A 57,671-nucleotide genomic window follows, 5' to 3' on the forward strand; every position below is an offset into this window, starting at 1 on the left:
GCTACACCTGCTTCACCTTTAGGACCTACTGGGCCTTCATCACCTTTAGGACCTGCTGGGCCTGCTGGACCGGCTACACCTGCTTCACCTTTAGGACCTACTGGGCCTGCTGGACCTGCTGGACCGGCTACACCTGCTTCACCTTTAGGACCTACTGGGCCTTCATCACCTTTAGGACCTGCTGGACCTGCTGGGCCTGCTGGACCGGCTACACCTGCTTCACCTTTAGGACCTACTGGACCTGCTGGACCTGCTGGACCTGCTTCACCAGTGTCGCCTTTAGGACCTTGAGGACCGGCTACACCTGCATCACCTTTAGGACCTTGAGGACCGGCTACACCTGCATCACCTTTAGGACCTTGAGGACCGGCTACACCTGCATCACCTTTAGGACCTTGTGGACCGGCTACACCTGCATCACCTTTAGGACCTTGTGGACCGATGGCACCTGCTGGACCTGCTGGACCTGCTTCACCAGTGTCGCCTTTAGGACCTTGTGGACCGGCTACACCTGTATCACCTTTAGGACCTTGTGGACCGATGGCACCTGCTGGACCTGCTGGACCTGCTTCACCAGTGTCGCCTTTAGGACCTTGTGGACCGGCTACACCTGTATCACCTTTAGGACCTTGTGGACCGATGGCACCTGCTGGACCTGCTGGACCTGCTTCACCAGTGTCGCCTTTAGGACCTTGTGGACCGGCTACACCTGTATCACCTTTAGGACCTTGTGGACCGATGGCACCTGCTGGACCTGCTGGACCTGCTTCACCAGTGTCGCCTTTAGGACCTGCATCACCTTTAGGACCTTGAGGACCGATGGCACCTGCTGGACCTGCTGGACCGGCTACACCTGCTTCACCTTTAGGACCTACTGGGCCTGCTGGACCTGCTGGACCTGCTTCACCAGTGTCGCCTTTAGGACCTTGTGGACCGGCTACACCTGCTTCACCTTTAGGACCTACTGGGCCTGCTGGACCTTGTGGACCGGCTACACCTGTATCACCTTTAGGACCTTGTGGACCGATGGCACCTGCTGGACCTGCTGGACCTGCTTCACCTTTAGGACCTGCTGGACCTACTGGACCTGCTACACCGGCTGGGCCTTGTTCACCGCGTTCACCTGCTGGGCCTGCTGGGCCTGCTGGACCTGCTACACCGGCTGGGCCTTGTTCACCGCGTTCACCTGCTGGGCCTGCTGGACCAGTTTCACCGCGATCGCCTTTAGCACCATTTCTGATGTTCATGACTTCTCGGCGGCCATCTGGGTGGACGATGGTCAAATCATAACCACCCTCAACATCTTGCTTGGTGATGCTAGTACCCTTGACGGTAACCACATGAAGAAGTTTATCTCTATCACCTTGGGCCGATATCTGCACGCCATTTTCACCAACAAATCTAACCTCATTGGTGGAATGTACAGCTTCTTTATAGATATTTGGGCCACCAGCGGCATTAGCAGTCGTTAGGTACCAAGCCATGTGACGAATATCGCCTACTGTAGCAGCAACACTGTCTTCGACTCGCTTGGCACTAAAATTGGTTACACCACCTGCATCTCTACCCAGACCACTGGTTAAATTATTCAAAACCACAGGAGTGGTAGTGCTACCTGCCGCATCTTGTAATGAGACGATCACCTGATTATTAAGCACAGGGCGAGATTGAGTATCAATAAAGCTACCGTCAGCTTTCTTAAAGAGCTTGGTGCCATCTGCTTTGGTATAAACCATCGGCACTTGATCTAAAGTTCCCTTAGCGACAGAAAACAGCTGCGAGCCGTTCACTGCATCGGTAGAGGTGGCTGAGATCTCACCAGCTGCCACATTCTGAATGCGGCGTTCTTTGCCAGCAGAGCCGACAGTAACCGCACCGACAGGGGTAGGGCCAGCAAAGTCAGTAAAATCGGTGCCACTAATATTCACCGAACTGACCGTAGCCTTACCTGCAGTGGTAGGGAAAGTAGGGCCAAGTCTGCCAGTCGCAGGACTATCAGGCGAGTCATCACCACGCACCACAAGCGAATATTGCTTAGTGCCAACGGTATTGCCATCTTCAAATCTGGCCGTGCTGCCAGAACCCAAATAAATAGAGTTTGGCACAACACCGACAGTTTCGCTGCCCAGCACATAGGTATTATCCGCTTGTGTGGTTACGCTACTGTTATAACCAAATACACCAGCATTGGCAGATTCTACTCTGGATTCCACACCCACTGCGATAGAATTTGCTGCCATCGCTTGGGCAGATCGGCCCACTGCGGTGGCACCACTTTCTATCGCTAGGGTAGATTGGCCCAGTGCGGTAGAATAGCTTCCTGTCGCTTGGGCACCTTGGCCCAGTGCGGTGGCCTGAATTTTTGTCGCTCGGGCATTATTGCCCACTGCGGTGGCCTGAATTTTTGTCGCTCGGGCAGCGTGGCCCAGTGCGGTGGTTTCAATTGCTGTCGCTTGGGAAGTATTGCCCAGTGCGGTAGAATAGTTTTCTGCCGCTTGGGCCTGTGCGCCCAGTGCGGTAGAACGTTCTCCTGTCGCTCGGGCAGTATTGCCCAGTGCGATAGAATAGCTTCCTGTCGCTTGGGCAGTATTGCCCAGTGCGGTAGAATAGATTCCTGTCGCTTTGGCCCCAATGCCGGCCGCCAATGAATTCCTGCCTAAGGCACCGCCTTTGGATTTGATACTGCCCTTGTTAGTATCAGAATCACCCGCTTCTTGAGTATCTGTACCATCATTGACATGGAAGTAAGTAGGGGTACCTGCCACTGCTTTTAACTGTGCCACATTGACCGCATCAGAGTCGGCACTCCCTGCGGCCACATTGATGATTTGACGGGTTGTGTTGGTATTACCTACTGATACCGCACCATTGTTTGTGCCTTTGACGGTTGCCAAAATCTCTGCGTTATCTTCTGTGGTATTGGTTGGTGAGTACACGCTGTTTGGGGCAGCATTCGGTGTGGTGCTGGCCGTGGTTGTACCTTCTGGCAGTCCAGCACGATCTGCCAAAGAGAGCGAACCCAATGCAATTGAACCTTGTTTTTTTGCAATAGCATTTACACCAACAGCAATGCTTTCTTTAGCCATAGCAGTAGAACTTACACCGACAGCGAGACTTGTCTCACTCATAGCTTTGGCAGCCGCACCTAATGCGGTTGCAGCAATTTCGCTCGCTTGAGCATATGCACCAAAAGCTGATGCATGCTCGCCATCAGCTTTTGCTTTGCTGCCCACTGCCGTACCATATTTAGCATTTACTCTTGTACCATAGCCAATTGCTGTGGCATATTCACGATCAGCCCAAGCACCGTAGCCCAATGATATCCTACCATATATTGGCTGAAAGAAATAACTCATATTGCCTTTATAAGCACCATTACTACCACAACGTTCCAATACTTCATCATAGCTATCACCCGCATTCCCTCCATCCAACCTACCGTTGAATCCTGGGCTAACACAATAATAATCTATTCCGCCTTCTAGAATGGGTTTAATAGTGGCATCTGTTGGAAGAGGGACTGGTTGAAGTTCAGTAAATTCAGCAGCTGCATTTGGAATAGCCAGTATGACCGAAGCAGCTAATGCACTTAAAGTTAATATTTTGACTGGTGTTGATGATTTTTTGACGGTGCCGACGGTGGCAGTGCCTTTGCCTTGGGCTTGGGCGTATTCACATACAGCTTGAAAGGTTTGGGTGGATTTATTAAAAATCACACGGTAGATATTATTCATAGACATTTCTCATAAAAATAGCAAACAGATTTTGGATACGCATCATTATCCTTTGATTTAGTGTTAAACTAAATGTCTTGTAACAAAAAAGTAACTTAAATGATATTTAGTATACAGATAACAATATGCGAATTAAGACTCTCTCCACACGCCAAGCAATCAGCTTATTCATCAAAACACCATGTATCACAACCTTTTACATGACTTTTTATATTGTCTGTATTGGTCTGCTGTTGGTGTCTGTTATGGCAGTGCATAGCGGGGGGGGGGGGGGAGATTTTGCGCAGCTATTATAATGACTTTTTTGGGGTTTGGGTAGTGATTTGTGCACTATTTTGTTAACAAATTGTAAATAAGTGCTGTTGGTCATGAGTGTCATTGGCAGTTGGTACACATCTTGTCATGGGCATTTTTTATATATTTTTTATATAATAGACTTTCTGCAAAACCCCGAGTTAAGGGAAACCGTTCGTGGTGAGCCTGTCGAACCATGACGGTTTTCGCTACCCTTCGACAAGCTCAGGGCGAACGGAAAACCTAGTTTTGCAGGAAGCTTAATAGATACAAGTGTTCACCTAGTCTGACAGCCATTTATTGCCAAATGATGATTCACCGCTTGCCATCACTTGATCAAGTTTTGATACATGGCATGATGGCAATATGGTAAAAACATAGTAGAAATATTATAGAAATAGTATAGAAATATCATAGAAACAACATAGCAATCATCGCATCACCTCGCCATCATTGTTGTATGCTCATGTTTTATGATGATGAAAAATGCACCGATATTTATTGAGAAAGATTGTTGATAATTACAAAACAATCGCCAATCATGATGGCAAAAATGCTAAAATACACCCACAAAAAATGATGAATTCATTAATAAACATTTGTCATTATCATTATAAATAATAAATAGCCAAATAAATAACTAAGGTTATTATCATGCCAAACAACCCAATCCCAACCAAACCAAAAAAACAGCGTCCACCACCAGAAAAAATCATTCCGCATTCTAAGGACATGGACGCCACCAAGCATCGTGTCCACCCTCGTTTTACCAAAGGCAAATATCAAAACATACGCCTGATCACCATGTATGCAATATTGGTGGGGTTTTTAATCGCCCCTTGGTTACGCTGGAATGGACGACAGGCGATACTGCTTGATGTCATTGAACCAAGATTTTATATCTTTGGGGCGACTTTCATGCCACAGGATTTTTATTTCTTTGCATTCGTGTTCATCATCGCTGCCATGACCTTATTCATGGTTACTGTCTATGCTGGGCGTGTGTGGTGTGGCTATGCCTGCCCACAGACCATCTATGTGCATCTGTATCAACACATAGAAAAATGGGTCATCGGCGAGCGTAACAAACGCATCAAGTTTGACAAACAGCCTTGGAATGCCGAAAAAATCCTAAAAACTTTGTTGATTCACAGCATTTGGCTGATTTTCTCTGCGGTTACCGCTTTGACATTCATCGCCTTTATCACTGGAACAGATGATTTGTTTTTTAATGGACATACGCTGTTTTTTATGGGTTGGGGCAAGATGACATGGGTATTTTTCTTATTGATTACCTTTGTTACCCAGACCAATGCAGGCTATATGCGTGAACATATGTGCGTGCATTTGTGTCCGTATGGTCGCTTTCAGTCGGTGATGTTTGACAAAGATACCTTGCTTGTCTCTTATGATTATCAGCGAGGTGAGCCTCGTGGGGCTCGCAAAAAAGGCGACCACCCAGAGGGATATGGCGACTGCGTGGATTGTAGTATGTGCGTGCAGGTATGCCCAACAGGCATTGATATCCGTGATGGGCTACAAGTGGAGTGTATTCAGTGTGCCGCTTGTGTTGATGCGTGCAACGAAATCATGGATAAAGTGGGCTATCCACGAGGGCTGATTCGCTATACCACCGAACGGCAAATGCTTGAAAACCAAAAAACCAAAATCATTAGCCCACGCATCTTTGCTTATATATTTGTGCTGGGTGCTGCCATCACAGCAGCGACACTGGTTGCAACAGGGCGTGCACCACTAGAAATGGAAATCCGCCACGACCGCAAACAAATCAGCACGGTACGACATGGCATGGTAGAAAACAGCTATGTTCTAAAAATCGTCAATAAAACAGACGAGCGTCAAGTCTATAAAATACGCCTAGAACCTGTTGAGGGCATGACGCTACAATCTCGCTTTAAGCAAATCCCATTACAAGCCAATGAGCCATACGATTTGCCTGTGAGCGTCATTGGCGATGCCAGCATCATCAAAGCAGGTGTTACACCAATCACCATCACGGTTTATACCGAAGATGGTAAATACAGTGTCAGCACCCAAGATAACTTTGTTTATGAAACAAAGCAACAATCAGTCAAATAAGCAATTTGATGGGCAATTAGCCACAATACATGGCAACAAACATAGCAACAACGCATAGCAACAACACAACCATAAAACCGCCTTACATGGGCGGTTTTATGGTTTTTGTCTCAAAATTGCCATCACTGATGCCGATTTTTATCTTTTAATCCATGATGAATAATCAATGGTTAAAATCTGCCAAATGTGCTAAAATGGCACAAATATTTGTCATCTTAATCAGCCATGCCCACCAATACCCCCCACCAAAAAGAACCTTGGTACAAAAACCCTTTCATGACCATCTTTGTTGTCGGTCTGCCTGTGCTGGTCGTGGTGGTGTGTATCTTTTTTATTGTGTGGTCGATTCGCATTCAAGACAGCACCGTCAGAGATGACTGGTATATGGACGGCAAAACACTGTATCAAGATGCCACTCGTGATAAGCTGGCACATGATTTAAACATCTCTGGTGTCATGCGATTTGATGATAACAATGTCCACTTTGAGTTACGCTACCCCCAAGACAGCATAGATACTGGCACGCTCAAAGATGGCACGCCCCTACAATACCCAGCAACACTTAGCGTATCCATTTCTCATGCCACTGACAGCAGTCGTGATAAAGATTTTATCATCACGCACATGGGCGATAATGTCTATCAAGGCGAAGTTGCCATAGATGACACGCCTGCCAAATACTATCTACAAGTCAGCAATGAAGGCATTCACAACTGGCGACTGCGTCAAACACAAAAACTCCCTGCCCAAAATGTCGTTTTTGTGCCGTTATCTAGCTTTGATGATAGCAAGCAAGCCCTGCCAGACCAACGAAAAAAACGCTCTTAGATTTTTTTTGATACTTTTGATGGATTTAAGGGCTTTGATTTAAGATTTTGGCAATCATTGGCAACAAGATGCCAATGATTGACAAAACCAAACCAACTTTCCACTTTCCACTTATCTGATTGATACCGATACCAAGCCATCATCATAAGCATTTATCACAGTATCCATTCATCACGGTATGACAGTATCACAGTATTAATGACGAATACTGTTCAGATTGCTCTTGATTTTGTTCTTCGGTGATGACTTGGCGTGCCACATGTATGATGAGCTGTCTTAGCCAGCGATGTGCTGGGTGGTGCTGTAATAATGGCGACCACGCCATGGTCAGCTCAAATTCTGGAATAAAAAACGGTGGCTCTTTGACGATGATTTGCGGATTGTTATGTGCTTGGAGTTTGGCGACACGAGTTGGCAATGTCGCCACCAAATCTTTATTTGCCGCCAGCATCGCAGGCATTTGATAATGGCGAGTAAACACGCTGATTTGGCGTTTTTGCCCAAGTCTTTGTAAAGCTTGGTCAATAGAACCCAATCCACCAGACTTTTCAGGGTTTACCCCAAAACCCACACCCATGCCTGTTTTTGATACCCAGACATGCTGAGCTTTTAGGTAGTTTTTTAGGTTAAATCTATTGACATACGGACTGTCTGCTGATAACAAACAGCTGAAAGTATCTCGCCACACCAGCACCTGATGAAAACTCTGTGGAATCTCATTAAAGCGATTGATTGCCAAATCCACACGCCCTTGCTCCATATCTCGATAAGACACATCAGATGGCGTCAAAAAGTCTAAAATCACATTTGGTGCCTCAGAACGCAGTGCCTTTACCAATCGTGGCACCAAGGTCGCTTCGGCATAGTCGCTTGTCATGATACGAAACACACGAGAGGTGCTGTATGGACGAAACTCAGTTCTTGGTTCAAGCAGGGTACTGACATCAGAGAGTATCTCACGAATGCGTGGTTGAAGCTCACCTGCCCTTTCGGTTGGGGTCATGCCCTCTGACGAACGCACAAGTAATGGGTCATTAAATAAAGACCGCAGACGACGCAAAATATTACTCATCGCAGGCTGAGTGATGCCAAGCTGTTCGGCTGATCTGGTTACATTTTTCTCACGCAAAAGCACATCTAAATAAACCAATAGATTTAGATCAACTTTTTGTAGATTCATGATTTTTCCTTATTCGTTCATCGCATTAACCAACAGCTCACACAATCAGCACAGGCGTGCCAACCTCCACCATATCAAACAGCACAACCAAATCATCATGATGCATTCGCACACAACCATGCGACATTGGCACGCCCATCGGCTCGGTATCTGGCGTCCCATGGATATAAATATAGCGAGCAAAACTATCACAGACGCCATCAGCATTTTCACCTTTATTGATGCCCACCTCACAGCCGTCCAGCCATAAAATTCGGCTCAATATCCAGTCTCTGTTCAAAAATTTTTGCCCCAATGCCTCATCATAAATCTCGCCTGTAAATTGCCTGCCAACAAAGACAGCATTTTTTGGGCATTCGCCGCCAATCTTTTGAGCGATGGTATGGCGACCAAGCGGTGTACAGCCTGTATTTTCAAGCTGACCTGTACCATTTTTGGCGGTAGATATGTCAAAACTTACCAAGACATCATCAGCATCAAGCACGCTCAGACGCTGTGTGGTGGTATCAATATATAGATGAATGCTTGCAGATTGAGAACTCATAGATTATCAAATTAAAAAATGATGGCTATTTTGTAAAATGTTAGTTTAGCAAATTTTCATGGGTTTTGTGCTGATTTTTTTAAAGTCTGGGCAAATTCTATGGTTTTTATGGCAAATTTAAGGCATATTTTTTAATTTTTATCGTTTACCATCAAGATGATTGTTCAGACCATGACCAAGACGGCAGTTTTTGGTAAAAAATACAAAATCCACACCCAAAAGCTCAACAAAAATGCTATAATTTTTGACAACCCTCATGTTTTGACAGACTAAAAATCTGTGGTTTTATTTCAATGTATGTTAATGTACTGTTAAGCAAACAACGCTCTTATTTAAACATCGGTTGTTATTTATTATTTTAGTTTTAAACGGAGTTTTTTTATGTCAAACGCCACCATCTTACAAAACCTGCCTACTGGGCAAAAAGTAGGCATTGCTTTTTCTGGCGGTCTGGACACATCAGCTGCCCTACTATGGATGAAGCAAAAAGGTGCAAAACCATACGCCTACACCGCCAATCTGGGTCAGCCTGATGAAGACGACTACAACGCCATTCCTGCCAAAGCCGAGCAGTACGGAGCCATCAAGGCACGCCTGATAGATTGCCGTATGCAACTGGCCTTAGAAGGCATTGCTGCCATTGCTTGCGGTGCTTTTCATATCACCACAGGTGGTATGCCCTATTTTAATACCACACCACTAGGACGAGCAGTCACTGGCACCATGCTGGTTACCGCCATGCATGAAGACGATGTGCATATCTGGGGTGATGGCTCAACCTACAAAGGCAATGACATTGAGAGGTTTTATCGCTATGGTCTATTGGCCAATCCTGCTCTCAAAATCTATAAACCTTGGCTGGATCAACAGTTTATTGACGAGCTGGGTGGTCGCTCTGAGATGAGTCAGTTTTTGATTGACAATGGCTTTGATTATAAAATGAGTAAAGAAAAGGCATATTCTACTGATTCAAATATGCTGGGGGCAACACACGAAGCTAAGGATTTGGAATTTTTGAATGCCAGTCATAAAATCGTTGAGCCAATCATGGGGGTGCGTTATTGGGACGAAGATGTCAAGATTGATGCTGAAGAGGTGAGCATTTCTTTTGAACAAGGAATGCCAGTCGCCATTAATGGTGAACGCATTGACAACCCTGTTGAACTGATTTTAAAAGCCAACAAAATCGGTGGTCGCCATGGGCTTGGCATGACCGACCAAATAGAAAACCGCATCATTGAAGCCAAATCTCGTGGTATCTATGAAGCTCCCGGTATGGCATTGCTACACATTGCCTATGAGCGACTGGTTACTGGCATTCATAACGAAGACACCATTGAACAATATCGCATCAACGGCCTGCGACTTGGTAGATTGTTATATCAAGGTCGCTGGTTTGACTCTCAAGCTCTCATGCTCAGAGAGACCGCTCAGCGTTGGGTGGCAAAAGCCATCACAGGTACAGTAACGCTAGAACTTCGCCGTGGCAATGATTATAGCATCATCAACACCGAATCAGCCAATCTTACCTATGAGCCAGAACGCCTGTCTATGGAAAAAGTTGAGGATGCAGCATTTACACCACTTGACCGTATCGGTCAGCTGACCATGCGTAATCTTGACATTGCCGACACTCGTCATAAACTTGGCATATACACCCAAGCTGGACTGCTTGGCGTGGGTGCTGGCAATGCCGTACCACAGCTTGGGCAAAAATAATTTTGCCTGCCAGCAAAATAGCCTAAGCCTTTAAACAAGCCATGTCAGCATACAGATGGCATGGCTTATCATCACGATTTTTTATCGCATTTTTTTATCACAATGTAGATTGATTAATGAGCAAATTTTATTATGCACTGATTGCATGGTTTGTGGTACTGCTTGGCTTATTTTACAAACAAAGCACCCAACAAACACCGCCCACTTTCACCCAAACTACCACCACCGCCCAAGCAACAACTCCACAGCTGATCAAAAGTGATGTCTCTCGCACTCACCTTAGCGTACACTCAGCCACCTTAGCCCACATTCGCACCCATCAAGATACAATGCTAATGAGTGCATGGTTTGCAGGCAGTCGTGAAGGTGCAAAAGATGTGCAAATTTATGCATCATTTTTACCCTTGGCGGATTTACAAACGATGCCAAAAACGCCTCATCATCTATGGTCAGAACCGATGGTGATTTTGACACCCGAAGAGCTTGCCCAAAAAAGTGGTACACGCATCAAAAAGCTGGGCAACCCCGTCTTGCACCAAACCAATGATGGCACCATTCATTTATTTGTGGTGGCAACCAGTTATGCTGGTTGGGCAGCATCAAAAATCTATCACTTAACCTCCAAAGATGGCAAAAGTTTTGATTTTAAACAAATTTTACCTTTATCACCTTTTTTAAACATATCGCACTTGGTGAGAGTTTTGCCCATTTCTTTGAGTGATGGCGGTTTTTATTTGCCCATTTATCACGAAATGGCTGCCAAGTTTGAGGTGATTTTGCGTTTTGATGAAGCAGGCAATTTGATGGGCAAAATGCGTCCTAATGGTCTAACCAAAACCCTACAACCCAGTCTTGCCCCCATTTCAAGCACCGATTGCCTCATGGCACGACGCCATCGCCATTCACAGCCACTTTTAATCCAAGAATGTACCGATGGTGGTCAAAAATGGAGTACTCCCACCCCCACCAATGTGGATAATGACAACAGCTCTTTAAATGTCATCGCCATCAATGGCACGCCCTATCTGATTCACAATCAACGCCAAGCGGATAATACTCGATTTTATTTATATTTATCCCAACTGCACAAACAAGATGGGCGTATTAACACCACAAAAACCCTACTTTTAGACACCGCAGATACAGGGGAGGTCTCCTACCCAACCAGCTTGGTGGTGGGTGAGCACTTGCACATTGTCTATACACACGACCGCAAGTCCATTCGTCATATAGCACTCAATCAGGCCTTTATTGATGAAATGGTGGCGTGCCAAAAAATGGGAAAAACGCCACAATATGACGATGAATCCACCGATGCTCATGTAATCCATCACAGCGTAAAAACCCCTTTAATCTGCCGATAAGCTTGCAAGGAGAAAAACCATGACCCATCTTTTTTATCCTATCATCGCTTATGGCATTTTACTGTGGGCGTCTTTGATTTGGTTAATTCATCGCCCTATTACAAGCCGAATTCATCAGCTTTTTTATTATGCCAGCAAGCCAAAATACAGCTTTGGCTTGGCAATTGTGGGCATACTGACTGCATTTTTTGGATTGACTTATTGGCTTGGTATCTTTGGCGAGCCATCTGTTTTGACGGTGCTACTGGCACTGGGATATACCTTAAACCACAGCTTTCATTTACCTCATTTTGCACTTAACAAATCTGCCCAAGCTTGCCTTGGCGTAGGCGCATTACTGATTGTACTGACTTCGCTTGGCTCATTCATTGAGGTAGGTGTGGATTTTTATCATCATACGCTGGGCGTCAATTTGGTCTGGCATTATGTCATTTTTGCACTGATTTGGCTTGTGGCAATGTATCATGATAAAAAAGCACTCATGTTAGGGTGGGTTTGCCTTGTTGGATTTGCACTGTCTGTCATGCAAAGCCCTTTTATTTTGGATTATATGGCAGATGTTTGGTTGTTTTTTTGGGTGATTGGGTTTGGCGTACGATGGGCTTGGCAAAAACTGTTTGGTTTATTGCCCCGCAAACAACCACAGGACTCATAAAACTCATGATTTCTACCATTACTCAAGGCTTTTTTGTTTCTTTTGGTTTGATTGTTGCCATCGGTGCCCAGAATGCTTTTGTACTAAAGCAAGGGCTATTAAAACAGCACATCTTTTGGGTGTGCTTGGTATGCTTGGCGTGCGACATAATTTTGATGAGTGTCGGCGTGTTGGGGCTTGGCAGTCTGATCAGCCAAAGCAAAACAACCACGCTGATTCTTGCGATTTTTGGGGCGATATTCTTATTGTGGTATGGCTTTTGTGCCTTTCGCTCAGCATACCATGGTAACACCAACTTATTAGTTAATGACACTTCCGATAAAACAAGCTTAAAACAAACCATCGCCACCACTTTAGCACTGACCTTGCTCAATCCGCATGTGTATTTAGATACAATCGTTTTGGTTGGTAGTATCGCAAGCCCACTCTCAGATACTCAAAAATACTACTTTCTCATTGGTGCATTTGGTGCATCAGCGATATGGTTTTTTAGTTTGGGCTATGGCTCAAGACTGCTTAGCGTGCTATTTGCCAAGCCAAGCACTTGGCGAATTTTAGACACACTTATTGGTGTGTTCATGTGGTTAATTGCGTTTGGCCTTATGAATTACGCCATCAATTTAAGATAAATTGACTTAACGGCTGTTTTAAGCCCAAAGCCAAGGTGGAGCAATATAAAAAAATACCAAAATTCATCAAAGCTCTGTTTTGATACAAACGCTCATTTCATGCTACAATAAGCAAAAAAATGATTTAAGCAAAACATGATTTTAAACACGACTTTTAGATAGATATTGTGTTATTTATTTTTGTTTATTCTATTTTATCCATTTAGACCAAATGAGCAAAACATGACCACACTCACTCTCATTCAACCAGACGATTGGCATATTCATCTGCGTGATGGTAACGCCCTAAATATCACCGTACCACACGCTGCCAATAGCTTTAATCGTGTTATTTGTATGCCAAATCTGACACCGCCCATCAAGACGACCAGCGACGCTATTGCTTATCGTCAGCGAATCTTAGACGCCTTGGCAAATAGCGACATTAACAATGAGCGAAAATCCAATTTTGACCCACGCATGGTGCTATATCTGACCGACCATACCACAGCTGATGACATTATCCAAGCCAAGGCTTCTGGTATCGTACAAGCCGTTAAGCTCTATCCTGCTGGTGCAACCACCAACTCAGCCGATGGCGTAACAGACATTTTGGGGCTTACCAGCGTCTTTGAAGCCATGCAAAAAGTGGGATTACCTTTGCTTGTACATGGTGAGGTTACACACAGCAACATTGACATTTTTGACCGAGAAAAGCGATTTTTAGATGAGGTATTGTCTGTCATCATCGCAAATTTCCCAGAGTTAAAAATTGTCATGGAGCACATCACAACCGCAGATGCGGCTGATTTTTGTCTGGCTCAAGCAGCACATATCGGTGCAACCATCACACCACAGCATTTATTATTCAATCGCAACCATCTGCTTGTAGGCGGTGTCAAGCCTCATTTTTACTGCTTACCAATCTTAAAACGCGCCAAACATCAAGAACGCTTATTGGCAGTGGCAACCAGTGGCAATCCTAAATTTTTCTTAGGTACAGATTCTGCCCCGCACGCCACTCACACCAAAGAATCTGCTTGTGGCTGTGCTGGTTGCTACTCTGCTGTTCACGCCTTACCCTTATATGCCACCGCTTTTGAAAGCGTCAATGCACTAGACAAGCTAGAAAACTTCGCCAGTGTATTTGGGGCAAATTTTTATGGCCTACCAATCAATACCAGCACCATCACCCTTGCCAAACAACAACAGACCGTGCCTGAGTCCTACAACTATTTAGATGGCAAGACTCTCACACCACTACTGGCAGGGCAAACACTGGCATGGACACAGGTATCATGATGGCACAATTTGCAGATAAGCCATCAACCCTACAGGAGCGTTTTCGTGGCTTCTTACCTGTTGTGGTTGATGTTGAGACCGCAGGCTTTAACGCCCAAACAGATGCTCTACTTGAAATTGCCTGCATACCAATCTTAATGGACGAGGTGGGCAAACTGTATCAAGGCGAGACACTTAATGCCCATATTGAGCCATTTGTTGGAGCAAATCTTGAACCTGCTGCTCTAAAGTTTACAGGCATCAATCCTGACAGCCCTTTTCGTAAGGCCATCAGTGAAGACGAGAAGTCAGCTCTTCGCCGTATTTTTAAGACACTAAAAGAAATTCGCAAACAAGCAAACTGTCGTCAGTGTATTTTGGTTGGACATAACGCACATTTTGACTTAGGTTTTTTAAATGCTGCAATTGCTCGTACCAACAGCAAAAATCATTCGCCATTTCATGCGTTTAGCGTATTGGATACTGCCAGCCTATCTGCTCTTGCTTATGGGCATACGGTGCTGGCTCGCACCTGTGTTATGGCAGGGCTTGGTTTTGATAATACACACGCCCACTCTGCTGTGTATGACACCCAAAAAACCGCTGAACTATTTTGTCAGATTTTTAATGAACTGCCTATGCTACTGAGCACACCAACACAAAATGATGAGACAGACGATGAGTTTTTGGTCGGCTAAATCATCATAAACCTGTTTTATCACCCAAGATGATGATATGGGGCAAGCTGGTTAAAATTTTGACATCAAGCATGATGCCCTATTAATCATCATCAAACTTAATCAATTTTAATAAGGAAAAAAATCATGCCTTCATTTGACATCGTTTCAGAACTCAATGTTCAAGAGGTGCGTAACGCCATTGGCAACACCGACAAAGAAATCGCCACTCGTTTTGATTTTAAAGGTAGCAACATCACTGTCGAGCTGAATGAAAAAAACAAAACCATCACCATTACTTGTGATAATGAACTACAAGCCGATAATGTGTATGCCATCTTTGAAAAACAGCTCATCAAGCGTGGTGTGGATTTGCAATCCCTTGACTCACAGGACAAAGTACAATCAGGCAAAACCACCAAACAGGTCATTAATTTAAAAGACGGACTGGACTCAGATACCGCCAAAAAAATCAGCAAAGCAATCAAAGAATCCGACCTCAAGGTCTCCGCCAGCATTCAAGGTGATAAAATCCGTGTCTCTGATAAGAAAAAAGATAATTTACAAGCATGTATGGCGTTTTTAAAAGAAAAATCTTTTGGCATACCGCTACAATTCAACAATTTTAAAGACTAAAATATCTCTAAAAATCATTAGTCTATAAATTATTTTAACTTTTTTTAAAATAAATTCTTGACGGATAAAAATTATTTGCTATAATAGTCGCACTTTTGAGATACACGGTGAAAGCGTTCAAAAGTTAGTAAAATGGCTTAATTTAAGTTAATTTTACAGTCTTAGTGCTCCATTCGTCTAGAGGCCTAGGACACCGCCCTTTCACGGCGGTAACAGGGGTTCGAATCCCCTATGGAGTGCCAATTTTCAAAAACAGCCTTTGCATTTTAAGGGCTGTTTTTTTATTTTTACAATTTTATTCATAAACATCATTTTTAAAAATACCAATAAAAAGCCGTTTGTTTCACCAAGACAAACGGCTTTTTTATATCAAATCATTGACGCACCAAGCGTTTAACCTTGCCAATCTCAGCATGAAGCACACGCACAGGATTGATGTCTATGCCACCCCGTCTGGTATAGTTGGCCGATACTCGCAAAGCATTCGGTTCAAAGCACATCACCAAGTCAGCAAATATCCGCTCCACACATTGTTCATGAAAGCCGTTATGCTGACGAAATGACAAAACATATTTTAAGAAATTTTTAAAGTCCAACTCATATTTGGTGCTCACATCAATCTGCAACACCCCCCAATCTGGCTGATTGGTAACAGGGCAGTTTGAGCGTAACAGATTACTATAAAATTGATAAGATTTTAATTCACCTTTGGTAGGGTTTTTTAAAACAGTGCCATCAATGTCATCACTTAATAAAACCTCATCACTTTCATCGCTCAGCACATCATCAATGCAATAGCCAACTGGCCGAACAATGTCCAATTCATCAGAATCCAAATCAATGATTTGCACATCAACATCAGCACCCACGCATTGTGATAAATCTTGCTGTATGGTATTTTTTATTGCTTTAATATTGTCAAATTTAGTAAAGTTAAGGCTATTAAAATATAATTTTAATGATTTGGATTCTATGATATTGGGTGAATTGGCAGGAATGGTTAATCTTGCCATTGCCACTTGTGAGACGCCAATCGGATTTAGCCACGATAATTCAAAGACTTGCCACACATCTACGCCCTGATATTCACTTTGGCATACACCACCAAAGCCTGTTTGTTTGATAATTTCATCTCGTCCGATTTGCCGTGAGATGGGGTATAAAATGGTTGGGTCATAAGTTTTGGGATAGCTGGTACTCTCACCCAATACGCCATGAATACTCATCTTTATCTACCTTTTTAAATTCGCCTTTTGACTAAATACAACCATTAAAAATGGCCCACAAAATCACATAAAAATAACACTCGCCTTTTTATTTTAAGATATTCTAATTCGCTTACCATCTAATAATATTTTAAATGCCACGCCATAAAATAACACACAAAATACCAAAATTGCCAGCAATGAATGAACCACATTCACATCAGAATGCCCCAATACCCCATAACGAAAGGCATTAACCATATAAACAATTGGGTTGAGCAATGACAACTGCTGCCAAAATGGCGATAGATTATCCAAAGAATAAAACACGCCACCCAAATAGGTCAAAGGCGTTAAAATAAAACTTGGCACAATAGAAATGTCATCAAAAGAACGGGCAAATACCGCATTGATGAATCCACCCAGCGAAAATAGCACCGAGGTTCCAAGAATGGTCAAAAGCATCACCGCCAAATTGGCAATGAATAAATGCGTAAACAACAACGCCACACTACTCACAATGAGTGCGATGGCAAGACCACGAAATACGCCACCGCCAATATAGCCTAACAATATGGCGTGCTTGGAGATTGGTGATACCAAAAGCTCATCAACACTACCATGAAATTTTGTACCAAAAAAACTTGATACCACATTAGAATAGCTATTAGTAATGACCGACATCATAATCAAACCCGGCACGATGAACTGCATATAATCAAATCCACCCATCTCACCTACTCGGCTACCAATCATCTGCCCAAAAATAACAAAATACAGTGTCATGGTAATGACAGGTGGCAATAATGTCTGTGGCCAAATGCGTAAAATGCGTTTAATTTCTTTGAATAACAAGGCATTAAACGCAACCAATTGAGTATTCATAAGCTCGCTCCACGATTTAGTTTGGTACTTTGATTGTCATCTGCCAGATGACTTATGCCACCTTGAACATGGCTGTCTACCACACCTATGAATAGTTCTTCTAGACGGTTGGCTTTATTTCTCATACTCAGCACCTCTATGTTTGCATCATTAAGTTGAGCAAAAACACCATTCAGGTTTTGCGATTTATCCAAAGTAATTTCTAAAGTTTTGTGATCCACCAAACACGCATGATGCACATTGTCTAATTTTGGCAAAGCCACCAATTCATCTTTTAAATCAAATACAAAGGTTTCTAATGATAATTGTGTGAGTAAAGATTTCATCTCGGTGTTAATCAAAATTTCACCGCAATTTAAGATGGCAACATACTTACAAAGCTGTTCTGCCTCTTCTAAATAATGCGTAGTAAGAATGATGGTTGTACCCTCTTCTTGATTAATACGCACCATAAAATCCCACATAGAACGGCGAAGCTCAATGTCTACACCTGCAGTTGGTTCATCTAATATCAATAACTTAGGTCGATGCATCAAAGCACGAGCAATCATCAGGCGGCGTTTCATACCACCAGAGAGCGAACGAGATTTGGTATGGCGTTTTTCCCACAGCCCCAATTCTTTTAATAAAAATTCAGCTCGTGGCAGTGCATCTGCTTTTTTGATGCCATAATAACCTGCTTGGGTAATGAGTATCTCCAAACATTGCTCAAATTGATTAAAATTAAATTCTTGAGGAACGACACCCAAAAATGACTTGGCAAGACTGGGCTTCTTGTGCAAATCCACACCAAAAATTTCCACCGCACCATCTGTGGGCGGAAATAACGAACTGATGATACCGATCATGGTGGACTTACCCGCACCATTTGCCCCCAAAAGAGCAAAAAATTCGCCTTGTGCTACAGTCAAATTTACCCCATTTAAGGCAGTAAAACCATTAGAATAAGTTTTTTTAAGATTGGTAATTTTTAGGGCAGGTATGGTCATTTTATTTTAACATCGATGAGTTGTTCTTTATGCTAACAACTAAAAACTGGTGGTTTGAATACTAACAAAAAAATATTTTTTGATAAAAACGGCAAATAGCCTAAGCGAATATCACCTAAGCTACTGCCATTTAAATCAAATTATTAAAGATGGACTATTGTAACTGGCTGATGATGTAATCAACAGCGTTTTTCACTTCATCATCAGAAATGTCGGCACCACCACGAGCAGGCATCGCATTAAAGCCATTGATGGCGTGGTTATATAAGGTATCTTTACCTTTGGCAATGCGTGATGACCAATCTGCTGTACCTATTTTTGGTGCACCAATCAAACCTGCATCATGGCAAGTAGCACAGATGGCTTTATACAACATATCGCCTGGGCGAGCCTCACCCTCAACCGCAGCAGCTAGCACAGTGATATTAATATCACACTCTTCGCCATCAAAGCATACTTTGCCATAAGGGGCAATGCGTGAGATGAGTTTTGGATAAAGAGCAATGAGTTTTTTGACTTGATCGCTGTCCTCAGCGATGACCTCTTCTGCTTTTTTTTCAACAAGTACAGCTGCCTCACTTTCGGTAGTAGTTGCAGCAACCTCACTGCTTTCGGTAGCAATATCCGTGGCAGGCTTGGTAGCTTCTTGAGCTTGGCTTGCCATAGTAAAAATCGCCAGCGTAGCAGCGGCAGATAATATTACAATTTTTTTCATTGTCATCATCTCTTCTTAGCCTTGAGCATAAACTCTGGGTAATGAACCTTGGGCAATGACTGGGTGGATAAAACCACAACAATACATTCCCAAACAAATAAAATTTTTCCTTGCTATTATAAGGGAAAAAGGGGACAAAATGCCATGTTTTTTATGTAATATCTCAATAATTTGTAAAATTTTAGCAATATTTTTAAAAATTGACGACTTTTTTAGTCAATGGCTGGTAATTTTCCCAAAAACTTGGTAGAATTTACCCAGTTTTTTGTAGACAGTCTTTAAAAAAACCAATTTGTAAAAATCAAAAAAAAAACAATACGCACCTATAGCTCAGTTGGATAGAGTGTTGGCCTCCGAAGCCAAAGGTCGTGGGTTCGATTCCCGCTAGGTGCGCCATTTTATTAGCCTGTATAAAAAAAATCACCCAATACCATATTGGGTGATTTTTTTATTGAAATTAATTTTGACGATAGTTTGGGGCCTCTTTGGTAATCTGCACATCATGCACATGAGACTCTTTCATACCAGCCGATGTTACCTTCACAAAAGTGGTGTTTTTACGCATCTCTTCAATGGTCTTACAGCCTGTATAACCCATGGATGATTTTAGACCACCAGACAGCTGATTGATAATACCTGCAACAGGGCCTTTGTAAGGCACGCGACCCTCAATACCTTCTGGAACAAGTTTTTCCACACCCTCTTTGGCATCTTGGAAGTATCGGTCAGATGAGCCATTTTGACCGCTCATCGCACCCAGTGAGCCCATGCCACGATACGCTTTATAATAACGACCCTGAAACAGCTCAACCTCACCAGGAGCCTCTTCTGTACCTGCAAGCAAACTACCCACCATGATACATGACGCACCTGCTGCGATGGCTTTTGCCATATCACCAGAGAAGCGAATACCGCCGTCAGCAATGAGTGGAATACGGTCTTTTAGTGCAGTAGCAACATTATCAATCGCACTGATTTGAGGCACACCAATGCCTGCAATAATACGAGTGGTACAAATCGAACCTGGACCAATACCCACCTTCACTGCATTTGCACCAGCATCCATTAACGCAAGTGCCGCGTCACCTGTGGCAATATTACCTCCGATGACTTGGATATTTGGATAGTTTTTCTTAATCCATGCCACACGATCAATCACGCCCTTAGAATGCCCATGTGCAGTATCCACAATAATGACATCGACATTTGCCCCAATCAATGCCTCAACACGAGCTTCAGTATCTGCACCCGTCCCCACTGCAGCACCCACACGCAAGCGACCTTTATCATCTTTACACGCATTTGGATTGTTCTCTGCCTTAGTAAAATCATTGACTGTAATCAAGCCTTTTAAGCGAAAATCATCATCAATAACAACCACCTTTTCAATGCGATGCTCATGCAATAGCGTCTTAATCTGCTCTTGTGGTGTACCCTCTTTAACCGTAACCAACTTATCTTTTGGGGTCATGACATTTGATACAGGCTGGTCAAGATTGGTCTCAAAACGCAAATCACGATGGGTAACAATACCCAACACTTTATCCGTACCACGCTCCACCACAGGCACACCACTAATTTTATGCTCACGGGTAATTTTTAAAAGCTCACCCACAGTCACCTCAGGACATACGGTTACAGGGTCAGCAACCGTACCAGCTTCAAATTTTTTCACATGACGAACACGGCTGGCCTGATGTTCAATATCCATGTTTTTATGAATAATACCCAAACCACCAAGCTGTGCCATCGCAATCGCCATCTTGGATTCTGTTACGGTATCCATGGCAGCTGAGATGATTGGGAGATTTAGGGTAATATCGGTGGTTAGGCGAGTACTAAGATTGGTTTCTTTTGGTAGGACTTCTGAGTAGGCAGGAAGTAGCAGTACATCATCAAAAGTTAAAGCGTCGTAGGCAATGCGTAGCATAGGTTATTTCCTTAGGGATTGACCTACTTAATGAAAGCCAGAAAACCCAACAATCAAAAGCAGGTTATGAAATAACGCCGTATTGTATCAAAATTTATACAAAAAAAGCAAGTTGATTTTGATATTTTTATCACAAAGATTCAATTTAGTTTGGCAGGCTTCATCAAAGCAAAAACCTTAAAAATACACTGGCAATTAAAGATAAGTTTTGGCATAATTGTTTGGTTTTGAATCAATCTATTTTAACCAATGGCGTACTTTTTTTATGATGACCTCTTCTTTTTTTAAGCTGGCAAACAAACCACTACTCATCGCTATATTAGCTTTGAGTCTCAATGCGTGTGGAGAAAAACCCACCAACTCCCAACAAGGGCAACAAATTGCTCAACAAACAACCAAAAAGCCAAGCGACAGCACCCAAAACACTCAATCTGATGCTACCGTGGTATCCGCCTTACAAACAAACCTAAAAAAATCTGGTGTTGATTTGGTTGTAAAATCTGCCACCGCCACACAAATGCAGGGCATATATTGGGTCATGTTTGATGATGCACCCCCAATGTTCACAGACATCAAAGGGGAATATCTGATTCAAGGGCAAATTGCCAAAATCGGCGATAAAACACCAATTGACATCACATCAACCTTGCAGTCCTTACTTGCCAAAGAATTGCTTACCAAAGTCAATCCGTCTGAGATGATTGTTTATCCTGCCACAGGCAAACATCAAGCAGCGATATATGTCTTTTCTGACCCAAGCTGTCATTATTGCCAAAAACTACACAGCGAAATCAAGGACATCACCGACAAAGGCATAGAAGTACGCTATTTGGCTTGGCCTAGAAGCGATAGACTCATTCCTCTCACCGAGGCGATTTGGTGCAGTAACGACCGACACGATGCCTTAACGCGTGCCAAACAAGGGCAAAATATCACCGCACCCACCTGCGACAACCCTGTCAAAAAACACATGGCACTTGGTCATCAAATTGGCGTAGGTGGCACCCCTGCCATTTTCACTGAATCTGGACAACAAATCGGTGGCTATCTGCCTGCAACTGAACTTGCCAGACTTGCCATTGAGTACAAAAATTAAATCACCATGACAACCTAAAAACCTGCCTAATGACACAAAACAACATCGAAACTAACAAAATACAAAAATTTTTATGAAAAAATCTAGCAAGTTTTGTAAAGTTATGTTAAGTTAGGCAGTCATTATTTGATCAATTTAACAAACACAAATTTACCACATAACATCTGAGAAACTCCCGTGAACAAAACCATCAATCTTGCCGTGCTTGGCCTAGGTACTGTCGGCTCTGGTGTGGTTAATCTTTTAAAAGACAACACCAATGAGCTGGCTCGTCGTAGCGGGCACACCATCAATATCACACATGTAGGCACACGCCGCCATCGTGATGACATTGACCCCAATATCAAACAAAACGCTGATTTAATGGCAATTGCTGAAGCTGACGATGTAGATATCGTCATTGAGGTCATTGGTGGCACCGATGTTGCCAAAGATGTTATCATGCACGCCATTCGCCACAAAAAGCATGTCGTTACCGCCAACAAAGCCCTACTTGCTAAATACGGCAATGAAATCTTTGCACTTGCGGACAAGTATGGCGTACAGGTACGCTACGAAGCGGCAGTAGCAGGTGGCATTCCCATCATCAAAATCATTCGTGAAGCCTTAGCAGCCAACAAAATTGACTGGCTTGCTGGCATCATCAATGGTACTGGCAACTTCATCATGACCGAAATGCAAAGCAAAAACCGCAAATTTGGTGATGTACTGACAGAGGCTCAGGCACTAGGCTATGCTGAATCCGATCCCACTTTTGATATTGAGGGCATTGACGCTGCACATAAATTATCTATTTTGGCGTCTATCGCTTTTGGCATTCCAATTCAATTTGAAAAAGTGTATTGTGAGGGCATCACTAAAGTAGGTCTACAAGATGTGATTTATGCCAAAGAATTGGGTTACAACATCAAACATTTAGGTTTTGCCATTCGCCGTGATAATGGCTTTGAACTGCGTGTTCACCCCACTTTGATTCCAGACACCACTTTGCTGGCTAATGTTCATGGGGTAAAAAACGCTGTTATGATAGATGCACACCCACTTGGACAATCGCTATATTACGGCGATGGGGCTGGGGCTGGGGCAACCGCTTCTGCGGTGATGGCTGATGTCATGGATTTGATTTATGTCATCACCGCTGCCACACCAAGCGATGTACCACATTTGGCCTTCGTTCCAGAGGAGCTCTCGGACACTCGCATACTATCTAGCGATGAGATGACCTGCGGTTACTATCTGCGTTTGACCGTCAAAGATGAACTGGGTGTATTGGCGGACACCACTCGCATTTTAAGCGACAACGGCATTAATATTGATGCCATTTTACAAAGGGACGCTCATAAATCAGGATTGGTGCCAGTCATCATCTTGACCCTACCCGTCCTAGAAAAACAAATGAACAACGCCATCAAACAAATAGAACAACTAGACGCTATTACCGAGCCCTTGGTACGCATTCGCCTAGAAAGTCTTGATGAGTGATTGGTTGTGATCAAAAAAAGAGCGTGAGATGAGTTCACGCTCTTTTTTATTGCTTTTTTAGACTAAGCTCTCCGCCAAGTCGTTCCTGAACGGCTGTCTTCAAGCTCCACACCTTGTTCTTTTAGCTCATGGCGAATCTGATCAGCACGAGCGAAGTTTTTATCAGCTTTAGCCTCTGCTCGCTCAGCAATGAGTGCTTCTATCAACTCGGCAGACAAGCCATCATCATTGACACCTGCCTGCAAAAACTTACTTGCTGATGTGGTCAAAATCCCAAGATTGCTTGCCAATGTCTTTAAAAGTATGCCATATTGGACAACACTTCGCTCATCACCTGCCCTGACGGCTTTATTGATCTCGCCTGCTACCGCAAATAGTACACTCACCGCTTTTGGCGTGTTAAAATCATCATTCATCGCAAGAACAAACTCATCAGCAAAACCTTTGGCAAAATCCGTTTGCACAATCACATGATTTACCACAATCTCGCCCATACCTTCGGCAGATTTTAAGGCATGGTACAAACGGCTGATGGCAGCATGACTTTCGTTCAAAGCAACATCAGAGAAATTAACCTGACTGCGATAATGGCTTGATAAAATAAAAAATCTAACCACTTCTCCATGAAACTTGGCAAGCACATCTTTGATGGTAGAAAAATTCCCCAATGATTTGCTCATTTTTTCGCCATCAACATTAATAAAACCGACATGAAGCCAATTGTTGGCATAAGTTTTGCCTGTACAAGCTTCAGATTGGGCGATTTCATTTTCATGGTGCGGAAATTGCAAATCATGCCCACCACCGTGAATGTCAAAAGTCTCACCAAGACAACGGCCACTCATCGCCGAACACTCAATATGCCAACCTGGACGACCATCACCCCAAGGGCTTTTCCATGCAGGCTCGCCCGCCTTGGCAAGTTTCCATAAAACAAAGTCAAATGGGTTGGTTTTATCACCCACCACATCAACACGACTGCCTGCTTGCATTTCATCAAGATTTCGCTTGGACAATTTGCCATAATCTTCAAAACTATCCACTGCATAATACACATCACCACCTTTGGTATAGGCGTGTTTTTTGTCCATTAAAGTACTGATGATATTTTGCATATCATTGATGTGTTCGGTGGCTTTTGGTTCAATATTGGGGCGAAGGCAGCCTAAGCTGTCTGCATCTTCATGCATGGCTTTGATAAAGCGAGCGGTCAGCTCACCAATACTCTCACCATTTTCGTTGGCACGATTGATGATTTTATCATCAATGTCTGTAATGTTTCGTACATAATTTACATCAAAACCAAGCGACATAAGATGGCGATAAATCACATCAAAGGCCACCATCACACGAGCGTGTCCAATATGACAAAAATCATACACCGTCATACCACACACATACATACCAACTTTACCTGCCATAAGTGGCACAAAAACCTGCTTATCTGCAGTCATGGTATTATACATACGAAGATTGGCTTGATGATGGCTAAACATACTCATGGCATATCCAAAAAAAAATTAGAACAATCAATTTAAACGCATTATCATACCGAAAATTACATCAAAATACCATCATTTATCTTACAATTTATCCATTTATCATCACAAGATAAAAATTAACTTTAAAAAAACTTTGCTTGTGCAAATATTTAAGCTCGATTAAATCATTTAAAATAAAAAATAACCAAAAGATCAAGTTAATAGCCAACAAAAAAACACCCTAAAAGTTGAAGTTTTTAACTTTTAGGGTGCGATTTAAACAGCTCTCAAACAACGCTTAGGTTGTTTTTATCAGCATGGATCAGTTGAACAAATGATCAATCGCCGCACGCTCTTCTTCAAGTTCATTTAAGGTAATATCGATGTATTTTTGACTAAACTCATCAATTTCAAGACCTTTAACAATTTGATATTCACCGTTCTCGGTAGTTACAGGAAAACCAAACATGACGCCTTCTGGAATGCCATACGAACCGTCAGATGGAATGCCCATGGTTACCCACTCGCCATTACTGCCAAGTGCCCAATCACGCATATGATCAATTGCAGCGTTTGCCGCAGAAGCTGCAGAAGATAAACCACGAGCCTCAATGATGGCTGCACCACGCTTGCCCACAGTTGGCAGGAAAGTATTGGCATTCCATTCTTGGTCATCAATCATGTCCTTAACAGACTCACCATTGATGGTGGCAAAGCGATAGTCGGCATACATGGTTGGGCTGTGATTACCCCAAACAGTAAGATTTTTGATGTCTTTAACAGCTTTGCCAGTTTTCTTGGCCACCTGGGTTAAAGCACGGTTGTGATCTAGGCGTAGCATGGCAGTGAAGTTCTTCGCTGGCAAGTCTGGTGCTGACTTCATGGCGATGTAGGCATTGGTATTGGCAGGGTTGCCCACAACCAATACTTTGACATCACGGCTGGCCACATCATTTAGTGCTTTACCTTGAACCGTAAAAATCTTAGCATTTTCTTGAAGCAAATCAGCACGCTCCATGCCAGGTCCACGAGGACGAGCACCAACCAACAATGCATAATCTGCATCTTTAAATGCCACATTCGGATCATCAGTACCAATCACATCATGAAGCAGTGGGAAGGCACAGTCATCAAGCTCCATGATAACGCCCTGTAGTGCTTGCTGAGCTTTTTCATTAGGGATTTCAAGAAGTTGCAAAATCACAGGTTGATCTTTACCAAGCATTTCGCCAGATGCAATGCGAAACAGCAGGCTATATCCGATTTGACCAGCAGCACCAGTAACGGCAACACGAACAGGTTGTTTGCTCATAATATTGTCCTTGTTAAGTAAATTCGGTTCATTTCAATAATTTTAAACTAATTTTGCGATTTTAACATCGTCTTCAAAATCACAAAATCAACTTAGTGTAGCATTTTTCACCATAGACCGTAAAGCCAAAAGTATGTTATTTTTTAAGCCAGTTGTAGATATCTGTAAAATTGATATAAAATCATCATATCAACCACCTTTATATTATCAGTTGCGTGGCTGCACCACTCCCATTCGCTGGCTGATTGGCATCGAATTACCCAAAATCAAACCATAAATGGTCGCATTCTCCATCACATGCTTGACATAATCACGAGTCTCAAAATACGGAATGGCCTCAACATACTGGTCAGCACTAATGACATCATGTGTTGGTAACCATTTGCGAGCCGCCCCGAGTCCTGCATTATAGCCTGCGGTAGCCACAGCAATTTGACCACCTGATTGATTTGCTAAGTTGTTCAGATACCATGTGCCATAACGGATATTGGTCTTAGGGTCGTTCATATTACCAGCACGCTCTGCCATACTTCTTGCAATCTGCTTGGCTGTATTTGGCATGATTTGCATCAAACCACCTGCCCCCACACCCGAGCGTGCACTCGGCTGAAAACGACTTTCTTGACGCATGATGCCATATGCCCACGCAGGGTCAATGCCCACAGCCTGAGCATATGTCAATACGCTGTTATGGTATGGCAGTGGGTGCGACAATGAGGCAATGCGTAAATTGGGCATATTATCAATGGCATAAATACTGCGATGATACATGCCTAAGTCGTGTGCATATTTGGCAGCAGCAACCACCAAAGCATCATCATTGGCATCACGGGCTTTTTTTACCGCCCAATTCCACTCACGGCTGGCATACTCTGACTTAACATCATTATTCATCATTAAAAATGCACGAGCAAAATATGGATTTTGCATGACTTGTTGAATATCTTGATTGCTGATGTTCGGCAAGGCAGTAGCGCCAATTTCAGACAAGGTCAATCTTTGCCCAAGGCGGTCTTTGGCAAGCAGTCCATAATAATCCACACCTTCAGCAAGTACTTGATAAATACGATACGCTTCACTTTTTTTGCCTGTTTGTTCATAACTACGAGCCAACCAATATTGCCAAATACGCTCACCTTGATTCACCGCAGTCATTGATGAAATGGCAGAGATGACATCGTGCCATTGACCAAAATAAATCGCTGCTTGTGCATAATCTTCAGCTTCTTCAAAGTTAAATGGCTCACCGATGGATTTTCTAAACCAAGATACCGCCTCCATACCAAAGCCATCATCGGTATTCATATTCATGCGTTTGACAGCAATGCTGCGATACGCATAGCGACGCGTCATGTCAGACAACAGTTTTTGTGAGCGGTTATTATCTTGGTTGATGTCAAATTCAAGCTGTATCATGGCTTCATGATACGAACGATGTGCCAGCTGACTGATGGCATAGACATACAGATATTGATTAAGATCGCTATAATCACTCGTTGCAAATTGAGCAAAAAAGCCATTGGGGTGATCAGCAATGCTACGCAAAGTATCATAAGAGATGGGCAAACCCAAATGATTGGATAGGTTTAAAATATCCCCCATCTTATCTAGCGGTGCTTGACGGCTTGACAACTGGCGACGGTCAATACGCATCATACGAATCAGCCGTTCATGCTGATCGGTGCGTGTAATGCGTGGGTTTACTGCCATTTCTGTGGCGAGTTTATCACATAAAGATTGCTTGATTTGGGTATTTAGCCAAACATTGTGCTTTTGTTCTATGGTGCGGTAAGATTCACCGCTTTGATTAAAACCCAGTGCAATGGCACATGCCTCAGACTCATCAGCATTTTCTATTGAATGTGCCACTGCACGCACGGCAGCATAATCACTTTGACGAGCTTTGATTTCAGCATAGTCGGCAGCCAGTTTTTCACTCATTACTTGGCTTGGATATTTAGAAACAAAATCATTGACCACCTGTGGGTCTTGCGACGACAGATTGTAATTGAGTCGCCAATATTCAGGATAAACAGCAAATAGCGTGCCTTGCATATTCTGTTCGTACTGATACATGGCAGCTGGATTGGATTTTTGGCGTTCAGCACTCATCCATTGATGAATACTGTCGTCATCATTAATGTCGCTTTGTGCACAAGCCATTTGCGACAGCGCCGCAGCACACAATACAGGCAAGCCGAAATATCGAGAATATTTTACAAACTTCATAAGACCCTTCTTGCTAACTTTTAGCAATGTATTTAACAATATATTTGAAATACTTGAACAAAAAAAATGCAACATAGGATAACAAATTCATCTAACACTCATATATTCCCCTGTATAAAAGTTGTAACTTGAAAAATTCATTAACGCTGATGACAACAACACGCTCATGATGATAATAAATAAATGACCAACAAAGGCTGATCAGACCACCTTAATCAACTGAAAGTTTTCAATCATCATTCAAACCATGCTATAATGCAAAAATTTAACACATTCATTTTATCGGCAATCCCTTGGAGAAAACCATGACCGTTGCTACCTTTGATCCAAAAGCACACAAAAAAATTACCGCAATCCAAAACCAATCCCCCAACAACCCATCAATGCTGACAAACACCAATAATTCTGCATCTGCAAATAAGCAAAAAAAAGTTTACATCACAACCCAAGGTTGTCAAATGAACGAATATGACTCCAAAAAAATGGGTGATGTGCTGGGTGATTCGCATGGCATGGTAATAACGACAGACATTAACGAAGCAGATGTACTTATCATGAACACCTGCTCGATTCGTGAAAAAGCCCAAGAAAAAGTGTTTTCGGAGCTGGGTCGCTGGCGTAAATTAAAACTCAAAAACCCAAATTTAATCATCGGTGTGGGTGGCTGCGTGGCCTCCCAAGAAGGCAATAATATCCAAAAACGCGCACCATTTGTGGATATGATATTTGGACCCCAAACTCTGCACCGCCTACCCGAACTGTACAATAAATCCATTAAGCAAGCAGAAGAGTTGCCACGCAATCGCATTGGTGTGGTTGATGTCTCTTTTCCAAGCATTGAAAAGTTTGACTTTTTGCCAGAGCCACGAGTGGAAGGCTACAAAGCCTTTGTTTCCATCATGGAAGGCTGTTCAAAATACTGCTCATTTTGTGTTGTGCCGTACACCAGAGGAGAAGAGCTGTCTCGCCCACTTGATGATGTGCTTGCTGAGATTGACAGTCTTGCTGAGCAAGGTGTCAGGGAAATTAATCTTTTGGGGCAAAATGTGAACGGCTATCGTGGCCAGAAAGATGATGGCACGATTTGCCGATTTAGCGAGCTACTACACTATGTGTCGCATATTGATGGCGTTGAACGCATTCGCTACACAACCAGCCACCCACTTGAATTTACCGATGACATCATAGATGCCTATAAAAGCCTGCCAAAGCTGGTTTCACATCTGCATTTGCCTGTACAAAGTGGCTCAAACAATATCCTAAAAGCAATGAAACGCAATCACACCATTGATGTTTATATCAATCAAATCAATAAATTAAAAAATATTCGCCCCGATTTGCATCTGTCTAGTGATTTTATCATTGGTTTTCCTGGTGAGACGGACGAAGATTTTAATGAAACTTTGCAACTTGCCAAAGAGTTAGATTTTGACCACTCATACAGCTTTATTTATTCAAAACGACCAGGCACTCCAGCCTCTGACCTGCCTGACGATGTCAGTCTTGATACCAAAAAAGCACGCTTGGCTGAATTTCAAGAAGTCATAAAAACCTCCACCTTTGCCAAGACTCGTGCGATGGTTGGTCAAACAGTACGGGTACTGGTAGAAGAACACGCCAACCGCCGAGAGGGTTACCTGCACGGCACGGCAGACAATACTCGTTCGGTCATTTTTAAAGGTGGTGATGAGTTATTGGGTAAATTTGTTAGCGTTCATGTCAATCAAGCCATCAGCATGCACTTGGTTGAAGGGGAACTGGTTGAAATTTTAGATTGATATTGATGATGGATTTGATGATAATACACTGGCACTGGCATGAAAGCTGGTTTTTAGCAATTCACCAAATCATTAATTTGCCAACAAGAATCTAAAACACTGACACATTAGCCTGTAATGCTTTTTCTACAAAATACCTACATTTGAGCAAGATTTGCATCTTGTTCATTTTTTAAGCTGTGCTACAATCATAATATCACCATCAGCACTTGTCAGTTACGCTGATTTTACTTTTTTATCTTTATGTTTTATTCTTTGAAACAAACATCAAAGAATAAAACATAAAAGTGCTAAACCACCATCAAATCAACCACAATCAATTTAAGGATAGTATCATGCTAGGCGATATTGACTACGACATCAATCAACTTTTTGCTCAATTAGGTCTTGAAAGCACGGATGAGGCAGTTGAAACATTCATCAAAGCACATCAACTTCCCCAAGAAACTAAGCTGACAGATGCACCATTTTGGAACGAACAACAACGCAACTTTTTAAAAGAAGAATATAAACTAGACGCTGTATGGTCATTAACCATTGATGAATTAAATACTCGCCTGCACGAAGAGGCTATGTCAGAGTAAAGGTTGGTTTTTATTTTTATCAATCCTTGTTTTTGCAGGGATTTATATTAATTTTTATTAAAAATACCACTTTTTAAAAATGCCAAGGCGGACAATATCATCAAAGTTGTCTGCTATCAACATCAACATTTATTGTAGAAAGCAAAATTGAATATGGCAAAAGCCAAAACACATTGGTCAATGCCAAAAAAAATTCATCAAAAACTGTCAATCGATGAGATTAAATAAGGAAAGTCATGGATATAGTCAGCAACACACATCACACCCAACACCTCATCATTGGTTTTGGTAAAGCAGGCAAGACTCTTGCTTACACGCTTGGCAAGTTGGGAAAATCGGTGATTCTGGTGGAACAATCATCTCAAATGTATGGTGGCACCTGCATTAACATCGGTTGCATTCCTTCAAAAAAATTAAGCTTTTTATCAGATAAACCAAACAAAGGTTCTCTTAAGACCGCCGTTGATAAAAAAGATGAGCTAGTCGACCAACTAAACCGTGCCAATTTTGATAAATTGGATAATTTAGATGGCGTACAGGTCATCACAGGTCAAGCAAGTTTTTTGGATAAATACACAATAGCAGTTGCAACAAAAAACGAGACCCTTATTTTGACTGCTGATAATATTTATATCAATACAGGTGCACATCACTGGCAGCCACCAATTGTAGGATTGTCTGAAAGTCAATTTGTTCACGATAGCACAAGTTTGATGGCATTAAAAAACCACCCTGATGAACTGATCATCATTGGTGGTGGCTATATCGGCTTGGAATTTGCTTTTACTTTTGCAGGGTTTGGCAGTCGTGTTACAATTTTAGAATCTAACAATGCTTTTTTGCCTAAAGAAGATGACGACATTCGTCGTAGCCTACTTGACATCATGCACAGCAAACACATTGAGGTCAAAACTGGCATTCAGATAGAAAGCGTCAGCGATGATGATAACCAAGCAATCATCACAACCAGTCAAGGCGTATTGACCGCCAATGCAGTACTGGTTGCCACAGGTCGCCGAGCAAACACACATGGATTGGGCTTGGATAATGCAGGCATAAACCTGACCGATAAAGGATTTATTGCTGTCAACGAACACTTACAAACCAGCCAACCTCACATCTACGCAATGGGCGATGTTGCAGGCTCTCCACAGTTTACTTATATCTCGCTTGATGACTATCGTGTGGTAAAAAGCCATCTGCTGGGTGATGGTTCATACACCACCAAAGGTCGCACTTTTCCTTATGCTGTATTCACCCACCCACCTTTGGCAGCGGTTGGATTGACCGAAAAAACCGCCAAAGAGCAAGGTCTGACAATCAAAACTGCCAAGCTGTATGCCAATAGCATTCCTAAAGCCAAAATTAATGAGCAAACGGACGGTATTTTAAAAGCCGTAGTTAATGTTGAAAATGATGAAATATTAGGCGTGCAACTTTTGTGTGAAAACAGCCATGAGATGATTAACTTCATGGATTTAGCAATTCGACAGGGCATGACTGCAAGCGACATTGCCAACCATATTTTTACCCACCCCACAATGTCTGAAGCATTAAATGACCTATTTGGGTCAATTGAATGATGACCTGATATTTATAGATGATTTTTACAGAGAGACCAATATGAAAAAGCCCCTTATTTTACTCATGCTATCAAGCCTTGCTCTAACAGTAAGCACCACCACGCAGGCAGCAGAACAAACAACCCAAGACACCAAAACACACCAATCACACGCCAAAAGAGCATCAGGTGTGTGGATTGATGTACGCACCCCAGAAGAATACCAACAAGGTCATTTATCTAACACTTATAATGTCATACCCCAAGACATCGCCATGAAAATTGCCAGCATTGAACCTAATAAGCACGCACCCATCAATCTGTACTGTCGCAGTGGTCGGCGTGCCGAGGTTGCTCGCAAAACCTTGATGGATTTAGGCTACACCAATGTAACTAACCATGGTGGCTACCAAGAGCTTTACAGCAAAGGTTTGCGTTAATGGTGCCTATCTAGTTACTTTACCAAACAAAAAGCCTGATAAATATCAGGCTTTTTGTTTGGTTTTTTAGGGGCTGTAGTAGATAAGCCCTAAATCCCACACCATTTTCTCAATATTTTAAGCTGATTAGATGGTGTGGGGTTTGAAGTTAATCTGGTTCAGTCCCCAATATTTAGTATTGTTAATTTAAAATACGCATTTTAAAATTGCAAACTTAGCAAATAGTAGGTTTAAGGAGCTTTCCATTATCTTTTAGCACTTAAAATAACACTTTAATTTCCTCTCAATCTTGCTGTAAAATGTCCAATGAGATCATGATAGCCCCCTATGCTAAAAGTTAGAACTTTACTGGTTAGTGGATTTTTTCATTAACATCATTCTATCAAAGATAATTTTGCCAAAAGTTGTTCTAACAGTTCAATCTGTTTGTCTTTTTGGGCAAGCAACTCTTGTTGATGGTCAATAATCAGTTGTAATTTTTCTATTTCTTGGGAAGTGTGATAATTGGTTTGAAAGTTAATATTATTGTCGCCTAATGCTAAATTAAAATCTCTATCTTTTTTTAACAGTTTTTCTATATCAATATTAAAGGTGTTGGCAATATTTTGTAAATGCTCCACGGTAATTCGGCTTTCGCCACGCTCTAATTTGGCATAGCCATTTTTGGACATGTGCAATTTTTCTGCCATTTTTTCTTGGGTAAGGTTTTCATCTTTACGCAAATTAGCAAGGTTTTTCGCAATGTCCATAATATGCCTTTTTTGTAGGTTTTTTGTCTAAAAAATGGGTTGAAAAACCAAGTTTTGTTGGTTTATTAAGAGTGATAACATTGTTATTATAAGCAAGAATTTAATAAAAAACAAATTTTGTTTCATCTAAATTCTTCAAACCAATTTTAATCTCAATCAAAAGGATAAATTTATGGCAAGTTATACAGTTAAATATCAAAGAACTGGTTCAAATTCCGTCTCAAGTTTAACAGTAACAGCAAGCAGTGCAAGTCAAGCAAAAGAACAAATCAAGTCAAGATATAATGGTGCTGTAAAAATTATATCTTGTGTTGAACGTTAGTATTTTTAGGAGAAAACCATGTTTAGCTGGAATGACATTAAAAAAACATATCAAGATGAAGTTCAAGATGCGTATTATGGTGATAATGCTGGTAAAGCTTTTGGCTTAGCTAAGGTCTTGGGAATGTCTGCTGTTGCAGGAGTAACTGCAGTTGTAAAAAATGCCCCTAAAATTGCGGAACAAGTTTCAAAAACTCATGAAAGACAATTAAGAACGATATTAAAAAAATATGATAAAAAATTAAGAGATAATAGCTTAAGTGATGAAGAGCGTGAGCAATTGGAATTTGCTAAAATGGATGCTCATAACAAGTTAGATAAGTTATTAGGAAGAACATTAGAAACTTATGATAGAAGATTAAGAAATGATAGATTGAGTGATGAAGAACGCGAGCAATTGGAATATGAGAAAAGGGACATTAATAGGAGATTAAATGGGTTAAGAAATTATGGAAAGGTGTAATTCTGAAAAACAGTTAGCCCCAGAAGTAATTTAACAGCACCATTCATTCAAAATATAAATTTCAATAGCCCATTTACATTTGCAGTGTTATTTGCCATTGTTAGACCCTGCTTTAACAATGGCAAATGGGTAAAATCAACCGATAAAGACTCAGAAATAATTTAACGATATTGATTCAACAACTCATCAAAATTTTGACTGGTAATTTGTCCAATTTCTTCGCTTGTTTTACCATAAATCTTAGCAAGAGCATCTGCGACATACGGCACATAAGTTGGTTCATTATCCTTTCCACGCTTTGGCACAGGGGCAAGATAGGGGCTGTCTGTTTCAATTAAAATGCGATCAAGAGGTAATTTGGCAGCGACATCTCGCAACGCTTGGGATTTATTAAAACTTATAATCCCAGAAAATGAGACATACATGCCCAAATCAAGCACACGCTTGGCAAAAGCATAATCTTCTGTAAAGCAATGAATGATGCCATGCTCGCACCTTTCTGCTGTCAGCACATCTAGCGTGTCATGATAAGCAGCTCGGGTATGCACAATGATGGGTTTTTTGGTGGTTTTGCTGGCATGAATGTGTGTGGCAAAACTGTGTTTTTGAGCTTGCTTTTTAGTTGTATCCCAATAATAATCTAGCCCCGTCTCTCCAAAAGCCCAGACTTTATCATGATTAAAAGAAATTAACTGCTCGCTTGTAACACCAGATAAATCATGGGCATCTTGACAAGGATGTAAGCCCACGCTCATGCCAATGCACAGCTCATCATCTGACCTATCAACCCACGCTTTGATGTCATTAAATTCATCAAAATGGCACATAATCGCCATCGCACGGCTGACCTTAGCCGATTTCATGGCATTTAAAAGGCACTGCGGATCATGCTCGTGGTTGTCTAATTTTAAATAGGTTAAATGGCAGTGGCTGTCTGTAAACATGATATCACTAACTCTTTAAATCATTGCATTATAACGCATTTTCATCTATTTTTATAGGTTCATCTTTTGTTTTGTCTTGCGGTTTGTCTTTTTGTAAATACATCATTTGGCTAGGCAATGCGTGAGTGATGGCATAATTTTTAACCTGATTTAAAATATCCAAAATCAGCTGGCTTTGTTTATCATAAAACTCAATCACATCTTTGGCATCAACATAACAGCGTATCTGTACCACAAAGCAGTCTTGTCGCAATTCAATAATATGCACCTGCGTCCACTCGGTATTAACATACTCATGGCCATCAATGAATGATGGCAGTTCATGAATCATTTTACCAAGCTCATCAACATCAGTATCTCGAGTGATGTACAGATGGTGCAAAAAATGAAACATATCTCGTGTGGCATAATTTTCAATCTGCATTGATGAAAAATCACCATTTGGCACAGTTACCACCGTTCTATTTAATGTCCTAATTCGACTAGAACGAATGCCAATATCTATCACCGTGCCTTCTAAATTGCCAAAGCGACAATAATCGCCCACCCGCACAGGTCGGTCAGCAACCACAACAACCGAGCCAATCAGGTTTTCTATGGTCTTTTGGGCACCAAAAGCAAGTGCCAAACCACCCACCCCTAAAGCTGCAATACCTGTCGTCAAATCAAAACCAAAACTGCCCAAAATAATGATGATTGCCAAAATAAGCATTAATGCTTTGGCAACTTTTCTTATCAGGCTTAAAATCGATACCTGCTCAGGGCTGTTACGCTTTAAGCTTATCGCTTCGGCACGGTTAAACAAAGCATCAATCAACCGCAGTACAAGCCACGCCGATGCACCCCAAGCAATGATGTCCTTAAACCGCCCAAAAGAAGAACGCAAAGTTACAGGTACGCCTGCCTTTAGCATGATCTCAGGCAAGAACATCGCCACGATGATGAGTGATAAGGGCATGATGACAGTTGGTGTTACTCGATAGGCTTTGCCTGTTGTGCTTTGATACAATAGCTTGGTTACCCAATAAAACAACCATACCAACACATAAACACATAGGTATGCTCCCAACACCAAAATAACAAGTGCGACAACATCACCAACATTTGCTCCAAACGCATGGTATTTGGACAGCTTATCTAGTCTCATTTTTTGAGCCAGCGTAGGTGCAGACTTGGTAATTTGTGGAAGTACAGACAGCGTCTCTGCAGAAAATTGCCAATACACCGTACCGTCATCACTTTCATGACGCACCATTAAAATGTCAATCGGTTCATCATTATCCAAATAAATTTCGCCGACTTTATCAATATTACTTGGCAAATTATCCGATAAATTTCCTACAGTTTCGCCACTGATTTGCAAATCAGCATCAAGTCGCCCACCAGCATCTAACGCTCGTTTAAAATGCTCAACAACATCAACATCAGTGGCTTTCGTCTTTGATAAATAATGCCCATCAAGATAATTTAATGCCAAAACTGCATCGTCATCACGAATGGCATTCATAAAGCCCTGCACCGCACCCCTTGGTGTATCACGCCCAAAAGTATCTTTGGCCTGTGATGTGCTTTGTGCAGTGGCGGAATTTAACACACTGGCGGCAGGGTTGGCATGGCTCATCTGGTTTGACAAAATTCCCCAAATTACCATCAATAAAAGCATTACTACTTTAAGACGCATTCATTTCCACCGTTTTTTTAAACCTAGTATTAAATTAGGGCGTGATGCCACAAACAACAAATTGCCATGCTATCAACTTTTAACAGCAAACACAAGCCAAAATCTTTAAGCGACCAATGCTATATTAATGACAATAAAAAGTATTTTTGGTGTTTTATCATCATGCCAAACACCTTAAAAAAACACCCACCAACCAATGAGAGATTTTGATTTCTAAAATACCCAAGATTTGCTATAATGTTAGGTCATGCCAAGAGATGTTGCAGTAAATTTTTCTTAAAAAAATTTATGAGGCTTGGCTTTCTTTGTCCGTTTTGTAGCAAAGAAAAAATTAACGACATCTGCCAATCCGTTTTTTATCAATTCTTATAAGGAGTGGACGCAGTGTCTACATTCATAGATTACAAAGTTGCCGACATCAGCCTTGCCGAATTTGGTCGCAAAGAGATCAAACTTGCCGAAACTGAAATGCCTGCTTTGATGGGGCTTCGCAAGCGTTATCAAGCCGATGCACCATTAAAAGGGGCAAAAATTGTTGGCTGTATTCACATGACCATTCAGACAGCCGTATTAATAGAAACATTGGTTGCGCTTGGGGCAGAGGTTCGCTGGACATCGTGCAACATTTTCTCCACCCAAGACCATGCAGCAGCAGCGATTGCAGCAGCTGGTATCCCTGTTTTTGCATGGAAAGGGGAAACTGAGGCAGAATATGAATGGTGCCTAGAACAGCAAATTCACAAAGACGGCCAGTTATGGGACGCTAATTTAATTCTTGATGATGGTGGTGATTTGACCGCCTTAATTCACAATAAATACCCACAAATGCTAGCAGGCATTCATGGCATCTCTGAAGAAACCACAACGGGCGTACATCGCTTGATTGAAATGCTAAGCAAAGGTACGCTAAAAGTCCCTGCCATCAATGTCAATGATGCGGTTACCAAGTCCAAAAATGACAACAAATACGGCTGCCGCCATTCTTTAAATGACGCCATCAAGCGTGGCACGGATATGCTATTGTCTGGTCGCCGTGCATTTGTCATTGGCTATGGCGATGTGGGTAAAGGCTCAGCCCAAAGCCTACGCCAAGAAGGTATGATTGTGCGAGTGAGCGAGATTGACCCAATCTGTGCCATGCAAGCGTGCATGGACGGCTATGAGCTGGTATCACCTTATGTAGAAGGCGATAGTACAAAAGGCGTGAACAAGGCACTATTACAAGATACCGATCTTGTGGTTACCACAACAGGCAACTATCATGTGTGCGACAGCGAAATGTTAAAAGCATTAAAGTCTACCGCCGTCGTCTGTAATATTGGGCATTTTGACACCGAAATTGATACCGATTTTATGCGTCAAAATTGGCAATGGGTAGAGGTCAAACCACAGGTACACCAAGTTTATCGTTCAGATAATGATGGTGATTATCTGATTGTCCTATCAGAGGGACGCCTTGTCAATTTGGGTAATGCCACAGGGCATCCATCTCGTATTATGGATGGTTCATTTGCCAATCAGGTACTGGCTCAGATTCATTTATACCAAGAAAAATTTGCCGACTTGCCAGATGACAAAAAAGCAGACAATTTATATGTCAAAGTACTGCCCAAAAAGCTGGACGAAGAAGTCGCAGCGGCGATGGTTGCAGGCTTTAATGGTGTGATTACCAAACTAACACCAGAACAAGCAGACTATTTGGGCGTAAGCGTAAATGGTCCGTTTAAATCTGATGAATACAAATATTAATCACAACCAAAAAAAAAAGAAAATGACGACAAAAACTGTTGTCATTTTCTTATCTTTATAAAAAAACTTAAGTTTGATTAATGACACAGCCAAAATCACAAAAATCACGCTCACGATGGGCGTGCTATTTTGCATCTGTTTATACACTGATTATTATTGGGCTATTTTTTATAAAAATCCTACCAATATCAGTGCCCATCATCTATTTGCTGAGCAGTCTAGCAAGCTATATACTGTACGCTCTTGACAAAAAAGCCGCCAAGTATGATGAACAACGCACACCTGAACGAAGTTTGCATATGTGGGCATTATTCGGCGGCTGGATTGGTGGTGCTTTTGCTCAGCACTGTCTGCGACACAAGACACAAAAAACCGAATTTCAGCTTATCTTTTGGCTAAGTATCATTGCCAACATTGCTTTTATGGGTTATTTATTTCTGATTGAGCCTTATTTATGAGCCGTTTTTTTATCACAAATACACCAAGCATTGGTGAAGATTTTACCCTACCTGACGATGTAACACACCATTGGGGTAAGGTACTTCGTGCCAAAAAGGGTGATATCGCCACGCTGTTCAACGGTCAAGGTGGAGAATATACCGCCACGCTCACTCACATTGACAAAAAATCTGCCATTGTTCATATTGATGCGTATGTCCCCATCAATCGCACACCGCCATTTAGCGTTCATTTGGGTTTGGTCATGAGTCGTGGAGAACGCATGGACTACGCCATACAAAAGGCGTGTGAAATGGGCGTATCTGACATTCAGTTGCTCACCAGTGAACGCTGTCAGGAACATTTAAAATACGAGCGAGACAAGAAAAAAATCAATCATTGGCAGGCTGTGGCAGTATCTGCCTGCGAACAATGCGGTCTCAACCTAATCCCAAAAATCTTACCGCCCATTTCTCTCACTAATTTTGTCAAATCCTGCCAAGATGAGCTAAAATTAGTCCTAGCAATCAGTGATGGGCAAGTGAATTTTAGTCGTCATAAAGATAAGCTACCACAAAACATCGCTTTACTTGTTGGTGGCGAAGGTGGATTAACTCCTGCCGAGATTAAGCTTGCTACAGAACATAATTTTTATACATGGACGATTGGCGAGCGAATACTACGCACCGAGACCGCCCCTGTCGTGGCATTGGCTGCGTTGCATACCATTTGGGAGATGACCCAAATTCAATAATATAATCATATACCAGACACAAAAGCTTCTAACATCAAACCAAAATGATGATTTAACCAAATCATCATTGGCAAATCATGTGATCAGATTTTTAAATACAAGTCAAAGTGGGTCTTCTAGCCACACAAATTCATCAAAAACATAAAGCAAAAACCCCAAAGTATTGACTCTTTGGGGTGTAAGCTCATTCAAAAAAAACATCACAAAAGATTCATAATCCAAATAAACACACTGGCCAAGATGATTACTCATCTACAAAGCCTGTGATTACAAACCCTGCAATTTATACACTTCAAACGGCAATACCAACTCATAGGCATCGCATACGGCTTTTGCACCATTCAAGGTGGAAGCATTAAAAACTTTGTGTTGCAAGGCCTCACGGCGGATAGAAAACGAATCAATATGGGCTTGCTTGCCCTCGGTGGTATTGACAATCAAATGCACTTGACCGTTTTTGATGGCGTCCACGATGTGCGGTCGCCCCTCATTGACTTTATTGACGCGGCTACACGCCACACCATTGTCGGTGAGTACGGTGTGCGTGCCACCTGTGGCAATAAGCTTAAAACCAAAACTTGCCAACCGTTTGGCAACTTCTACCACGCCTGCTTTATCGCTATCACGCACCGAAATAAAGGCGGTTTTGGTCTCGCCATTGACAGGCAAGCCTGTCAATCTATCGCCAGAGCCCAGCACCGCTTTATAATAAGCCTCGCCAAAGGTTTTGCCCACGCCCATCACCTCGCCTGTGGACTTCATTTCAGGCCCCAAAACAGGGTCCACGCCAATAAATTTGGCAAAGGGGAACACCGCTTCTTTGACGCTAAAATGGGTTGGCACGATTTCAGTGGTAAAGCCCTGCTCACGCAAACTTTGCCCTGCCATACAGCGTGCGGCGATTTTGGCAAGCGATTTGCCGATACATTTGGAGACAAATGGCACGGTGCGAGACGCTCGTGGATTGACTTCAAGCACATAAATGTCTTGCCCCTTGACGGCAAATTGCACATTCATAAGACCCACCACGCCAAGCTCTTTTGCCATAAGCGCGGTCTGCTGTCGCATTTGATCTTGAATGTCTTGGCTTAGCGAATAGGGCGGAATAGAACACGCCGAGTCGCCAGAATGCACGCCTGCTTGCTCAATGTGTTGCATAATGCCACCAATGACCACATCTGTGCCGTCCGCCACGCAGTCCACATCAACCTCTATGGCATCGTCCAAGAATCGGTCTAGCAAAACAGGGCTATCGCTGGACGCTTGCACCGCATCACGCAAGTATTTTTTAAGCTCATCTTCATTATAGACAATCTCCATTGCCCGTCCGCCAAGCACATAAGACGGACGCACCACCAAAGGATAGCCCACCTTTTGGGCTTCTTGCACGCCTTCATCAAAAGATTTGACAATGCTGTTATTGGGCTGTTTTAAGCCCAGCTTATCAATCATCGCCTTAAAGCGTTCACGGTCTTCGGCACGGTCAATGGCATCCACGCTTGTGCCAATAATCGGCACGCCTGCTTCTTCTAATGCCCTTGCCAATTTGAGTGGCGTTTGTCCGCCATATTGCACAATCACGCCTTTGGGCTGTTCAATACGCACAATTTCTAGCACATCTTCTAGCGTAATCGGCTCAAAATACAAGCGGTCTGACGTGTCATAATCGGTAGAGACGGTCTCTGGATTGCAGTTTACCATAATGGTTTGATAGCCGTCCTCACGCATTGCCAAACTTGCGTGCACACAGCAATAATCAAACTCAATGCCCTGCCCAATGCGGTTAGGACCACCGCCGATGACCATAATTTTGTCGGTATCGCTTGGGTTTGCCTCGCATTCGTCATCATAGCTTGAATACATATAAGCGGTGGCACTTTCAAACTCGCCTGCACAGCTGTCCACTCGCTTATAAATGGGGAATACGCCAAGCTCCCAACGTTTTTTTCTCAATTGTTTTTGGCTAATGCCCATCAAATGGCTAATGCGAATATCCGACAAGCCTTTTCTTTTAAACGCAAAAATATTGTCATAAGTCAAATCGCTCACGCCCAATGATTTAATGTGGTTTTCGGTTTTGACAATGTCGTCAATATAACTTAAAAACCAACGGTCAATGTTGCAAAGCTCAAACACTTCATCAATAGTGAACCCATTTCTAAACGCTTCGGCAAGATAAAAAATGCGTTCTGGCGTGGGCGTGGTCAGTTTGTTTTTGATTAAATTGACCGCTTCGTCTTTGTGTAAATGGTCAGGCACAATCTCATCAAAACCTGATACGCCAATTTCAAGTCCACGCAAGGCTTTTTGTAGGCTCTCGCTAAAATTACGCCCAATCGCCATCACCTCGCCCACCGATTTCATTTGTGTGGTCAAAGTATTGTCGGCGGCGGCAAATTTTTCAAAATTAAATCGTGGGATTTTGGTAACCACATAATCCAAAGCAGGCTCAAAAGACGCAGGCGTAACACCCCCTGTGATGTCGTTTTTGAGTTCGTCAAGGGTGTAACCGACCGCCAATTTGGCAGCGATTTTGGCAATCGGAAAGCCTGTCGCCTTACTTGCCAAAGCAGATGAACGGCTCACTCGTGGGTTCATTTCAATGACCACCATTCGCCCATTGTCAGGATTGATACCAAATTGCACATTTGAACCGCCTGTCTCTACGCCAATCTCACGCAAAACGGCAATGGACGCATTACGCATGAGCTGATATTCTTTGTCGGTCAAAGTTTGGGCAGGGGCGACCGTGATTGAGTCGCCTGTATGCACGCCCATTGGGTCAAAGTTTTCAATGGAGCAAACAATAATGCAGTTGTCGTTTTTGTCTCGCACGACTTCCATTTCATACTCTTTCCAACCGATTAAACTCTCGTCAATCAAAAGTTGGTGGGTGGGCGATAAATCAAAACCTCGTGTGCAAATTTCTACAAATTCTTGCTTGTTATAGGCAATACCGCCACCACTTCCGCCCATTGTAAAACTTGGACGAATGATAACAGGGAAGCCAAATTGTTCTTGAATACTAACCGCTTCGTCCATCGTCTCGGCAATGGCGGATTTGGGGCATTCTAGCCCAATTTTTTTCATCGCTTGGTCAAACAAATGGCGGTCTTCGGCTTTTTGAATGGCGTCTTTGCTTGCACCAATCAATTCACAATTAAACTTGTCCAAAATACCGTGTTTGTCCAAATCCAACGCACAGTTTAGGGCAGTTTGTCCGCCCATTGTCGGCAAAATGGCGTCTGGGCGTTCTTTTTCAATGATTTTGGCAACCGTCTGCCAAGTAATCGGCTCAATATACGTAGCGTCTGCCATTGACGGGTCGGTCATAATCGTGGCAGGGTTGGAATTGACCAAGATGACACGATAGCCCTCTTCACGCAAGGCTTTGCACGCTTGGGCGCCTGAATAGTCAAATTCACAGGCTTGTCCGATGACAATAGGGCCTGCGCCGATGATAAGAATGGAGTTAATGTCGGTGCGTTTTGGCATAGGGGTCTCTCTTTACAGTTTTAATTTTCGGTTAAGTAAATCCACAACATCATTCAAACAACAACCATTATTCCACTCCATATATTTCCTACTTGAAATCAACTTTGGAATATCAGTTTTGTCTTTCATATCTACAATAACTAGACTATTATCATTAAATACAAGGTCAATCATTGAGGATAATTCCTCTTTTGCCCATTTGCTATTAAAAAAGTTTTCTGTAATAACAAAAATAGCAAACTCAGAATTATCAATCCCCTCACTTACCTTTTGATATATATTATCACCATAATCTATCTCATACTTATCAAGCCAGACAGGGATTTGGCGACTTTGTAGATATTCATATATTGGCTCTACAATTTTTTCTTTATCCAATGATGAATGACTTAGAAATATTTTTGGAATATGTGTATATGCTTTTTTATAGCTTGGATTTAATTCTTGTAATCTATTTTCTTCAACAAAAAAGAATAAGAAACTAGAATTTTCATTAATCAAAAAATCAATCATATCAGAATTTTTTCTATTGAAGTTTATTGCATTACCAGAACAAAGTAGTTCAATGTTCCTAATATTTCTCTTTATTATCTTATCGGGAAAATTTTCTCTCAACCATTCATCAAATTTTTTTCTAGCAGTTTCATTTACAAAAAACACCTCTAAATGGAATTGTAAATTGTATGGGCTATTATTTACATATACACAACAATCATAAATTTCATCTTCTGAAAAATTATTTAAAATAGCTTTAATAAAAGGTTTTTCTAATGACCTTTTAGCATAACTTAATTCAAAAAAATAAAAAATATCTGCCATTGGTTAATTACTTAATAAAAAATAGCTAAATCGTCATTCCATATAAACAATGCTCATAAGTCCACGCCACAATTTTTTCATCATTATTCGTTTCATAAAATTCGGATAATAAAGCATTCCAAATTTCAAGCTGACTTTCATTGATATTTAACACACCACAGCCCGCCGCCATTAGCTGATAATTAGCACAAATTAACGCTGTGCGTTTATTACCGTCCCAAAATAACTGACTTCTCATCATATAATACATTGTTTTTAAAATACGATGTGTATTTGATATTGGCAAGGTTTTAAAATCATTTAAAGTTTTTTCAACTTCGGATTGTACGGGAATATCAGGCACATAACTTACGCCACTAATGCCAACATTGCCTGTGCGTAATTCGCCCCAAGCAAGACTTTCATTATAAGCGACATAACTATTTACTTTACAAGCAAATTCCAAATCAAATTCATTATCCGATGATAAAATAAACTGCCACGCATTTTTTAAATTTAACACCACTTGAATGTCGTGGGTAGAAACACCACTTACGCCCATACCATCAATAATGGTTTTGGTTTGGGGAAAAGTGGTATTGACATTTTCTAGCCGTGAAATGCTATGAATAACTTCCACAATATTTTTACGAGCCAGAAAACGATTTTGTTCAAGGGTTAGGTTGAATTTATCTAGAATTTGTGAAGTTATCATTACTCAAAAAAATCTTCATCAATTTCGCAAATTTCTAGTACTTCTTTGATTTGAGTACCTACTTTGTACTTAATCATCAAAGTTACCAATTCTTTTCCGTCAATTAATACAATTCTACCCAATAGTTTTTGGGTATATTCTTTGGCTGACTTGGTAAATGAAGAAGTCGTGATAAATACACCCCTATCTACACCATTGCCCTGCAATGCCCCCAAAAAAGATTGCAGTTCTTTTGACCCTACGCTATTCTCGCTGGCATATCTTTTGGCTTGAATGTAAATATTTTGAATGCCTAATGGATCTTGTTTAATCACACCATCAATACCGCCATCGTGAGATTTACCAGTATGCTCAAACAAATTTTCTTTACCACCATAACCCATTGCAAGCAATAATTTTAAAACTGCTTTTTCAAAAAATAATGGCGTACCTTGTTGCAATTTATTTAACAATTCAACCGCAATTTCAGTTTCAATTTCTTTGATGGCATTTTTAGCTTGGGTCTCAAAATCTATTTCATCATTATCACTAACTGCAATCATTATATCGTCTGACTGTTTCTCTCTATCTTTAATTTCTACTCTACTTTTTAGATAGCTTTCCCATTCAGGCAAATCAACTTCACTATACAGTTTTTCGCTAATCTCTGTTTTATCTTGCCATAGCTGTGCCATTTTTAAGCCAGTTGGTGTAATTTGGTAGGTAGCTTTACTAATACGATTTAAAATACCTGCTTTAGTTAAAGAAGTAATTGCCCAAGCAATCGCATTCTCTACTTTTGACTGACCAAAATCAAAACGCAAATCCAAAACTTCATCAGAAAATTCTCCCCGCCTAATAACTTCTTGATAGATCTCTTGGCGTTTACGAATTTGACTGTCACTCATTAACTTTAATGTTAAAGCACGGCACTGGTCACGGCACTCGCGGTTATTAAAAATCATCATTTTCTCTTAAATAAGTTTTTTAAATTTGATGTGTTTATCTCAATAAAATCAAAATCATTTTAATAGCTAAAATTTACCCTCTAAACTTCTCAATCTCACTTACAAATCTATCAAACAGCGGCGAGCAATCGTGTGGACCGGGACTGGCTTCGGGGTGTCCTTGAAAGCTAAACGCCACACGGTCGGTGCGTTCAATGCCTTGATTGGTGCCGTCAAACAGTGAGCGGTGCGTGGTGCGTAAATTGCTTGGCAAGGTGCTTTCGTCCACCGCAAAGCCGTGGTTTTGTGAAGTAATCATCACCGTGCCATCATCAAGCTTTTGCACAGGGTGGTTGGCACCGTGATGTCCGTGTGGCATTTTCACCGTGCTAGCCCCACTTGCCAGTGCCAAAAGTTGATGCCCTAGGCAGATGCCAAACACAGGAATTTTGGTGGTATCGCAAATGGTGCGAATGCTATCAATGGCATAACCGCACGCAGACGGGTCACCTGGACCATTGGATAAGAAAATACCGTCTGGGTTTAATGCCAAAACTTCGCTGGCTGGCGTTGTCGCTGGCACGACCGTGAGCTTACAACCCCTATCGGCAAGCATTCTTAAAATATTGGTCTTAACGCCATAATCATACGCCACGACATTGTATTTTAATTCTGGTTTTTTAAAGCTTTCGCCACTATTGCTTAATTTTAAATCCCAAGAACCTTGTGTCCATTCAAACCCATTTGGGTCGCAACATTCTTTGGCTAAATCCAAACCATTTAACCCTTTAAAACTTCTTGCAAGTTCAATCGCTTGTTCATCAGTAATGTTATCCCCTGCGACAATCGCTCCATTTTGTGCGCCTTTTTGCCGTAAAATGCGGGTAAGTTTACGGGTGTCAATGTCAGAAATAGCGACAATATTATGCTGCTTTAAATAATCACTTAATGACATCTTGCCACGAAAATTACTGTACAATAATGGCAAATCACGGATAATCAAACCACTCGCCCACACTTTATGAATGCGTCCAGACTCGGCATCTTCGCTATTACAGCCTGTGTTGCCGATGTGCGGATAAGTTAAGGTAACGATTTGTTCAGCGTAGCTTGGGTCGGTCAAAATCTCTTGGTAGCCTGTCATCGCCGTGTTAAAGACCACTTCGCCTGTGGTTGTGCCACTTGCCCCCATGGATTTGCCGTGAAAAACCGTGCCGTCAGTCAGTGCTAAGATTGCTTTTGTCATCGCCTTATCCTATATTTTTATTAAATTTTTGCCATAAAAAAGCGAATAAAAATGAAATTTTGAAAAATAGTAAGGCGTGGTGTATGATAACAACCAGACTTTACCATTATCAATTTCATTTTTACTCGCTTGATATAGATTTTATCCATTATACATAACTTTACAAAAAATGACCAGTGCTTTTTTAAATTTTTAAACACTTGGTCATCTTTTTTTGTCTTAAGAGTTGTCAATTTAGATTCTTTCAATCAGCATTTTTTTTGTTATATTGTATTGAATTATACAAGGACAAAGCAATAAAGGCCACACCGATCAAACCTGTAATAATCTCAGGCACATGAAATTTGGTTGATAACAACATGATGATGGCAAGTGCACCAATGGCATAGTGTGCACCATGTTCTAGATACACAAACTCGCTAAGCGTGCCTTTTTCCACCAAATAAATTGTCATTGAACGCACAAACATCGCACCAATGGCAAGACCAAGCATGATGATCACAACATCATTGGTAATGGCAAATGCCCCAATCACACCATCAAAACTAAACGAGGCATCTAGCACTTCTAGATACAAAAAGCCTGCCATACCGCCTTTTAAGATGGTGGGAGATACACCTGTGGTATTGGTAATGGGGTTGCCTTTGGCATCACAAACCACCTCATCAGCATCGGCTTCACCTTCTAAGAGTGCAGATAATACGCTTACACCCAAATAAACCAGCACACCCCAAACGCCAGCAAGTAGCACCGCAGACTCTTTAGCTTCATCAACCCAGCTCATTGATATCATCAATACCACCAGTGCAATGAATACACTCATCGCATCCACCTTACTAAAACGCACCAAGCGAGATTCAAGCCAAGTAAACCAATGAATATCCTTGTCACCAAATAAAAAATTTAAAAATACAAGCAGCAAAAACATACCGCCAAAGGCAGAAATTTCAGCATGATGGGCGTTTAGATGTTGCGAGTATTGCGTTGGATTGTTAAGTGCCAAATCAACAACTTCAAGCATGCCCAAATTAGCTGTAATCGCAACAATCACAATGGGGAATACAAGACGCATGCCAAAGACCGCCACAAGCATACCAACCGTCAAGAAAATCTTTTTCCAAAAATCATTCCAGCCTTTTAATATTGAGGCATTCACCACCGAGTTATCAAAAGACAACGACACTTCCATGACTGCCAAAATGGCAGTTACGCCGATTGCAAGTAATGCACCTGAAATACCCCCATGAGAATAACCCCACCAAGCAGCAATGAAAAAGCACACCACTGTAAAAATGATATCAAATAAAAAATGTCTCATGTTAGCCCTTCACACCAAAAAAAATCATGTCAAAAAAACTTTTTGACATACAAATAAACCAATAATCATACGATTATTGGTTTTGAAATATGGTGGGGTCGGAGAGACTCGAACTCTCACACCTCGCGGCGCCAGAACCTAAATCTGGTGCGTCTACCAATTTCGCCACGACCCCAAGTTGTATAACATACCATCTTAAGATATTGTCTCAACGCTGTGTATTATACACAGTTTTAAAAATTCGGCAAGCATTTTTTAAAAAAATATAAAAAAACACGACAAATTACTGATTTAAAATATCTTTTGACTGCATGAATTTCACGCCCGCCATTGTCATGTCTGCCATTGCCTTATCCAAAGAACCATTAATATCAATTGGTGCGGTCGCATCTGTAATCACAACACATTCAAACCCAAAATCCACCGCATCAATTGCTGTCCATGCCACACAAAAATCAGTAGCAATACCCACGATATAAACGCTATCAATACCGCACTCTTTCAGGTAGCCTGTCAGTCCTGTTTTGGTCGATCTGTCTGCCTCCATAAAAGCTGAATAGCTATCAATATGGCGGCGATGACCCTTTCTGATGATCAAATGTGCTTTATCGGTCTTCAAATCAGTGTGAAAATCTGCATCTAAAGTACCCTGTACACAGTGCTCATTCCATAAAACTTGAGTACCATAAGACAATTCGATGGTATCCAAAGGAGCTTTACCAACATGATTTTGATAAAAAGAAATATGGTCGGCAGGGTGATGGTCTTGGGTCAAAATGACAGTATCAAACTGCTCAATCAGGGCATTTACGGTAGGAATGATATTTTTGGCATTTTCCACCGCCAAATTACCATCAATAAAACCATTTTGTACATCAACAACAAGCAAAGCCTTCATGGATTTTCCCCATTCTATATTCCACTAAAATATTGATTAAAGCAAAACAAAATTCCAACACGATACACTAAAATCACAAAGACCAATCATCAAACTACCAATAATTTTCCACTGCAATATTGCCGACACCCCTTCTATTCATGGACAAGCCTTTGTTTTTTAGTGCTTCTTTAGTATCATGCACCATCTGCGGATTGCCGCAAAGCATGATATGTGAGGTGGCGGGATTAAAAAATAAATCAAGACGCTCTTCTAATTTGCCATTTTCTATTAAAATAGGAATGCGAGCATTAAAGCAATCCGCCATATTCTCACGAGTAACAATAGCAACAAAATGCAACTTGGCAGGCTCATCTACCAATTTACCAAACTGCTTGGTCAGCTCATGGATTTTATCAACATAAGCAAGCTCTGCTTGTTTGCTGACGCTATAAACAAGTACGATATTTTGATAGTTTTGCCAAGTATTTAAATCACCGAGCATTGATAAAAACGGTGCAATCCCCGTTCCTGTGGCAAGTAGCCACAAATCAGACGGCATGGGTTCCTGATAGCGAGCAAGCGTCAAAAATCCGAAAGGTTCAGAGTTTAGATATAGCGTATCGCCAACTTGTAAGTATTGAAGCTGAGAGGTAAAAGCCCCATCAGGCACAACTACTGAAAAAAATTCTAAATACTCATCATAAGGCGACGAAACCACCGAATAGGCACGAAAAATCTTTTGGCTGATTGATGCTTTGGGCTTGCCAGCATTGGCGAGCAACTGCTCAGGTGCAATACCCAAACGCACAAATTGCCCTGCTTCAAAACGAAAACCATCAGGTCGTGTTGTGGTGAAGCTAAATAGTGTGGGCGTGATGGAAGTTTTGGATAAAACAGTAATAGGAATGGCGTTTTGGTCGGACATAAAGATGATTCTCACGATAAATTTTGCCCATTTTAACAAGCCCACCAAAAAAAACAAGTGCCAATCTGACACTTGTTTTATACTGATAAAAAACCGTCATGGCATGATGCTGGCAAGTGCTGCCAAATTCATCAATCCATTTGGCAAAATCCCAAAAACAACAATAAACGCTGTTGCAATCAGTAGCATGACACCACCTGCTTTAATGCCCCATTCATGATGCACATCAAATTCAAGATGTGCCTTAGGTCGCTGATATAGGCCAATCAGTACACGCAAATAATAAGACAGACCGATCGCACTGCCCATAATAATCAATAATGCTGCCCAAAATCTCATGCCTTGCACCGATGAGAAAATAATCATGACTTTGGTCATGAACCCTGCTGTCAGAGGAATGCCTGCCAACGATAACAGCATGATGGTTAGCACTGCTGTCAGCACAGGGCGACGCCAAAATAAACCTTGATAAAATCTTAGCTCATCTGCCTCACCTGAAATGGAGGTACGCCCACGCTCTTTATAAGGGCTTGACATCAGCGTAATCACACCAAATGCACCGATGCTTGTTAAAGCATATATTGCCATATACATGCTAATTACGCCTGTACTACCAGCACCCACGCTCAGCAAGGCCACCAATGCATAGCCAATATGTGCAATGGAAGAATAGGCAAGCAGGCGTTTTAGGTTGTTTTGGCGAATGGCAAGTAAGTTACCCAAAAGGATTGAGGCTACGATGATGAAAATCAGCACTGCATTAAAAGCGGTCAATGATGGAATGGCACTTACAATCAAAAATCGAATGGCAAGGGCCATCATTGCCACCTTGCTCACACTCGCTAAGAATGCCGCCACAGGGGCAGGTGCACCCTCATAAACATCTGATACCCAAGAATGAAATGGTGCAGCGGATAATTTAAAGGCAATCGCTACCAGCATCATTACCGCACCAAAAATGAACCATGACCCAATACGACCCTGATACAACGCCTCACCAATCTCTTTAAAGCCGAGCACGCCCACATCAGCAAAAATAAACGCCATACCCATCAACAGTGTCGCCGATGCGGTCGCTGATAATATTAGATATTTTAAGCCAGATTCTAGCGAACGAGCACGCAAAAATGTATAAGCAAGTATGCCATACATTGGCACAGATAATAACTCCAATGCCATAAAAAATGAAACCAAATGCGTGGCAGATGCCATCAGCATTGCACCAAGCGTACTGACAAGCATGAGCAAATACAGCTCTTCTTTATTGTCTTTTAAAGTTTGAAAGTAACCATAAGACAATGTACAACACGCCAAAGATGCAATTAAAATCACGGCAATATTAAACACCGCAAAACCATCAATGGTGAATAAATGGTTTGGTGCATCGATGGTAAAAAAGCCTAATGCTTGCAAAATTAACATGATTAATGCAGCGTTTAAGCCCAGCACACTGAGTGTGGCTGACCAAAAGTGCGAACGCTTAATGGCAATAGCAACCATCAATACAAGTGCTGTCAATGCCACAATCACCATCGGCATCAATGGCAATAAGGATTCAGTAAAATAATTCATAAAAACACCCCTTATTTACCATGCATGTCTGTATTTTGCTCATGAGTATGACCAGCGGTGTCATGCAATGCGTGCGATGGCCGAGCAGGAGGTTTGACCGCATATGCCTTGGCAATCCAAGTCATTGAGCTTTGCGATGCGTTCATCACAGGCTGTGGATATAAGCCCAACCAAATCAAGCCTGTCGCTAAAATAACAAGTAAACCAATCTCTCGCTTATCCAAATCTTTTAATTGCCTAGCGTGGGTTTGTGCGATGGCAGGTGCACCGCCCTCGCCAAACAACACTCGATAAATCAATACCAACGAATACAATCCACCAAAAACAAGACTGAGGGTTGCCAACACAACAATCACAGGATAGTGCTCAAAAGAACCTAGCAAAATCAAAATCTCGCCAATAAAGTTGCCAGTCCCAGGTATCCCTAAAAGAGCAGCACAAAAGAACATCAAAAACGGTGCAAGGTAGCGAAACTGCCCCCACATACCACCCATGAGTGTCAAATCACGGGTGTGCAGTCTTTCATAAATCTGCCCTGCCATGATAAACAGTGCCGCAGATGATAGCCCATGGGCAATCATCTGCACCATTAATCCTTGTAAAGACATCAAGTTGCCTGTATAAATTGCCAATAGCACAAAACCCATGTGCGAAACAGAAGTGTAGGCAAGCAGTCGCTTCATATCAGTTTGGGCAAATGCCAAAAACGCCCCATAAAACACACCGATGAGCCCAAGTGTGATGGCAATCGGTGCAAATTCCATAGAGGCATTAGGAAACAGCGGCAATACAAATCGGAGCAAGCCAAAAGCCGCTGTTTTAATCAAAATCCCTGCCAAATCCACCGAACCTGCCGTGGGTGCTTGGGCATGAGCATCAGGTAGCCAGCCATGCAACGGAAAAACAGGCAATTTCACCGCAAAACCGATAAAAAAGCACAACATGATGGCATATTCCCACACACCCAAATCTATACCAAGTAAGTCATGGTAGTCAAAACTAAGATGCTGAGTTTGGCTAAAATGAATGATCACGAGCGTCAAAATGCCAATTAACATGATAAGGCCAGATGCCTGAGTATAGATAAAGAATTTGGTCGCAGCATATTCTTTAGTTTTTCCACCAATGGCGTTATGTCCCCATAGTGCAATCAAAAAGTAAATTGGCAATAACATGAGCTCCCAAAAGAAGAAAAATAAGAATAAGTCAATTGCCAAAAATACACCTATCACACCACCTAATGACCACAAAAGGTTTAGATGAAAAAAACCCACACGGCGTGTGATTTCACCCCACGAACAGCCCACCGCCATCACGCCTAAAAATGCGGTTAAGGCCACCATCATCAGGGCAAGTCCATCTAAAACAAGATGAAATGAAATGCCAAGTGATGGAATCCAAGGCAAGACAAACTGAGCCGCCCAAGGCAATGCGTGTGCATCTGTCGTGCCATCGGTGGCAAGCAGATGGCTAAAATCTCCCTGTTGCCATAACATGAGACTGACACCTAATGTGGCAAGCATGGCAAACAATGCTATCCAGCGTGGCAATTTATCATTTACTTTTTCAATCAACCAACATAAAAAACCTGCCAAAAAAGGAATGGCAATCAATGTCGGCAAAAGCCAATTCTGTTCTATCATATTACACCACCATCATCATTGCCAAGATTAGCACCACGACCAAACCCAAGCCAAAACTCACAGCGTGCGAGCCAAGCTTTCCTGTTTGTGCTTTGGTGATTAAACGGTTACTCACACTTGCTAATGCAGGCAATAGATTCCAACATTTATCCATAGGATCGGCTTTAAAAAAGTTGCAAATTGCCAAAAATGGCTTAACAAACACAATGTCATACAACGCATCAAAGCCCAAACCGTGATAACACCAATAAGTGCAAGCACCGCCAAAGGTTGATTTGGTCCATGTGTTTAAAATTTTACCCTTATTGATTACAAATAAAAAATAAGCAACCATCAGACCCAATGCTGTTAGCCCCATGGCGATGATTTCTGCTGTGTGCTTGCCTTCATGCAGTGTGCTACCCACACTTGCTGGCAAAACATGATTAAGTGGTGGTTGAATGAATGCGCCCAGACCTGTGGACAATATGAGCAATGTGACCAAAGGCAGGGCATAACTAATACCAAAGAGCTTTTCACCGTGCGTTTTTTGTTCTCCAAAAAACACCAAATAAATCAAACGAAATGTATAAATAGCAGTCAAAAATGCACCAACCGCCCCTGTCCAAAACAGCCATTGATGCCCTGTGGCATAAGCTTCCCACAAAATGGCTTCTTTGGAATAAAAGCCCACTGTAACAAAAGGTAGTGCCACCAAAGCACCGCCACCGACCACAAAGCTTGCAAATACCAAAGGGATTTTTTTGTACAAACCACCCATCTTAAAGATGTTTTGTTCGTGGTGTACCGAAACAATGACCGCCCCACTTGCCAAGAATAACAACGCCTTAAAAAATGCGTGTGTCATCAAGTGAAAAATCGCCACTTGCCACGCACCCACGCCTAGGGCGATGAACATATAGCCAAGCTGACTCATGGTAGAATACGCCAAAATGCGTTTGATGTCGGTTTGTGCCATGGCACAAAAACTTGCCACCAACATTGATAAGGCACCAATCCCACCCACAACATATAACAGTGTGTCAGGCGTCAAAACAAAGAGTGGATTCATGCGAGCGATTAAATACACGCCAGCGGTTACCATGGTGGCAGCGTGAATGAGTGCCGAGACAGGGGTGGGGCCTGCCATCGCATCAGCAAGCCAAGTATGCAAGGGAATTTGTGCTGATTTACCAAACGCACCAAATGTCAGCATGAGCGTGGTTAAAATCATCATAGGGTTATTAACACCAAAGACTTCTGGAGCTTTTGTCGTGATGGCGTGAATGTCAAGCGTACCAAACTGTTGATACAATAAAAAAAGCCCAATCGCCAAAAATACATCACCAACACGAGTTACCGTAAATGCCTTAATTGCTGCACGGCCATTGGCACGATTTTGATAATAAAAACCAATCAAAAGGTACGAGCAAATGCCCACACCCTCCCAACCAAGGTATAATAGTAATAAGTTATCCGCCTGTACGAGCAACAACATACTGGCGACAAATAAGTTTAGATAGCTAAAAAATCTAACAAAACCTGCATCACCTTTCATATACCAGCTGGCAAATAGGTGAATCAAAAACCCCACGCCTGTAATAATTGCTGTCATGGTCAAAGACAATCCGTCCAATGCCAGACCAAAATTAGGGGCAAAATCACCCACCGATAACCAAGTCCACAGCTTAATAAAAAAAGGCTTATCTTGATGATTTGCCAAATAATCCATGCCAGCAATCGCTGTCGTTAAGGCGGATAAAAATAGTACGCCCACACCGATGATGGTGGCAAATCTTTCAGGCATTTTATCTCGGCATACGACCAAAACCAAAAAACCAATCAAAGGAAAAATAAAAGTCAGTGCCAGCATATTCATGATGATTTCACCCCTTCAACTTACTGGCATGATTGACATCAAGACTTTTGAAACGATGATAAAACTGTAGCACGATAGCAAGTCCAATCGCCGCTTCTGCTGCCGCCAAGGTCAGCACAAAAATAAACATAATTTGCCCATCTGGCGAACGATGAATATTGCCTGCCACCACAAAAGCAAGAGCGGCAGCATTCATCATAATTTCAAGACTCATCAAAATAAACAGCACATTACGCCGTGCCATTACGCCACACAACCCAATCAAAAACAAGACTATCGCCAAAAATAACGCATGCTCAGAAGCAATACCAAGCCCCACCATATCACTGCCTATTTGATTGGCAAAAGGCGTTACGGTCTCATTCATCTTAAACTCCATTGTGTGATTGATGGGTAATGTCATCGGTGTTTTGCACCAGTGTCTCTTGGCGTGCAAAATGGCTTTCGTTTTCATCGTCCAAGGCTTTTTTGCCCAAGTGATACGCTGCCACCAATGCTCCCAATAGCAAAAACGCTGCCAGCTCAACCAACAGCACATATTGTCCATACAAATGTTGCCCCACTGTCTTGGCATCAACAGTGTGTGTAGACAAGGGTGTGCTGTCTGCATTTACCAAAATTATTGACATAACCGCCCCAATAATCAGTGCCAACGCTGTCGGTGTTGCCCACGCTTGTGCTGACAACCACGCTTTTTCTTGGGTGGTGTCATTGCCCAGATTGAGCATCATAATCACAAATACAAACAGCACCAAAATCGCCCCTGCATAGACAATCATCTCCAAAATCCCTGCAAAGGGCGCACCCAAAATAAAGAAAATCCCTGCCACCGCAAGCAATAACACAATCAACGACAAAATGGCGTGCACAGGATTGGCGTGCGTTACCACCCTAAGGCTTGCGATGATTGCCACCAAAGATAAGGCATAAAAGCCCACCACATCGGCATTTGCCAACAAATTTAGTATATTCACGGCAACAAACTCCGTACATCAATGGGCGTATCTTCACGCTCGTGGCTTCCTTTGGGTTTGCCATCAGTTGCCATTCCTGTGACACGATAATAATTATAGTCAGGGTATTTGCCTGTACCGCTAATGAGTAAATGCTCTTTTTCATACAGCAGATTTTGGCGGTTGTATTCGCCCAATTCAAAATCAGGGGTCAGCTGAATGGCGGTGGTTGGACACGCTTCTTCGCACATACCACAAAACACACAGCGACTAAAATTAATCTGAAAAAACTCAGGATACCAACGCCCATCTTCTCGCTCGGCTTTTTGTAGGCTAATACAGCCCACAGGACACGCCACCGCACACAAGTTGCACGCCACACAGCGTTCATCGCCGTCTGGGTCTCGTGTCAGCACAATCCGCCCACGAAAACGGGGCGGTACAATCTCGCTAGCAGGCACTTCTGGGTACAGCACCGTATCACGGGGGCGAGTGGCGTGGCTATTTACCATCCACATAGACCGCACAAGGGTAAAAATGCCCACCGCTGTGTTTTTTAAAGTTGCAAACATTTAATTCACCATCAAAATAAAAAACGCCGTGGCAAGCAAATTGACCAGCGTTACAGGCAAACACACTTTCCAGCCAAAATTCATCACTTGGTCATAGCGTGGACGCATAAGCGACCCACGAGCCAAGACAAACAAAGTCATAAAAAACAAAGTTTTAATCAAAAACCAAAACACAGGTGGCACAAAGGGAATGTGTAGATTAAAAGGTGCAAGCCAACCCCCAAAAAACAGGCAAGTCATCAACGCACTAATGAGTACCACATTGACATATTCGCCAATAAAAAACATACCGAACTTCATACCAGAGTATTCCACGTGGTAGCCTTCTGCCAATTCTTGCTCGGCTTCTGGTTGGTCAAAGGGG

The 57,671-nt window shown here is 42.1% G+C and carries 49 protein-coding genes and 3 tRNA genes (1 of these 52 running past the window's edge); 22 read left to right on the forward strand and 30 right to left on the reverse strand.

All coding sequences use genetic code 11. The features are described from left to right. Positions 1-3,734: ESPR-type extended signal peptide-containing protein (locus U9670_RS07855; protein ID WP_323843770.1), on the reverse strand; the 3,734-nt coding region annotated here is incomplete at its 3' end. 948 nt (positions 3,735-4,682) lie between these two features. Here U9670_RS07855 and ccoG point away from each other — a divergent pair. Both ccoG and U9670_RS07865 read left to right on the forward strand, forming a co-directional pair. Next, positions 4,683-6,128, forward strand: coding sequence for a cytochrome c oxidase accessory protein CcoG (ccoG, locus tag U9670_RS07860; RefSeq protein WP_416381521.1), 1,446 nt, complete (start codon positions 4,683-4,685; stop codon positions 6,126-6,128). A 276-nt stretch (positions 6,129-6,404) separates the two neighbouring features. Next, positions 6,405-6,956 (forward strand): FixH family protein, encoded by a 552-nt coding sequence (locus tag U9670_RS07865; RefSeq protein ID WP_323842367.1) that lies wholly within the window; start codon positions 6,405-6,407, stop codon positions 6,954-6,956. 187 nt (positions 6,957-7,143) lie between these two features. On the opposite strand, the gene U9670_RS07870 is transcribed toward U9670_RS07865, so the two are convergent. Continuing rightward, positions 7,144-8,136, reverse strand: coding sequence for a LysR family transcriptional regulator (locus U9670_RS07870; RefSeq protein ID WP_323842366.1), 993 nt, complete (start codon positions 8,134-8,136; stop codon positions 7,144-7,146). Between the two features lie 37 nt (positions 8,137-8,173). Continuing rightward, complete coding sequence (locus U9670_RS07875; RefSeq protein ID WP_323842365.1) at positions 8,174-8,680, reverse strand: L,D-transpeptidase family protein; 507 nt, start codon at positions 8,678-8,680, stop codon at positions 8,174-8,176. 381 nt (positions 8,681-9,061) lie between these two features. Between U9670_RS07875 and argG the strand changes: the two genes are divergently transcribed. The 8 genes from argG to U9670_RS07915 all read left to right on the forward strand — a co-directional run bounded on the left by argG (position 9,062) and on the right by U9670_RS07915 (position 15,862). Next, positions 9,062-10,399, forward strand: a complete 1,338-nt coding sequence (argG, locus tag U9670_RS07880; RefSeq protein WP_323842364.1) for an argininosuccinate synthase — start codon at positions 9,062-9,064, stop codon at positions 10,397-10,399. 116 nt (positions 10,400-10,515) lie between these two features. Then, complete coding sequence (locus U9670_RS07885; protein WP_323842363.1) at positions 10,516-11,763, forward strand: exo-alpha-sialidase; 1,248 nt, start codon at positions 10,516-10,518, stop codon at positions 11,761-11,763. A 19-nt stretch (positions 11,764-11,782) separates the two neighbouring features. After that, on the forward strand, positions 11,783-12,418 hold the full coding sequence (locus tag U9670_RS07890) for a V-type ATP synthase subunit I domain-containing protein (RefSeq protein WP_323842362.1): 636 nt from the start codon (positions 11,783-11,785) through the stop codon (positions 12,416-12,418). Then, entirely contained in the window at positions 12,337-13,047 is a 711-nt protein-coding gene (locus U9670_RS07895; RefSeq protein WP_323842361.1) for a LysE/ArgO family amino acid transporter, read from the forward strand. Before U9670_RS07890 ends, U9670_RS07895 begins: the two co-directional genes overlap by 82 nt. Positions 13,048-13,269: 222 nt before the next feature. Beyond that, positions 13,270-14,328 carry a dihydroorotase gene (gene pyrC / locus U9670_RS07900; protein ID WP_323842360.1) on the forward strand — a complete coding sequence of 353 codons (1,059 nt, stop codon included), beginning with the start codon at positions 13,270-13,272 and terminating at the stop codon, positions 14,326-14,328. Continuing rightward, on the forward strand, positions 14,328-15,005 hold the full coding sequence (rnt, locus tag U9670_RS07905; protein ID WP_416381522.1) for a ribonuclease T: 678 nt from the start codon (positions 14,328-14,330) through the stop codon (positions 15,003-15,005). Before pyrC ends, rnt begins: the two co-directional genes overlap by 1 nt. A gap of 126 nt (positions 15,006-15,131) precedes the next feature. After that, the gene (locus U9670_RS07910; RefSeq protein ID WP_323842358.1) at positions 15,132-15,620 is read left to right on the forward strand and encodes a YajQ family cyclic di-GMP-binding protein; all 489 of its coding nucleotides are present in this window, start codon (positions 15,132-15,134) and stop codon (positions 15,618-15,620) included. Between the two features lie 166 nt (positions 15,621-15,786). Beyond that, positions 15,787-15,862, forward strand: a tRNA-Glu gene (locus tag U9670_RS07915). Positions 15,863-15,994: 132 nt separating this feature from the next. On the opposite strand, the gene queF is transcribed toward U9670_RS07915, so the two are convergent. The 4 genes from queF to U9670_RS07935 form a co-directional block, all read right to left on the reverse strand. After that, on the reverse strand, positions 15,995-16,846 hold the full coding sequence (gene queF, locus U9670_RS07920) for an NADPH-dependent 7-cyano-7-deazaguanine reductase QueF (protein ID WP_323842357.1): 852 nt from the start codon (positions 16,844-16,846) through the stop codon (positions 15,995-15,997). A gap of 93 nt (positions 16,847-16,939) precedes the next feature. Next, positions 16,940-17,710 (reverse strand): ABC transporter permease, encoded by a 771-nt coding sequence (locus U9670_RS07925; protein WP_323842356.1) that lies wholly within the window; start codon positions 17,708-17,710, stop codon positions 16,940-16,942. Then, positions 17,707-18,699, reverse strand: a complete 993-nt coding sequence (locus tag U9670_RS07930; protein WP_323842355.1) for an ABC transporter ATP-binding protein — start codon at positions 18,697-18,699, stop codon at positions 17,707-17,709. The genes U9670_RS07925 and U9670_RS07930 overlap by 4 nt, the downstream gene beginning before the upstream one ends. A 154-nt stretch (positions 18,700-18,853) precedes the next feature. After that, entirely contained in the window at positions 18,854-19,423 is a 570-nt protein-coding gene (locus U9670_RS07935) for a c-type cytochrome (protein WP_323842354.1), read from the reverse strand. A 310-nt stretch (positions 19,424-19,733) separates the two neighbouring features. Between U9670_RS07935 and U9670_RS07940 the strand changes: the two genes are divergently transcribed. Beyond that, a tRNA-Arg gene (locus U9670_RS07940) sits at positions 19,734-19,810 on the forward strand. A gap of 61 nt (positions 19,811-19,871) precedes the next feature. On the opposite strand, the gene guaB is transcribed toward U9670_RS07940, so the two are convergent. Continuing rightward, positions 19,872-21,344 carry an IMP dehydrogenase gene (guaB, locus tag U9670_RS07945; RefSeq protein WP_323842353.1) on the reverse strand — a complete coding sequence of 491 codons (1,473 nt, stop codon included), beginning with the start codon at positions 21,342-21,344 and terminating at the stop codon, positions 19,872-19,874. A 265-nt stretch (positions 21,345-21,609) separates the two neighbouring features. Here guaB and U9670_RS07950 point away from each other — a divergent pair, with 265 nt between their 5' ends. Then, a complete protein-coding gene (locus tag U9670_RS07950) occupies positions 21,610-22,440 on the forward strand; it encodes a DsbC family protein (RefSeq protein ID WP_323842352.1) in 831 nt (276 codons plus the stop codon). Between the two features lie 177 nt (positions 22,441-22,617). Then, entirely contained in the window at positions 22,618-23,922 is a 1,305-nt protein-coding gene (locus U9670_RS07955; protein ID WP_323842351.1) for a homoserine dehydrogenase, read from the forward strand. Between the two features lie 62 nt (positions 23,923-23,984). Here the strand turns inward: U9670_RS07955 and cysS are convergent, their stop codons facing one another. The 3 genes from cysS to U9670_RS07970 form a co-directional block, all read right to left on the reverse strand. Next, the gene (gene cysS / locus U9670_RS07960; protein WP_323842350.1) at positions 23,985-25,424 is read right to left on the reverse strand and encodes a cysteine--tRNA ligase; all 1,440 of its coding nucleotides are present in this window, start codon (positions 25,422-25,424) and stop codon (positions 23,985-23,987) included. Between the two features lie 301 nt (positions 25,425-25,725). Next, positions 25,726-26,715 carry a malate dehydrogenase gene (locus U9670_RS07965; protein ID WP_323842349.1) on the reverse strand — a complete coding sequence of 330 codons (990 nt, stop codon included), beginning with the start codon at positions 26,713-26,715 and terminating at the stop codon, positions 25,726-25,728. A 207-nt stretch (positions 26,716-26,922) separates the two neighbouring features. Further along, a complete protein-coding gene (locus U9670_RS07970) occupies positions 26,923-28,944 on the reverse strand; it encodes a lytic transglycosylase domain-containing protein (RefSeq protein ID WP_323842348.1) in 2,022 nt (673 codons plus the stop codon). Between the two features lie 305 nt (positions 28,945-29,249). On the opposite strand from U9670_RS07970, the gene miaB reads away from it, so the two are divergent. The 4 genes from miaB to U9670_RS07990 all read left to right on the forward strand — a co-directional run bounded on the left by miaB (position 29,250) and on the right by U9670_RS07990 (position 33,307). After that, positions 29,250-30,722, forward strand: a complete 1,473-nt coding sequence (gene miaB / locus U9670_RS07975) for a tRNA (N6-isopentenyl adenosine(37)-C2)-methylthiotransferase MiaB (RefSeq protein WP_416381520.1) — start codon at positions 29,250-29,252, stop codon at positions 30,720-30,722. A gap of 335 nt (positions 30,723-31,057) precedes the next feature. Then, on the forward strand, positions 31,058-31,306 hold the full coding sequence (locus U9670_RS07980) for a DUF2789 family protein (RefSeq protein ID WP_323842347.1): 249 nt from the start codon (positions 31,058-31,060) through the stop codon (positions 31,304-31,306). Positions 31,307-31,542: 236 nt separating this feature from the next. After that, positions 31,543-32,889, forward strand: coding sequence for an FAD-dependent oxidoreductase (locus U9670_RS07985; RefSeq protein ID WP_323842346.1), 1,347 nt, complete (start codon positions 31,543-31,545; stop codon positions 32,887-32,889). Positions 32,890-32,929: 40 nt separating this feature from the next. Then, the gene (locus U9670_RS07990) at positions 32,930-33,307 is read left to right on the forward strand and encodes a rhodanese-like domain-containing protein (RefSeq protein ID WP_323842345.1); all 378 of its coding nucleotides are present in this window, start codon (positions 32,930-32,932) and stop codon (positions 33,305-33,307) included. Positions 33,308-33,681: 374 nt separating this feature from the next. On the opposite strand, the gene U9670_RS07995 is transcribed toward U9670_RS07990, so the two are convergent. Next, positions 33,682-34,056, reverse strand: coding sequence for a helix-turn-helix domain-containing protein (locus U9670_RS07995; RefSeq protein WP_323842344.1), 375 nt, complete (start codon positions 34,054-34,056; stop codon positions 33,682-33,684). A gap of 172 nt (positions 34,057-34,228) precedes the next feature. On the opposite strand from U9670_RS07995, the gene U9670_RS08000 reads away from it, so the two are divergent. Both U9670_RS08000 and U9670_RS08005 read left to right on the forward strand, forming a co-directional pair. Continuing rightward, a complete protein-coding gene (locus U9670_RS08000) occupies positions 34,229-34,378 on the forward strand; it encodes a hypothetical protein (protein WP_323842343.1) in 150 nt (49 codons plus the stop codon). Between the two features lie 18 nt (positions 34,379-34,396). After that, on the forward strand, positions 34,397-34,840 hold the full coding sequence (locus U9670_RS08005; RefSeq protein WP_323842342.1) for a hypothetical protein: 444 nt from the start codon (positions 34,397-34,399) through the stop codon (positions 34,838-34,840). A 161-nt stretch (positions 34,841-35,001) separates the two neighbouring features. On the opposite strand, the gene U9670_RS08010 is transcribed toward U9670_RS08005, so the two are convergent. Both U9670_RS08010 and U9670_RS08015 read right to left on the reverse strand, forming a co-directional pair. Then, a complete protein-coding gene (locus U9670_RS08010) occupies positions 35,002-35,784 on the reverse strand; it encodes a TatD family hydrolase (RefSeq protein WP_323842341.1) in 783 nt (260 codons plus the stop codon). 28 nt (positions 35,785-35,812) lie between these two features. Next, entirely contained in the window at positions 35,813-37,465 is a 1,653-nt protein-coding gene (locus U9670_RS08015; RefSeq protein WP_323842340.1) for a mechanosensitive ion channel family protein, read from the reverse strand. A gap of 375 nt (positions 37,466-37,840) precedes the next feature. Between U9670_RS08015 and ahcY the strand changes: the two genes are divergently transcribed. The 3 genes from ahcY (at position 37,841) to U9670_RS08030 (ending at position 40,406) form a co-directional block, all read left to right on the forward strand. Beyond that, positions 37,841-39,214 (forward strand): adenosylhomocysteinase, encoded by a 1,374-nt coding sequence (gene ahcY / locus U9670_RS08020; RefSeq protein WP_323842339.1) that lies wholly within the window; start codon positions 37,841-37,843, stop codon positions 39,212-39,214. 80 nt (positions 39,215-39,294) lie between these two features. Further along, positions 39,295-39,672 (forward strand): DUF1294 domain-containing protein, encoded by a 378-nt coding sequence (locus tag U9670_RS08025; RefSeq protein ID WP_323842338.1) that lies wholly within the window; start codon positions 39,295-39,297, stop codon positions 39,670-39,672. Beyond that, positions 39,669-40,406 carry a 16S rRNA (uracil(1498)-N(3))-methyltransferase gene (locus tag U9670_RS08030; RefSeq protein WP_323842337.1) on the forward strand — a complete coding sequence of 246 codons (738 nt, stop codon included), beginning with the start codon at positions 39,669-39,671 and terminating at the stop codon, positions 40,404-40,406. Before U9670_RS08025 ends, U9670_RS08030 begins: the two co-directional genes overlap by 4 nt. A gap of 267 nt (positions 40,407-40,673) precedes the next feature. Here the strand turns inward: U9670_RS08030 and carB are convergent, their stop codons facing one another. The 16 genes from carB to nuoH form a co-directional block, all read right to left on the reverse strand. After that, positions 40,674-43,901: a carbamoyl-phosphate synthase large subunit gene (carB, locus tag U9670_RS08035; RefSeq protein ID WP_323842336.1), complete on the reverse strand. Its 3,228-nt coding sequence runs from the start codon at positions 43,899-43,901 to the stop codon at positions 40,674-40,676. 12 nt (positions 43,902-43,913) lie between these two features. Further along, positions 43,914-44,720 carry a toll/interleukin-1 receptor domain-containing protein gene (locus tag U9670_RS08040; RefSeq protein ID WP_323842335.1) on the reverse strand — a complete coding sequence of 269 codons (807 nt, stop codon included), beginning with the start codon at positions 44,718-44,720 and terminating at the stop codon, positions 43,914-43,916. Between the two features lie 25 nt (positions 44,721-44,745). Continuing rightward, the gene (locus U9670_RS08045) at positions 44,746-45,414 is read right to left on the reverse strand and encodes a Fic family protein (RefSeq protein ID WP_323842334.1); all 669 of its coding nucleotides are present in this window, start codon (positions 45,412-45,414) and stop codon (positions 44,746-44,748) included. Beyond that, positions 45,414-46,358: a restriction endonuclease gene (locus U9670_RS08050; RefSeq protein WP_323842333.1), complete on the reverse strand. Its 945-nt coding sequence runs from the start codon at positions 46,356-46,358 to the stop codon at positions 45,414-45,416. Before U9670_RS08050 ends, U9670_RS08045 begins: the two co-directional genes overlap by 1 nt. A 76-nt stretch (positions 46,359-46,434) precedes the next feature. After that, entirely contained in the window at positions 46,435-47,586 is a 1,152-nt protein-coding gene (gene carA, locus U9670_RS08055; RefSeq protein ID WP_323842332.1) for a glutamine-hydrolyzing carbamoyl-phosphate synthase small subunit, read from the reverse strand. Positions 47,587-47,830: 244 nt separating this feature from the next. After that, entirely contained in the window at positions 47,831-48,904 is a 1,074-nt protein-coding gene (locus U9670_RS08060; protein WP_323842331.1) for a DUF475 domain-containing protein, read from the reverse strand. Positions 48,905-48,994: 90 nt separating this feature from the next. Further along, positions 48,995-49,079: transfer RNA gene (locus U9670_RS08065), tRNA-Leu, on the reverse strand. A gap of 108 nt (positions 49,080-49,187) precedes the next feature. Next, the gene (locus U9670_RS08070; protein WP_323842330.1) at positions 49,188-49,802 is read right to left on the reverse strand and encodes a nicotinamidase; all 615 of its coding nucleotides are present in this window, start codon (positions 49,800-49,802) and stop codon (positions 49,188-49,190) included. A gap of 94 nt (positions 49,803-49,896) precedes the next feature. Further along, positions 49,897-50,709, reverse strand: coding sequence for a ferredoxin--NADP reductase (locus U9670_RS08075; protein WP_323842373.1), 813 nt, complete (start codon positions 50,707-50,709; stop codon positions 49,897-49,899). Between the two features lie 96 nt (positions 50,710-50,805). After that, a complete protein-coding gene (locus U9670_RS08080; RefSeq protein WP_323842329.1) occupies positions 50,806-52,281 on the reverse strand; it encodes an NADH-quinone oxidoreductase subunit N in 1,476 nt (491 codons plus the stop codon). An 11-nt stretch (positions 52,282-52,292) separates the two neighbouring features. After that, the gene (gene nuoM, locus U9670_RS08085) at positions 52,293-53,921 is read right to left on the reverse strand and encodes an NADH-quinone oxidoreductase subunit M (RefSeq protein ID WP_323842372.1); all 1,629 of its coding nucleotides are present in this window, start codon (positions 53,919-53,921) and stop codon (positions 52,293-52,295) included. Positions 53,922-53,925: 4 nt separating this feature from the next. Further along, positions 53,926-55,782: an NADH-quinone oxidoreductase subunit L gene (gene nuoL / locus U9670_RS08090; RefSeq protein ID WP_323842328.1), complete on the reverse strand. Its 1,857-nt coding sequence runs from the start codon at positions 55,780-55,782 to the stop codon at positions 53,926-53,928. Between the two features lie 7 nt (positions 55,783-55,789). Continuing rightward, a complete protein-coding gene (gene nuoK, locus U9670_RS08095) occupies positions 55,790-56,104 on the reverse strand; it encodes an NADH-quinone oxidoreductase subunit NuoK (RefSeq protein WP_323842371.1) in 315 nt (104 codons plus the stop codon). A gap of 46 nt (positions 56,105-56,150) precedes the next feature. Then, positions 56,151-56,756 carry an NADH-quinone oxidoreductase subunit J gene (nuoJ, locus tag U9670_RS08100; protein WP_323842327.1) on the reverse strand — a complete coding sequence of 202 codons (606 nt, stop codon included), beginning with the start codon at positions 56,754-56,756 and terminating at the stop codon, positions 56,151-56,153. After that, positions 56,753-57,307, reverse strand: a complete 555-nt coding sequence (gene nuoI / locus U9670_RS08105) for an NADH-quinone oxidoreductase subunit NuoI (protein WP_323842326.1) — start codon at positions 57,305-57,307, stop codon at positions 56,753-56,755. The genes nuoJ and nuoI overlap by 4 nt, the downstream gene beginning before the upstream one ends. After that, positions 57,308-57,671: the 3' portion of an NADH-quinone oxidoreductase subunit NuoH gene (gene nuoH, locus U9670_RS08110; protein WP_323842325.1), read on the reverse strand. It continues 662 nt past the right edge of the window; only the last 364 of its 1,026 coding nucleotides appear in the window; its start codon lies beyond the right edge, outside the window; it ends in the stop codon at positions 57,308-57,310.

Source organism: Moraxella tarda (assembly GCF_035181405.1).
Classification (GTDB): Bacteria; Pseudomonadota; Gammaproteobacteria; order Pseudomonadales; family Moraxellaceae; genus Moraxella.

Coding starts and splice junctions, on each gene's coding strand:
- ccoG (WP_416381521.1), top strand. CDS start 4,683: ATGCCAAACAACCCAATCCCAACCAAACCAAAAAAACAGCGTCCACCA.
- U9670_RS07865 (WP_323842367.1), top strand. CDS start 6,405: ATGACCATCTTTGTTGTCGGTCTGCCTGTGCTGGTCGTGGTGGTGTGT.
- U9670_RS07870 (WP_323842366.1), bottom strand. CDS start 8,136: ATGAATCTACAAAAAGTTGATCTAAATCTATTGGTTTATTTAGATGTG.
- U9670_RS07875 (WP_323842365.1), bottom strand. CDS start 8,680: ATGAGTTCTCAATCTGCAAGCATTCATCTATATATTGATACCACCACA.
- argG (WP_323842364.1), top strand. CDS start 9,062: ATGTCAAACGCCACCATCTTACAAAACCTGCCTACTGGGCAAAAAGTA.
- U9670_RS07885 (WP_323842363.1), top strand. CDS start 10,516: ATGAGCAAATTTTATTATGCACTGATTGCATGGTTTGTGGTACTGCTT.
- U9670_RS07890 (WP_323842362.1), top strand. CDS start 11,783: ATGACCCATCTTTTTTATCCTATCATCGCTTATGGCATTTTACTGTGG.
- pyrC (WP_323842360.1), top strand. CDS start 13,270: ATGACCACACTCACTCTCATTCAACCAGACGATTGGCATATTCATCTG.
- rnt (WP_416381522.1), top strand. CDS start 14,328: ATGGCACAATTTGCAGATAAGCCATCAACCCTACAGGAGCGTTTTCGT.
- U9670_RS07910 (WP_323842358.1), top strand. CDS start 15,132: ATGCCTTCATTTGACATCGTTTCAGAACTCAATGTTCAAGAGGTGCGT.
- queF (WP_323842357.1), bottom strand. CDS start 16,846: ATGAGTATTCATGGCGTATTGGGTGAGAGTACCAGCTATCCCAAAACT.
- U9670_RS07925 (WP_323842356.1), bottom strand. CDS start 17,710: ATGAATACTCAATTGGTTGCGTTTAATGCCTTGTTATTCAAAGAAATT.
- U9670_RS07930 (WP_323842355.1), bottom strand. CDS start 18,699: ATGACCATACCTGCCCTAAAAATTACCAATCTTAAAAAAACTTATTCT.
- U9670_RS07935 (WP_323842354.1), bottom strand. CDS start 19,423: ATGATGACAATGAAAAAAATTGTAATATTATCTGCCGCTGCTACGCTG.
- guaB (WP_323842353.1), bottom strand. CDS start 21,344: ATGCTACGCATTGCCTACGACGCTTTAACTTTTGATGATGTACTGCTA.
- U9670_RS07950 (WP_323842352.1), top strand. CDS start 21,610: ATGATGACCTCTTCTTTTTTTAAGCTGGCAAACAAACCACTACTCATC.
- cysS (WP_323842350.1), bottom strand. CDS start 25,424: ATGAGTATGTTTAGCCATCATCAAGCCAATCTTCGTATGTATAATACC.
- U9670_RS07965 (WP_323842349.1), bottom strand. CDS start 26,715: ATGAGCAAACAACCTGTTCGTGTTGCCGTTACTGGTGCTGCTGGTCAA.
- U9670_RS07970 (WP_323842348.1), bottom strand. CDS start 28,944: ATGAAGTTTGTAAAATATTCTCGATATTTCGGCTTGCCTGTATTGTGT.
- miaB (WP_416381520.1), top strand. CDS start 29,250: ATGACCGTTGCTACCTTTGATCCAAAAGCACACAAAAAAATTACCGCA.
- U9670_RS07980 (WP_323842347.1), top strand. CDS start 31,058: ATGCTAGGCGATATTGACTACGACATCAATCAACTTTTTGCTCAATTA.
- U9670_RS07985 (WP_323842346.1), top strand. CDS start 31,543: ATGGATATAGTCAGCAACACACATCACACCCAACACCTCATCATTGGT.
- U9670_RS07990 (WP_323842345.1), top strand. CDS start 32,930: ATGAAAAAGCCCCTTATTTTACTCATGCTATCAAGCCTTGCTCTAACA.
- U9670_RS07995 (WP_323842344.1), bottom strand. CDS start 34,056: ATGGACATTGCGAAAAACCTTGCTAATTTGCGTAAAGATGAAAACCTT.
- U9670_RS08000 (WP_323842343.1), top strand. CDS start 34,229: ATGGCAAGTTATACAGTTAAATATCAAAGAACTGGTTCAAATTCCGTC.
- U9670_RS08005 (WP_323842342.1), top strand. CDS start 34,397: ATGTTTAGCTGGAATGACATTAAAAAAACATATCAAGATGAAGTTCAA.
- U9670_RS08010 (WP_323842341.1), bottom strand. CDS start 35,784: ATGTTTACAGACAGCCACTGCCATTTAACCTATTTAAAATTAGACAAC.
- U9670_RS08015 (WP_323842340.1), bottom strand. CDS start 37,465: ATGCGTCTTAAAGTAGTAATGCTTTTATTGATGGTAATTTGGGGAATT.
- U9670_RS08025 (WP_323842338.1), top strand. CDS start 39,295: ATGACACAGCCAAAATCACAAAAATCACGCTCACGATGGGCGTGCTAT.
- U9670_RS08030 (WP_323842337.1), top strand. CDS start 39,669: ATGAGCCGTTTTTTTATCACAAATACACCAAGCATTGGTGAAGATTTT.
- carB (WP_323842336.1), bottom strand. CDS start 43,901: ATGCCAAAACGCACCGACATTAACTCCATTCTTATCATCGGCGCAGGC.
- U9670_RS08040 (WP_323842335.1), bottom strand. CDS start 44,720: ATGGCAGATATTTTTTATTTTTTTGAATTAAGTTATGCTAAAAGGTCA.
- U9670_RS08045 (WP_323842334.1), bottom strand. CDS start 45,414: ATGATAACTTCACAAATTCTAGATAAATTCAACCTAACCCTTGAACAA.
- U9670_RS08050 (WP_323842333.1), bottom strand. CDS start 46,358: ATGATTTTTAATAACCGCGAGTGCCGTGACCAGTGCCGTGCTTTAACA.
- carA (WP_323842332.1), bottom strand. CDS start 47,586: ATGACAAAAGCAATCTTAGCACTGACTGACGGCACGGTTTTTCACGGC.
- U9670_RS08060 (WP_323842331.1), bottom strand. CDS start 48,904: ATGAGACATTTTTTATTTGATATCATTTTTACAGTGGTGTGCTTTTTC.
- U9670_RS08070 (WP_323842330.1), bottom strand. CDS start 49,802: ATGAAGGCTTTGCTTGTTGTTGATGTACAAAATGGTTTTATTGATGGT.
- U9670_RS08075 (WP_323842373.1), bottom strand. CDS start 50,709: ATGTCCGACCAAAACGCCATTCCTATTACTGTTTTATCCAAAACTTCC.
- U9670_RS08080 (WP_323842329.1), bottom strand. CDS start 52,281: ATGAATTATTTTACTGAATCCTTATTGCCATTGATGCCGATGGTGATT.
- nuoL (WP_323842328.1), bottom strand. CDS start 55,782: ATGAATATGCTGGCACTGACTTTTATTTTTCCTTTGATTGGTTTTTTG.
- nuoK (WP_323842371.1), bottom strand. CDS start 56,104: ATGGTGGGGCTTGGTATTGCTTCTGAGCATGCGTTATTTTTGGCGATA.
- nuoI (WP_323842326.1), bottom strand. CDS start 57,307: ATGTTTGCAACTTTAAAAAACACAGCGGTGGGCATTTTTACCCTTGTG.